This is a genomic window from Microbispora sp. H10830 (assembly GCF_014161375.1).
In the GTDB taxonomy this organism is placed as follows: domain Bacteria; phylum Actinomycetota; class Actinomycetes; order Streptosporangiales; family Streptosporangiaceae; genus Microbispora; species Microbispora catharanthi.
Genome location: NZ_JABBWX010000006.1, coordinates 288,358 through 344,076, shown reverse-complemented (window position 1 = coordinate 344,076; position 55,719 = coordinate 288,358). Strand labels below are relative to the sequence as shown.

Genomic DNA, 55,719 nt, shown 5'->3' with positions numbered 1-55,719 from the left:
CGGCCGTCCGACTGGCTCATCACGAAGGTCGCGGTGCGCCGCGGGACGCGGCGCAGGGGCGAGACGCTGATCGTCGACTGGGACGAGGTCACCGGCTTCGCGGGCATCCAGAAGGATCAGGGCGCGGCCAACCTGCTCGCCGTCTTCGAGGCGCTGCGCCCCGCCGACCTGGCGAACATGCTGCACGAGCTGCCCACCAAGCGGATGGCCGAGGTCGCCGCCGCCCTGGACGACGACCGGCTCGCCGACGTGCTGGAGGAGCTGCCCGAGCGCGACCAGGTGCTCGTGCTGAGCCGGCTGCACCGGGAGCGTGCCGCCGACGTGCTGGAGGAGATGAGTCCGGACGACGCCGCCGACCTGCTGCAGGAACTGCCCGCAGAGCAGGCCGAGGGGCTGCTGCGGCTCATGGTGCCGGAGGAGGCCGCGCCGGTCCGGCGGCTGCTGACCTACGGCGAGTTCACCGCCGGCGGCATGATGACGACCGAGCCGGTCATCCTCCCGCCGACCTCGACCGTGGCCGAGGCCCTCGCGCACATCCGTCAGGAGGAGCGGTCCCCCGCCATCGCCGCCCAGGTGTACGTGACCCGCCCGCCGAGCGAGACGCCGACCGGGCGCTTCCTGGGGGTGGCGCATTTCCAGCGACTGCTCAGGGAGCCGCCGTCGACGCTGCTCGGCAGCGTGATAGACATCACGGTGGACCCGATCAGGCCCGAGTTCACGGTGCACGAGGTGGCGTCGTACCTCGCGACGTACAACCTGGTCGCGGTCCCCGTCGTGGACGAGCTGAGCCGGTTGCTCGGCGCGGTGACCGTCGACGACGTGCTCGACCACATGCTGCCGGAGGACTGGCGGGAACGCCCATGACAGAACGCCTCGACCAGCCGCGCGAACTGACCTACCGCCTGCGGCTCTACTACGACCCCGAGGCGTTCGGCGAGTTCTCGGAACGGTTCGCGCGGTTCCTCGGCACGGCGCGGTTCATCGTCTACATGACCGTGTTCGTCGGGGTGTGGCTGCTGTGGAACGTGTTCGCGCCGTACAAGTTCGATCCCTATCCGTTCATCTTCCTGACCCTGATGCTCTCCCTCCAGGCGTCGTACGCCGCGCCGCTGATCCTGCTGGCGCAGAACCGGCAGGCCGACCGCGACCGCATCCAGTACGAGCAGGACAGGATGACGGCCGATCGCAACCAGGCGGAGATCGAGTACCTCACCCGGGAGATCGCCGCCCTGCGCATGGCGGTCGGCGAGGTGGCCACACGCGACTACATCCGCTCCGAGCTCCAGCGTCTGCAGGAGGAGCTGAGCGAGTCCGGGGCTAGATCACGTGGGGCGGGTTCGGAGGATTCCCGCTGAGTCCATAGCATGGATTCATGGCACCATCCCCTGAACTGGTCATGGCCGCGCTGGCGACGGTGAACGACCCGGAGATCCGCCGGCCGATCACCGAGCTCGGCATGGTCAAGAACGTCGACATCTCCCCCGACGGGGTGGTGCGCGTTGGCGTGCTCCTGACCGTCGCCGGCTGCCCGCTGAAGGACACCATCACCCGCGACGTCACCGGAGCCGTGTCCCGGATCGACGGCGTGTCCCGCGTCCACGTGGACATGGACGTCATGAGCGCCGAGCAGCGCAAGGAGCTGCAGACGAAGCTGCGCGGCGACCGCGGGCCCGAGAAGGAGATCCCCTTCGCCAAGCCCGGCTCGCTGACCCGCGTGTTCGCGGTCGCGAGCGGCAAGGGCGGCGTCGGCAAGTCGTCCGTCACGGTGAACCTGGCCGCCGCGATGGCCTCCCAGGGCCTGAAGGTCGGCGTCGTGGACGCCGACATCTACGGCCACTCGGTGCCGCGCATGCTCGGCGTGAGCGAGCGGCCCACCAAGGTCGAGGACATGATCATGCCGCCGGTGGCGCATGACATCAAGGTCATCTCGGTCGGCATGTTCAAGCCCGAGGGCAACCATCCGGTGGTCTGGCGCGGCCCGATGCTCGACCGCGCGCTGTACCAGTTCCTCACCGACGTCTACTGGGGTGACCTCGACGTCCTGCTGATGGACCTGCCCCCGGGCACCGGCGACATCGCCATCTCGGTCGCGCAGCGGGTGCCCACGGCGGAGATCCTGGTCGTGACGACCCCGCAGCAGGCCGCCGCCGAGGTGGCCGAGCGGGCCGGGTCGATCGCCGCCCAGACCCACCAGCAGATCGCGGGCGTCATCGAGAACATGGCGTGGCTGCCCTGCCCGCACTGCGACGAGCGCATCTCGGTGTTCGGCGAGGGCGGCGGCCAGACCGTGGCCGACGCGCTGACCCGCACGCTGGGCGCGCGCGTGCAGCTGCTCGGCCAGGTGCCGATCGACATGCGGCTGCGTGAGGGCGGCGACGAGGGCAAGCCGCTCGTGCTGACCGACCCCGACGCCCCGGCGGCCGCCGAACTGCGCCGGATCGCGGCCGGGCTCGGCAAGAAGTCGACCAGCCTCAAGGGCCTGAAGCTCGACATCTCACCGGTCAAGCACTAGACCCGGTCAGGTCGCCTCGTTGTCGTACGGCGGGATCTCCCCCACGCCCAGTTCCGGCGTGGGGGCGGCGACCGGCTCGGCCGTCGTGTCCGGGGTGCTGTTCCAGTCGTTCTCGAGGTCGTCGAGCAGGTGCTTGCGCACGAAGTTCTTGGGGTTGAGGTCGGCCGGGTCGAAGTTGGCGAACTCGGGCCCCATGTTGGCCTGCAGGTCCGCCTTCGCGTTGTTGGCCATCTGCCGGAGCTGCCGCAGCGTACGGCCCGCCTGCGAGGCGGCCTGCGGCAGTTTCTCCGGTCCGAAGACGAGTAGGGCGATCACCACAAGCGCCAGGGCCTCCCCCCAGCCGAGTCCGAACATGGCGATCTCCTCCTGCACGTGCGACGCTGAAATCAGACTAATGCCCGCGCCCCGAGCTGTGGACAGGGGACGCCCTGCTTCATGAGGGCCGCGCGCTGGGGGCGGGAGCCGCGCCGACCGTGACCGTCGCCGTCCGCACCTCGCCGTCGTGCCGGAACCTGATCCGCACCTGGTCGCCGGGGGCCTTGCTGCGAATGGTCACGATCAGCTCCCGGCTGTCGCTCACGGGCTGGCCGTCGACCTCCAGGATGACGTCCCCCGCGTGCAGGCCCGCCTTCGCGGCCGGACCTCCCGGCGTGACCGGCACGGCGCCGCTCTCGGTCTGGGTGGCGATCCGCACCCCCTGGCCCTGGTAGCTCTGGTCGATCGTGATGCCGATCCTGGAGGTGCGGGCCGTTCCGGTGGTGATGAGCTCCTTGGCGATCCGGCGCGCCTGGTTCACCGGGATCGCGAAGCCGAGGCCGATGCTGCCGGACTGCTGGCCGAGCAGGGACCCGCCGACGGTGGCGATCGCCGAGTTCACCCCGATGACCTCGCCCGCGGCGTTGACCAGGGGGCCGCCCGAGTTGCCGGGGTTGATGGCGGCGTCCGTCTGGATCGCGTTGATGAGCGCGTAGTCGGACCCGGTGCTGCCGCCCGCTTCGACGGGCCGGTTGAGCGAGCTGACGATACCGGTGGTCACCGTGCCGGACAGGCCGAGGGGCGAGCCGACCGCGATGACCGGGTCGCCGACGACCACGCCGTCGGAGTTGCCGAGGGGCAGCTCCGGCGCCCTGACGGTCCCGTCGGGCTTGACCACCGCGATGTCGGAGTTGGGGTCGCGGCCGACGACGCGCGCCCCCGAGGAGGTGCGGTCGTTGTAGCGGATGCGGATCTCCCCGGCCTGTCCCGCGACGGCCACGACGTGGTTGTTCGTGACGATGTAACCGCCCTTGATGACGAAGCCCGACCCGGTGCCGGACTCGCTGTTGCCCTTGACCTCCAGCGAGACCACGCTGGGCAGGACCTTGGCGGCCACCCCGGCCACCGACTCGGGCGGCCGGGCCGTGGGCTGCTTCGACGGCGTGCTCAGCGCGTATCCGGGGTCGATGCCGGAGGACGGACGCGTCAGCAGGAACGTGCCCCAGCTCGCCACCCCGCCCGCCACGAGCGCGATGACCACGGCCAGGGCGGCGTACAGCGCGATGTTGGGGCCGCGCGGCTCCCGCTGCGGCACGACGGGATACAGCGGCGGCGGAGCCCATCCGGGGCCCATGCCGTACGCGCCGGTGGAGGGCGGAGGGCCGCCCGGAGAGCCCTGCGGCTCCTCGCCCGCGGGAAGGAACTCGGGCCGGTCCGACGCGCCGTACGGACGCGTGTTGTCGGTCATCGCGGCAGTCACTCCTCGCACACGGCGTCATCCGCTGGGCAGCCGCGGTAACGAGGGAAGCGGCACACGTCGGCTGCGGTGTCCGATCGTATGCCGATTCCTCGAATCAGCGCGAAAGCCCCCTGGTGACGCTGGGTGACGGGGTGGGCGACACGCTCACCACGGGCGCCCTGTTCTGGGCGGGATGCTGTACGAACATCTGGCCGGGCGTCGGGTTCGGGGTGGCCGTGGATCCCCCGGCCATGAGCATGGTGCCGAGGGCGACGGCGGCGCCGGCCATTCCCACGGCGACGTATCCCGCGCGTCTGGCCCTTCCGGGCCGCCCCGGCCCCGATCGTCCGTCGTCCCGGCCCCGGGGCCGGTTGTCCATGGGCCCGGCGGCGTGCATGCCGGGTAGCCGCCCGGTGCCGAAGGCCGGATGGTCGGGAAAGGGCCGCATCCGCGGCGGCAACGGCCCTCCCGGCTCCGCCATGCGCAGCAGCGACATGGTGAGGTCCGCCGGCATGGCGGGCGGATCCATGGACCGCAGGCGGGTCTTCAGCGCCCGCATCGCGTCGACCTCCGCGCGGCAGTCCGCGCAGAACGTCAGGTGCGCGAGCGCGCGTTCCCGCTCGTTGTGACTGAGTTCGCCGTCGATGAGCGCGGAGACGCGCTCGCCAAGATGACTCACAGTCCCTCCCTGCTGATTGAAGGGGGGGTTTGATCGCCGTTCCGGTTCGCGGAGGGCGCCCGGTGGTCGAGCGCCTCCCGCAGTTGGGCGCGGCCGCGGTGGATGCGGCTGCGCACCGTGCCGAGTTTCACGCCGAGCGTCGCGGCGATCTCCTCGTAGGACAGTCCCTCGATGTCGCACAGCACCACGGCCGCCCGGAACTCCGGCGCCAGGGCGTCGAGCGCGGCCTGGATGTCGGGCTCCAGGTGCGCGTCGTCGTACGCCTGCGCCGGGGACGGCTCGCGGCCGTGCAGCCGCTCGGCGGCGTCGTCCGCCAGCCCCTCGAAGCGGATGCGCTGCCTGCGCCGCGCCATGTCGAGGAAGAGGTTCGTCGTGATCCGGTGCAGCCACCCCTCGAACGTGCCCGGGGTGTAGCTCGACAGGGACCGGAAGACCCGGACGAAGACTTCCTGAGTGAGGTCCTCGGCGTCGTGGATGTTGCCCGTCAGCCGATAGGCCAGCCGGTAGACCCGAGCGGAATGAGTTCGGACGACCTCCTCCCAGGTGGGAGGCGTCCAGTCGGACACCGAAGTCTCCGCCTGGTGGTCGTGCTCGTCCACCGGCATTCCTCTCTGCAGGATCGTCGCTACAGCCATAGTGCCTGGTTTCGCCCCTTCCTGCGCACCGCGAGCTGAGCGGTCTCGAACAAAGACCGTTCAAAGCGTGCAACGTCCCCGTTGTGGCGTGAGTTCCCGTTCCGGTCCGACTCCCCTAGGCTGCGTCCAAGATGAAGCAGGGGAGGGAGAGGCCGATGGCGACACCGGCCAGCCTGGAGTACGCGGAGGAGTTCGTCCCGGAGGACGACATCCTGCGGACCGCGCGCCGGCGGGGCATCGAGGTCGGGGCGCGCCCGATCCTGCCCGGGTGCGGAGCGGCGCTCTGCTTCCTCGCCACCGTGGTGAACGCACGCTCGGTGGTGGAGGTCGGCACCGGGTGCGGGGTCTCCGGCCTGTGGCTGCTGCGCGGCATGCGCCCGGACGGCACGCTCACGAGCGTGGACGTGGAGCCGGAGCATCAGCGCATGGCTCGGCAGACGTTCGCGGAGGCGGGATTCTCCGGCAGCCGCATCCGCCTGATCGGCGGCCGCGCCCTCGACGTCCTTCCCCGCCTCGCCGACGGCGGCTACGACATGGTCTTCTGCGACGCGGCCAAGCAGGAGTACATCGACTACCTCACCGAGTCGGTACGGCTCCTGCGCCGGGGCGGGGTCGTCGTCTTCGGCGACGCCTTCTGCGACGACCAGGTGGCCGACCCCACCCAACGCGACCCGGACACGGTCGCGATCCGGGAGCTGGGCAAACTCGTCAGGAACGACGAACGGCTGCGCCCCCTGATGCTGCCGCTCGGCTCCGGGCTGCTGGCCGCCGTCAGGCTCGACTGACCGGCGCCCGCCGGACCGCTCCGCCTCACGTCATCTTGTACGCCCTCACCAGGGTCTGCTTCACCCCGCAGCGGGCGAACCGCAGCTTGTACGGCGTGCTCACGCAGGCCCAGAACTCGATCCTTCCGCTGTTCATCTTCCTGGTCTTCTGCTCGACGCAGTCCACGTCCTTGTAGAAGTTCATGTAGCGGTAGGTGTGACCGCCGTAGCGGATCTTGGCCATGGCGTAGCGGTGGTCGGTGCTGCGGTCGCAGATGATGATCGTGTTGCGGTCGGTCAGCGTGGCCTCCGCCAGCGCGTTGCCGTGACCGTCGCCGATCCGCGCCGTGGCGAGCGGCGAGGCCCCGGCGGAGACGGAGGCGGAGGCCGAGGGGGCGCCCACGGTGGCGAAGGCCAGACCGGCGACGGCCATGGCGAGCAGCAGCTTCCTCATCGCTGTTCCTTCCCGTTTTGTGCGGCTTCCGGTGTTTTCTTCCAGGGGGTTGGAGGGGGTTGGAGAGCGGAAGTCGCCGGAAAGTTCACAGCGGCGGGTCTTGCGATCGAGCCCGTCAGACGTCGTTCGCGGGAACAGCGGTGAGGTAGCGCAGGAGCAGGCGGACGCCGAAGCCGGTGCCGCCCTTGGTGGTCTCGCCCTCGTCGGAGGCGGCCCGCGCGGGCCCGGCGATGTCCAGGTGCGCCCAGGGCCGACCGCCGGTGAACTCCCGCAGGAACAGCGCGGCGGCGATCGACCCCGCCGCGCCCGACATAGTCCTGTCCACGTTGGCCAGGTCGGCCACGTCGGAGTCGAGCATCGTGCGATAGTCCTCGACGAGCGGCATCCGCCACAGCCGCTCCCCGCCGGCCTCCCCGGCGGCGATCAGGTCCGCGGCCAGCGACTCGTCGGTGGCGTAGAGCGCGCCCAGGTTCACGCCGAGCGCGACCTTGGCCGCGCCGGTGAGCGTGGCGACGTCGATCACGACGTCCGGGTCCAGTTCGGCGTGCGCGTACGCCAGCGCGTCGGCCAGCACGAGACGGCCCTCCGCGTCGGTGTTCAGCACCTCGACCGTGCGCCCGCCGTACTGGGTGATGACGTCTCCGGGCCGCTGCGCCGTGCCGGAGATGGAGTTCTCCGCGCACGCCACGAGGCCGGTGACCCGCACCGGCACCTCGAAGGCCGCCAGCGCGCTCATCGCGGCGATGACGGCGGCCCCGCCCGCCATGTCGGTCTTCATCGCCTTCATGCCCTCGGTGGGCTTCAGGGACAGGCCGCCGGTGTCGAACGTGATGCCCTTGCCGGCGAGCACCACATGGGCGCGCGGGTTCTCCGGCGTGTAGGAGAGCCGGACCAGGCGCGGCGGGCTGACCGACCCCTGCCCGACCGCCCGGATGCCGCCGAACTCGCCGAGCTCGGGCTCCTCCCACACGCGTACGTCGAGCCCGCACTCGGCGGCGACCGCCTTCGCCTGCTCGGCGAGCCAGGCGGGCGTCTTCACCGAGGAGGGGGTGTTGACGAGGTCACGGGCGAGCGCGGTGGCCCGTGCGACCGCCTCGCCGCGCTTCAGGTCCCGCTCGTCCCCGCCGACGAAGACGATCTCCCCGACCGGCTTCGTGCGGCCGTTGCCGATGGTGAACGTGTACGCCGCGAGCAGCGCGCCCTCGACCAGGGCGGCCGCGTCCCCATCGGACGGGACGACGACCGACAGCGACGCCCGGCCCTTCGCCCGCCTCGCGACGGCCGCCCCGGCCTTGCGCAGCGCGGCGGCCGAGCCGTCGCCGGTGCCGTACAGCAGGACGCGCCGCACGCCGCCGTCCCGGACGGTGGGCACCTCCACGACCTCGCCGGGCTCTCCCTTGGCCTCGTAGTGCGCCAGCAGCGCGTCCACCGGCACGGGAGACTCCAGCCAGGGCGCCGGGGCAGGGGCCGGTCCGGGACCGAAAGGCACGGCCACCAGGTCGGCGTCCGGCGCGGGCCCGGCACCGTGAGAACCGGTGAGGACCGGCGTGGTCTCGATGGGCACGTCCACCTCCAACAGGGCGGCCCCGGGGCGGGATCACCCGCCGCCAGGGCCGTGAATCGAACAGGTCGGCTGACGAATCAGCCGACCACCTTCTTAAGCGCGTCACCGAGGGCGCCGGCCTCGTCCGCGGACAGCTCCACGACGAGTCGGCCGCCACCTTCGAGAGGGACCCGCATGACGATGCCCCGTCCTTCCTTGGTGACCTCCAGCGGACCGTCACCGGTCCGCGGCTTCATCGCCGCCATGCGTGTATCCCTTCCCGCGTTGTCGGCCGCCCCGGAGGGTAACCGGCGTATTCACGTTTCTGTGATGTTCTATTATCCCGCCTCCGAGCTCAAAAAGGTAACGGCCCGGCTCCGGTCAGTGGATCAATGCGACAGGACACGCGTTGTGGGCGGACCGGACGTGACCCCACACTGGGTGGGGTGAACGCCCGAGCCGCGCTTTTCGATCTCTATGGGGACCACCTTCTCACCCGTGGCGGCCGTGCCTCCGTGGCCGCGCTCGTGAGGCTGCTCTCGCCGCTCGACATCGCGGCGCCGGCCGTCAGGACCGCGATATCCCGCATGGTCCGGCAGGGCTGGCTCGACCCCGTACGGCTGCCGCAGGGACCGGGGTACGCGGTCACGCCGAAATGCGAGCGCAGGCTCGACGAGACGGCGGCCCGCGTCTACCGGCGGGGCGACGCGCCGTGGGCCGGCCGCTGGCACGTCCTGGTGCTCGAACCGGTCAGGGACCGGGCACGGCGCGAGCGGCTGCGCGCCGACCTCGCCTTCCTCGGGTACGCCCCGCTGTCGGAGACGACCTGGATCGGCCCGCGGCCCTCGCCCGAGCTCGACGCGCTGCGGGTCCCCGGCCACCGGTTCGACGCCGCGTACGAGGGCGACCCGCGGGACCTGCTCGCGCGCGCGTGGGACCTGGACGGCATCGGCAGCGCGTACGAGGATTGGCTGGCCAGCGCGGCGGACCTGGTGGGCTCGCTGCCGGAGGACGCCCCGGACGACAGGGTCTTCGCGGTCCGCAGCAGGCTGGTGCACGGCTGGCGCAACTTCCTGTTCCGCGACCCCGGGCTGCCCGCCGACCTGCTGCCGCCGGGCTGGCCGGGTGAGAAGGCCCGCACCTTCTTCGAGCAGGAGGCCGCCCGGCTGCTGCCCGCCGCCGCCGCGTTCGTCGAGCGCAATCTGATGACGACCTGATGACGACCTGAATGGAGCCGCCCGAGATGACCGTGACGTATGACGTCGACGAAGCCGTCGCCACGATCACGCTGAACCGCCCCGACGCGATGAACTCGCTGACCGTCGCGATGAAGACCGCCCTGCTCGCGGCCGTGCGGCGCGCCGCCGACGACGCGTCGGTGCGGGCCGTGCTCCTGACCGGCGCGGGCCGGGCCTTCTGCGCGGGGCAGGACCTGCGCGAGCACGCCGACAACCTCGAGCGGGGCCTCGGCCTGGCGAACACCGTGCGCGAGCACTACAACCCGGTCGTGCTGGCCGTCGCCACGATGGGCAAGCCCGTCGTGGCCGCCGTCAACGGGGTGGCCGCGGGGGCGGGGGCCTCGCTGGCGTTCGCGTGCGACTTCCGCGTGGCGGCGGATACCGCGAAGTTCTCGATGGCGTTCACCGGGATCGGGCTCGCGCCGGACTCCGGCGCGTCCTGGACCCTCCAGCGGCTCGTCGGTCCCGCGCGCGCCCGGGAGATGCTGCTGCTCGGCGACGTCGTGAACGCGACCAGGGCCCTGGAGCTCGGCCTGGTCGGGCAGGTGGTCCCGGCCGACCGGCTGGCGTCCGCCGCCCGCGACCTCGCCGTACGGCTCGCGCAGGGGCCCACCCGGGCGTACGCCGCGACCAAGGCGGCGCTGGACCACGCGGCGTCGTCCTCCCTCGCGGAGGCGCTGGAGCGGGAGGCGGAGCTTCAGGACGAGTGCGCGGCCACCGCCGACCACGCGGCGGCGACCAAGGCGTTCCTCAACAAGGAACGCCCTCACTTCGAAGGCCGGTAGGCGCTTCGAAGCAATCAATCACAGCGCAGGGCGGTGACGGCCGCACGGACGTGGCAGTCGGCCACGTGGTCGTTGACCAGGCCGATGGCCTGCATCAGGGCGTACGCCGTGGTGGGGCCGACGAAGCGGAAGCCGTTCTTCTTGAGCTCCTTGGCCAGCGCCGTGGAACCGGCGGTGCGGGCCGGGACGTCGGCGAGAGTGGCCGGGACCCTGCCGGGCTCCTCGGCGTACTTCCACACCAGCGCAGACAGCCCGTCCGGCACCTCAAGGGCGGCGCGGGCGTTCGCGACGGCCGCATCGATCTTGGCGCGGTTGCGCACGATGCCCGCGTCGCCGAGCAGCCGCTCCACGTCGCCCTCGTCGAAGGCCGCCACCGCCGGGATCGAGAACCCGGCGAACGCCTTGCGGAAGTTGTCACGCTTGCGCAGGATCGTCAGCCACGACAGTCCGGACTGGAACGCCTCCAGGGTGATCCGTTCGAAGACGAGGTCGTCCCCGTGGACCGGACGGCCCCACTCCTCGTCGTGGTAGGCGACGTAGTCGGGCGTCGTGCCCGCCCATCCGCAGCGGACCAGCCCGTCGTACACCGTCACCACGCTGTCACCACGCTGTCACCATGCCTCTTCCGCGTCGGCGCGGTCGCCGTCCCAGCCCTCGCGGGCCGTCGCCGAGGGCACTTCCGGCTCACGCTCGGAGTCCTCGGCCTGCTTCGTTTCGGCCTGCTTCGTCTCCTCGCGTGCCTGCAGCCGCGCGTACGATAACTCGGTCACGCGCTGCTCCAGCACCGCGATGCGGGTGTCGCGCTCCCCGAGCGCGACCGAGACGCGGTGCAGCGTCTCGTCCACCGCCTGGGTGCTGTAGCCCACGAGACCGATCGGAAGCTGAAGCGCGATCAGGTCGGCGGGAGTCATCTGGCCGGCCACGGGCAGTTCGAGCGGCGGCACGTCAGGAGGGAACTCCGCCATCTCGCCGCCGTGTCCAAGCGAGACCATGACCACGCAGGCGATCACGGCGAGTCCGGCGATGACGAGTACGACCAGCACATACGAATCGTGCCACAACTCTTCTCCATGCGAGCATGGAAGCATGACGCGCGTGATCGGGCCCGACGACGAGATCGAGTCCGGCTGGGTCGAGGCCGCCTCGCTGCCGGAGGCGTCCGCGCTGGCCCGGGCGGGACACACCGTCGTGGTGACGCTCCCCGGCGACGAGACCGAGGCGATCGCGGCCGCCGCGGCCTACGCCTGGGCGGGCGCACGCGTCTTCCGGACGTCCCACGACGTGCGGCAGGCCCTCGACATGACCGAGGCGCTGCTGGGCCTCCGGCCCCCCGCCCTGACCCGCCGCGGGCTCGCCTAGTAGCCCTCCTAGCTCTCGCCGAGTTCCTCGCCCGTGGGGCTGAGGTGGAGGGCGGGCTGCTCCAGCATGTCGAGCGCCTCCTCCACCGTGGTCGCCCACGAGATCGCGTCGAACACGTTCGGCCGCGTGAAGCCCTGCTCGTACATGCCGTCGACCAGGTCGCGCAGCGGCCCGTACAGGCCCCACGGGTCGAGGACGACCAGCGGCCGCTCGTGCATGCCGAGCACCCGGGTGGTCCAGATTTCGAACAGCTCCTCCAAGGTGCCGATGCCGCCCGGAAGCACGAGGAACGCGTCGGACCTGGCGTCCATGACCCCCTTGCGCTCGCGCATGTCGGCGGTGACGATCAGCTCGTCGGAGTCGGTGTCCGCGATCTCGACGTCGACGAGGGCCTGGGGGATGACCCCGACCGTGTGGCCGCCGCCGTCGCGGACGGCCCGGGCGACCTCGCCCATGCAGGAGACGATGGCGCCCCCGCTCACGAGGCCGTGGCCGCGGCGGGCCAGTTCGGCGCCCACCTCCCGGGCGAGGTCGACGTACTTGCGGTCGATCTTCTGGCTGGACGAGCAGTACACGCAGACGAACACGTCGCAACCCTACTGAGTGGCGGAGCGCCGGTCGGCCTCCACGATGAGGCGCACGGCCTCGTCGGGGTCGTCGGTGACCGAGACCAGCTCGACGTCCTGCGGCGAGACCTTCCCTGTGGCCAGCAGCGTGTCGCGGATCCAGTCGATCAGCGGCGACCAGAACGACACGCCCATCATGATCACAGGGAACGAGGTGACCTTCCGCGTCTGCACCAGGGTCAGCGCCTCGAACAGCTCGTCGAGCGTTCCGAATCCGCCGGGCAGGGCCACGAACCCGCTGGCGTACTTGACGAACATCGTCTTGCGCACGAAGAAGTAGCGGAACTCGATGCCGAGGTCCACGTAGTCGTTGAGGCGCTGTTCGTGCGGCAGCTCGATGCCGAGGCCGACCGAGACGCCGCCGGCTTCCAGCGCGCCCCTGTTGGCCGCCTCCATCACCCCGGGGCCGCCGCCGGTGATCACCGCGTAGCCCGCCTTGGCGAGCGCCGCGCCGACCTTCACCCCGAGTTCGTACTCGGGGGTGTCGGGACCGGTGCGGGCGGAGCCGAAGACGGTCACCGCCGGAGGAAGGTCGGCGAGGGCGCCGAAGCCCTCGACGAACTCCGACTGGATGCGCAGGACCCGCCAGGGATCCTCGTGCAGCCAGCCGGTGGGGCCGCGACGGTCGAGCAGGCGCTGGTCGTGAGTGGATTCGGGGACGAGGCCGCCGCGGACCAGCGACGGACCCTGCCGGCGTTCGGGTCGGGTGTGGTTCATGACGGTCACGCTAACGGTAGGGATCGGGAACGGTGCAAGACGCGCGAATTACCCGATTAGTTATGCCCCAAACGTCATATTGCGTCCCAAACATCAGCCCAGCCTCAATAGCATCGGAACCCGTGAGAGAGCCACACCCCACGAGCACGGCCGTCTTCGTCGACCACAGCGGTCGCAGAAGCAAGGTGCTGACCGTCACCGCGATCGTCACCGGAGTGCTGGTCACGGCTCTCACGGTGACTCTGCTGGTCGGCGTGCTCGGCGGCATGGTCGGCGGCTCCGGCCTCCCCGCGCTGAACTGGCCGGGGCAGGGTGGTCGACCGGACGCGGCGCATCCGCAGTCGCGCTCGCCCAGCCCCTCCCCCTCGCCGGAGACGAGCACCTCCGCCCGGCCTCCGGCGCCGACGCCCGCCGCCCGCCCCACGCGGACGGCCACCTCGCCCGCCGCTCGGCCGTCCGCCTCCCGGCCGCCCCGCCCGTCCGCCTCCCCGCCCTCCGTCCCGTCCCGCGCCCCCTCCTCGGCGCCGACCCGGCGGCCCTCGCCGTCCGAGACGGCGGGACCATCCGCGGAACCGTCGCCCGAGGTCACGGAGGCGCCGACGGCGAACCCCGGCCACGGCGGCACACCGCCGGGTCAGGTCAGCCGGACGCGCGGACCCAAGTGAAGAGGGTGAGCACACGGTGATGGCAGGACGACGCGGCAAGCGGGCCGACCCCCGCGGCCACTGGTTCCTCGTGGCGATCGCGGCCCTGCTGACGGCCGGCGCGCTGCTGCTCAACGGCTTCGCGCACAACGTCGTCGGCGAGACGCACGCGCCCCCTCCCGCGGGCGAGGAGCACTCCGCCGAGCTCGACCGGGTGCGCTCGGGCGGGCCGGTCGTGAACGCCTCGGGCCCGCGCCCTCGCACCGTGCGTACGGCCGCCCGGACGGTCGCGCTGACCTTCGACGACGGCCCCGACCCGAAGTGGACCCCTCGGATCCTCGACGTGCTGCGCAGGCACGGCGCCAAGGCGACCTTCTTCGTGGTGGGCGCCCACGCGGCCGAGCACCCCGAGCTGGTTCGCAGGATCCTCGCGGAGGGTCACGAGCTCGGCAACCACACCTACACCCACGCCGACCTGACGACCACCCCGCTCTGGCGCACCCGGCTGGAGATGTCCCTCACGCAGAAGGTCCTCGCGGGCACGACGGGGGTGCACACGCGCCTGGCGCGCCTGCCGTACTCCTCCTCGCCGTCGGCGGTCGGCAGCGCCCAGCTCGCGGCCATGCGCGTACTCGGGGACGAGGGGTACCTGGTGGCACTCACCGACCTCGACTCGCGGGACTGGAGCCGTCCCGCCGTCGACCGGATGGTGAGGGACACGCTCCCGCCCCGGGGCCGGGGCGCGGTGGTCATGTTCCACGACGCCGGAGGCGACCGGAGCCGGACCGTGGCCGCCGTCGACGCCTTGCTGGACGCGCTGAAGAAGAGGGGCTACTCGGCCACCACGCTCACGAAGGCCGCCGGGCTGCCTTCGGCCCACACACCCGCCGGGACCACCGAGCGCTTCCTCGGAAGCGTTCTCGCCATCGCCCAGCGGGTCTCGGCCGCCTTCACCGGCTCACTGGGCTGGATCCTCTCCGTCGCCGGGGTGCTCACCCTCGCCCGCCTGGCGTTCTTCGTCTCGCTGGCCTGGGTCCACGCCCGCAGGACCCGCCGCAGGCGCCCGGAGAACACCGCCAGGCGCAGGCGCGACCGCGTTCCCCTGTGGCCGGCCCCTCCGGCCGTGTCCGTGATCGTCCCCGCGTACAACGAGGAGGCGGGGATCGAGGCGACGGTCCGCTCGCTCGTGACGACGGACTACCCGGGGCAGGTCGAGGTGCTGGTCGTGGACGACGGCTCCGGCGACCGCACGGCGGAGATCGCCGCCTCGCTGAATCTGCCCGGCGTACGCGTCATCCGCCAGCCCAACGGCGGCAAGCCCGCCGCGCTCAACACCGGCATCGCCCACGCCTCACACGACATCCTGATCATGGTGGACGGCGACACCGTCTTCGAGCCGTCGACCATCGGGAACCTCATCCAACCGCTCGCCGACCCCTCGGTGGGCGCGGTCAGCGGCAACACGAAGGTCGGCAACCGGCGCGGGATGATCGGCCGCTGGCAGCACATCGAGTACGTCATCGGGTTCAACCTCGACCGGCGCGCCTTCGACCTGCTCGGCTGCATGGCGACGGTGCCCGGCGCGATCGGCGCCTTCCGCCGGCAGGCACTGCTGTCGGTCGGCGGCGTCAGCCTCGACACCCTCGCCGAGGACACCGACCTCACGATGGCGATCTGCCGGGCGGGCTGGCGGGTCGTCTACGAGGAACGGGCCCGGGCGTGGACCGAGGCGCCCACCTCTCTGCGGCAACTGTGGCGCCAGCGCTACCGCTGGTGCTACGGCACTCTGCAGGCGATGTGGAAGCACCGCGGGGCGGTGCTGGAGCGAGGACCGTTCGGCCGCCGGTGCCTCGGGTATCTCACGCTTTTCCAGGTGATCCTCCCGCTGCTGGCCCCGGTCGTCGACATCATGGCCGTCTACAGCGTGGCGGTGGCGGACCCGCTGCCCGTCGTCGCGGTCTGGGCCGGATTCGTCACCGCCCAGGCCCTCAGCGGGTGGTACGCGCTGCGTCTGGACGGAGAACGGGCGTCGGCGCTGTGGGTGCTCCCCCTGCAGCAGTTCGTCTACCGGCAGCTGATGTACCTGGTGGTCATCCAGTCCGTCGCCACGGCCGTTCTCGGGGTGCGCCTGCGCTGGCACACGGTGCGGCGGGAGGGCACCTTCAACACCCTGAAGAATCTTGAAAACATTCCCGGGAACCTGGAACCGGTCTTCGCCGAGGCTCCGTCTAAGGAATGAGGGTGCTGCTCGGGACGAAAGTGGCTTTCCCCGCCAAATGGCCGGCGAGGAAAGCCACTTTCTTCTATCTACGGGCTATTCGGCCAGCCAGGCCGTCATCCGTCGCTCACTCTCGACGATCTTGTCCAGGCTCACGTTCTCCCCCGCCGTGTGCGCGATGTCGGGGTTGCCCGGGCCGCAGTTGACGGCGGGCATCCCGAGCGCGGAGAACCGCGCGACGTCGGTCCAGCCGAGCTTGGCCCGGGGCGTGCCGCCGATCGCGGCGGCGAACGCCGCGGCGACGGGGTGGGTCAGCCCCGGCCGCGCGCCCGGCGCTCCGTCGGTGAGCCGCACGTCGAAGCCGTCGAAGACCTCCTGGACGTGGGCGAACGCCTCCTCCAGCGTGCGGTCGGGGGCGAAGCGGTAGTTCACGGTCACGACGCACTCGTCCGGGATCACGTTCCCGGCCACCCCGCCGCGTACGCCCACCGCGTTGAGCCCCTCGCGGAACTGGAGGCCGTCCACCACCGGGCGCCGCGCCTCGTACCGGCCGAGGGTCTCCAGGACCGGCGCGATGCCGTGGATGGCGTTGACGCCCTCCCACGACCGGGCGCTGTGCGCGCGCACACCCTTCACCGTGATCTCGGCGCGCAGCGTGCCCTGGCAGCCGCCCTCGATCAACCCGTCGGTCGGCTCCATCACGACCGCGAAGTCACCCGTGATCCATTCGGGATGGGTGCGGGTGAGCCGCAGCAGGCCGCTCCGCTCGGCCTCGATCTCCTCGCAGTCGTAGAAGACGAAGGTCAGGTCGCGGTTCGGCTCGGCCAGCAGGCAGAGCTTGAGCTGGACGGCCACGCCGCTCTTCATGTCGGACGTCCCGCAGCCGTACAGCACGCCGTCCTCGACCCTGCTGGGCAGGTTGTCCGCCACCGGGACCGTGTCGATGTGCCCGGCGATCACCACACGCTCGGCCCGGCCGAGGTCGGTCCGCGCCACCACCGCGTCACCGTCCCGCAGCACCGTCAGGTGCGGCAGCGGATCGAGCGCCTCCTCGACGGCGTCGGCCAGCGCCTTCTCCGCGCCGCTCACCGATTCGATGTCCACCAGTTGCGCCGTCAGCGCGCCCACGTCCTGGGCAAGGTCAAGCCGCATGCCATCCGACCCTAATCCACGGGTTCACGCGACCTGCACGGTGGCGACGGGCTTGGTGGCCTTGCGCCAGCCGTCGTGGCCGCTGGCGGCCGTCCAGGTGACTCCCTCGAAGCGCACCTGGCGCAGGCCGTACTTCTGTGCGTGGGTGACGTACCAGGCGGCGACCAGCCAGCCGCGCTTGGGCGCGGAGTCCGTGCCGAGCGCGCGCACGAGCTGCTTGCGCGCGGTCTCGGTCTGCGGCGTGACCGGCTTGTCGGACGGCGGGTACCAGCAGTGCACGGCCTGGGGCACCCGCCCGATGAACGCCGCCGAGAGGATCTTGGCGTTGTACTCGTGCTCCGCGTAGGCCGAGCCGTCGGCGGAGCGCTGCACGGCCTGGGCCGCCTCGTGCAGCGGCAGGGTCCGGTAGTGCTTCACCTTCTCCAGTGCGGCGAAGAACTTCCGCGACGCGTAGACCGGGTCCTGCAACTGCTCGGCCGTCCCCCAGCCCTGCGAGGGCCGCTGCTGGAACACGCCCACCGAGTCGCGGTCGCCGTACGGCAGGTTGGCCAGCTTGGACTCCTGGATCGCCGTGATGTAGGCGATCTGAAGGGCGCGCTCGGGCAGCTTGCGCCGCACCGCGACGGCGGCGATGGTCGCGGCCATCTGGGCCTGCTCGATGTCGAGGTCGAGCGTGCCGCCGGGAGTCTTGATCATGCAGTGTTCGCCCAGAGCGAACGGTTCGGTCCGCTTCAGCAGGTGATAGGCGCCGTAGAAGATGGCGGCGCCCAGCAGGACGACGATGACCATGACGGTCACGACAGGTTTGGTAAGGCGCCGTTCCACAAGCAGAACCTACCCGTGCGATCAGGGAAGCCGATCCACCCGGATCGAACCCGGAGTGAGCGGTCGGGCGTAGGACGCCTCCCACTGGCCGCCCTGCACACGCTGGAACGACAGCAGGCGGCCGTCGCCGGCCCGGTAGTCGGCGAAGTCGAGCAGGCCGCGCTCCGGCAGCCCGGTGGTCCCCTCGGAGCGGAAGGCGGCCGTGCCACGCTCGATGGGATAGAACTCCAGACCGTCCACGATGAGCATGTGCCTGGCCGGCACCATGCCCTGGGTCGGCACGTCGGTCCACAACAGGACCTCCAGGTGGAGGGGCTCGCCCTCCTTGCCCGGCCGTTCCTCGACCGACAGCCAGTTGTAGCGCCGGGCGCCCTCGTCCAGCAGGTATTCCGTCCACTTCTCGCCCTGCATCGTGCAGTGCAGGGCGCCGACCGCCCGATAGCGGGCGGCCTCCACGTAGACGGTGTCCCCCACCCTGATCGTGCGGGGGTCGAAGAAGTCGGGATCGGCCTCGGGGTCACGCGCCGGCGACTCTCCCGGAGCGGCGGGCGGCGTGCGGACCGGCTCGCGCGCACGCGTGCGCCGGGTCGCGGCGACGGCGCCCAGCACGACGACGACCGTGGCGAGGCCCAGCACGATCACGATCGCTGTCGTCATGGCGGGCGATCCTACTGGAGGCGGCTCACCGCCGCATCGACGCGCTCGTCCGTGGCGGTGATCGCGATACGGACGTGACCGCGCCCGGCGGCGCCGTAGAACTCGCCCGGCGCGACGAGGATGCCCCTCTCGGCCAGGGCGCGCACCTGGTCCCAGCAGCCGGTGCCGTCGGTGGCCCACAGGTAGAGCCCGGCGGCCGAGTGCTCGACCCGCCAGCCGGCCCGCTCCAGCGCGGGCCGCAGCACCGCCCGGCGCCGGGCGTACCGCTCCCGCTGCGCGTCGGCGTGCGCGTCGTCGTCGAGCACGGCCGCCGTCGCGGCCTGGACCGGGGCGGGCATCATCATGCCGGCGTGCTTGCGCACCTCCAGCAGCCGCCGTACGAGCCGGGGGTCGCCGGCGACGAAGCCGGCGCGGTATCCAGCGAAGTTCGACCGCTTCGACAGCGAGTGGACCGCGAGCAGGTTCTCGTGGGAGCCCTCGCACACGTCCGGATGGAGGACGGAGACGGGGTGCTCCTCCCAGCCCAGCTCGATGTAGCACTCGTCGGACGCGACGACCGCGCCGCGCTCACGCGCCCACGCGACGACCTTGCGCAGGTGCTCGGCGGGCAGGACGCGCCCGGTGGGGTTGGACGGCGAGTTCACCCAGACGAGGGGCACCCGCTCGGGGCCCAGCGCGAGGAGCCCGTCGGTCGCGTAGGGGTCGGCCCCGGCCAGCCTCGCACCCACGTCGTACGTCGGATAGGCGAGCTCGGGGAAGACCACGCGCTCGCCGGGCCGCACGCCGAGCAGCGTCGGCAGCCAGGCCACCAGTTCCTTGGAGCCGATGGTCGGCAGCACGTCGGCGGGGTCGATCGTGACGCCGTGCCGCCGCCGCAGCCAGCCCGCGGCCGCCTCACGCAGCCGCGGCGTGCCGTACGTCAGGGGATAGCCGGGGCTGTCGGCGGCGGCGGCGAGCGCCTCACGAGCGACCGGGGGCACCGGGTCGACCGGCGTGCCGACCGACAGGTCGACGATCCCGCCGGGATGCGCCCGCGCCAGGTCCTGATAGGGCACGAGCCGATCCCATGGGAAGTCCGGCAACGCAAGCAAAGAAAATCCCCCAGTCGTCACGGACCGCGCTGATCAGGCGTCGGTCAGTGGTCCTCGCCCTGCGGCGGGAGCGCCGCGACGAGCGGGTGGTCCTTGTTGATCTTTCCGACCTTCGAGGCGCCGCCGGGCGAGCCCAGCTCCTCGAAGAAATCGACGTTGGCCTTGTAGAAGTCCTTCCACTGCTCGGGAAGGTCGTCCTCGTAGAAAATCGCCTCTACGGGGCACACCGGCTCGCACGCACCGCAGTCCACGCACTCGTCGGGGTGGATGTAGAGCATGCGTTCGCCCTCGTAGATGCAATCGACGGGGCACTCCTCGATGCACGCCTTGTCCAGGACGTCCACGCAAGGCTGCGCGATGACGTACGTCACCTCGGGCTCCTTCTGGGTTGCACGGCTCGACCGCGGGTTGCTAGCCCTAGTATTGCGGTGCCTGCCGACTAGCCGGAACAGGAGGGGGGCAATCGTCGTGGCCCCTCGTTTCGCAGCCCGTCTCGTGATCGCCATCACCCCCGCCGACGTGGGCAAACGGGTGACGACGCGACGCAGGGTGCCCGGCGGGTACCGGGACGCCGTCGGCGTGTTGGAATCCTGGCACGACGGCGTGCTCACCGTGCGGAAACGGGACGGAAGCCTCGTAGAGATCGCCGAGGACACCCTGGCCGCCGCCAAGGTCGTGCCGCCCGCGCCGCCTGCCCGGTAATCCGCGCGCCCAGTAATCGGCGTGCATGGTGCGGACGCCGACTCGGTAATTCCCCAGCGCGCCGCCGCGAACGACCGCCGCGACGCGGGGAGCATACGCGGCGTGACCATACGTGCCTGTGTCGTGACGATTTCCTCGGCGGCCGTCCTCCTGTTCACGGCCTCCGCGTGCTCGAAGCCGTCGTCGCCGGACAAGCCGCTGCCGCCCCTGAACCCCCGGGCCGACAGCCTGGAGTCCGGGTTCGGCACCATGGACAGGCTCGTCGAGGCGGCCAAGAAGGAGGGCGCGCTCACGGTCGTGGGCCTGCCGGGCGGCTGGGTCGGTTACAAGGAGATCATCGCCCGCTTCTCCGACAAGTACGGCATCAAGGTGACCTCGATCGTGCCGGAGGCGAGCAGCAAGCAGGAGATCGACACCGCGGCCCGTCTGAAGGGGACGAATCAGGCGCCGGACGTGTTCGATCTCACCCTGGAGGTCGCCGTCGCCGACGCCAAGCTGTTCGCGCCCTACCGCGTGGCCGGCTGGGCGGACATCCCCGACGAGGCCAAGGAGCAGCGGGGACGCTGGTTCGCCGCCTACGGCGGATACATGTCGATCGGCTACGACCCGAGAAAGGTCCCCGCCCCCGCGTCGTACGGCGCGCTGGTCAGGCCGGGGACGACCGTGGCATTGCCGGGTGACCCGCGCCGGGTGGCCTCGGCGTTCAGCGCCGTGATGGCCGCCTCGCTCGGCAACGGACTGCCGGACGCCGCGCGGGGCGTGGACCTGTTCGCGCGGCTGAAGAAGGGCGGCATGCTCGGCCGGCCCGACCAGGCGACCGCGGTGGTGGACTGGGACTACATGAACGCGGCGCGGGCCGCCTCCGGCCGGGGCGCGGCGGCCTGGCGGGTGACGATCCCGAAGAACGAGGTGCTCGCCTCCTACTACATGCAGGCGATCAGTGCCGACGCGCCGCACCCGGCCGCCGCCCGGCTGTGGGAGGAGTTCCTGCTGTCCGACGAGGGCCAGAACCTCTTCCTCAAGGCGTACGCGCGGCCCGCCCGGATGGAGGCCATGGAGATGCGCGACACGCTCGACGGGGGCGCCGCCGCCAGGCTGCCGGAGGCGTCCGGCGACCCGGTGATCCTGAACATCCCCGAGCAGGATCAGGCCAAGTCATATGTGACCGCGCATTGGGCCCAGATGGTCGGCTGAGTCCTCCGATCTCGCGGAGGCGACGGAAGCCGTAAAGTGTGTCGTTATCCCAGCAGTCTCACAAGTCGGCATGAGATTGCGGCAATCCCGACACCGGGCATACGTGTCAGAATGCGAGCCGATCTTGAGGTACGAAACTCCCAGTCTCACCCGATGGAACGCTCGCGCCTACGACAGCTCCTTCGGCTACGTCTCGGCTCAGGGCGCGCCGCTGGTGGAACTGCTCGACCCGCGCCCCGGTGAGCGCGTGCTCGACCTCGGGTGCGGCACCGGGGTGCTCACCGCCGACATCGCCAGGCGCGGCGCCCACGTGCTGGGCATCGACGGCTCCCACTCCATGATCGAGCAGGCCATCGCGCACCATCCCGGACTCGACTTCACCGTGGGCGACGGCTACGACTTCACCGTCGCCCAGCCGTACGACGCGGTCTTCTCGAACGCCGCGCTGCACTGGATGAGCCGCGACCCCGACGCGGTGATCGACTGCGTGCGGGAGGCGCTGCGGCCGGGCGGCCGGTTCGTCGCCGAGATGGGCGGCGCGGGCAACTGCGCGGCCCTGACCTCCGCCGTGCTCACCGCCTGGCGCGAGTACGGCCTGCCCGAGCCCGAGCTGCCGTGGTACTTCCCCAGCCCCGCCGAGTACGCCCATCGCCTGGAGAAGGGCGGGTTCACGGTCCGGCTGCTGGAGTATTTCGACCGCCCCACGCCGCTCGACGAGTGCCCGAACGGCGCGGCCGACTGGGTCCGGATGTTCGCCGGCTCGCTGCTCGACCGGGTCCCCCCGGCGGCCGTGGAGCCGCTGCTGCGCCGGGTCAACGAGCTGGCCGCCCCCGCGCTGCGCCGGGAGACCGGCTGGATGGCCGACTACGTCCGTCTCCGTTTCGCCGCAGAACGTCACTGACATCTCCACCACGACGGGGCGATTTGCCAGACTATGGACTGGTCTTTGTGAGTGATGGGGAACGCATGAACTTCTGCCTGAGTGACCTCGTGCCACCGCTGCGCTGGAGTGACGCTGCCCGCATCACGGCCCTGGCCGACCGGCCCGGCCTGCCGGACGCCTGGTGGCGGACGCTGCCCCTGCACCGGGTGCTCGCCATCCTGGACGCCGAGGCGCTGGGCGACCTGCTCACCGAGCTCGCGCTCGACCACTGGCCGGCGGCGGCCGTCGGCGACGTGCTGCCCGCGCTGCACGTGCTCGACCCCGACGAGGCCGACGACCCCCAGGTCGCGATCGCGCTCGACCGGGCGGGGTCGTGGCACGGCCTGCTCGCGCTGTCCGGCCGGGAACTGGCCGACCAGCCGTTCGTCAAGGCCCGCCCCGTGCTGACCGCCCTGTTCGGCGCCGTGTTCTTACGGATGTCCCCGGAGGAGGCCCAGCCTGTCTCCGAGCCGGTGTCCGAGCCGGTGTCCGAGCCGGTGTCCGAGCCGGTGTCCGAGCCGGTGTCCGAGCCGGTGGAGGATCCCCCGGATGAACAGGTGGCGGAACAGCAGGCCCCGGACATCCCCGAGTTGATCGACGCGGCGTTCGGCGACCTGGACGACCAGACCTGGATGGTGGCGCAGAACCGGGTCTTCGCCGACGAGCCGTCCGATCCCGAGCAGCTGGCCAGGCTGCTCGCCGTGCATCCCGCCGTCATCCACGACCTCGAAGCGGCCCTGCGCGACCGGCTGTCCCGCTGGCTCGTGCTGCCGGAGGCGAAGCCGTACAACGAGCATCTGACCTGGCTCGCCGACACCTTCGGAGCCGCGGTCCCGAAGGAGCGGTTCGTCACGGCGGCCGAGTGGCACGGGCGCGAACTGCGCACGCTGGAGGTGCCCGCCTGGCGGTTCGTGCTCGCCACGTTCCCCGGATACCGCCTCTTCGGCGACTGGCTCGTGGCCGGCGACATCGAGGAACTGCGGGAGAGGACGCGGAGCCTGATCGCCTCCGCCGAGCGCCCGCCGACCGTCCCCCAGGCGCTGGAGATGATCGGCTCTCTCGGCGTCCGTCCCGACGTCGCCAGGCAGTGGCTGGAGAGCGTGCCGCAACTGCGCGCTCAGAAGGCGTCGGAGATCAGTACGGCGGACCGCCAGCCGGACCGCCAGCAGAGCGGGCAGCAGGGCGGGCAGCAGGGCGGGCTCAAGGACGTCGCGCTGACCCGGCGGTGCTTCCGGCAGCCGGACGGCAGGTGGTGGCTCAGGGTCGACGTCTCCGGCGACCACCTCCACGGCGCCGAGGTGCCGCTGCCGAGCGGGTTCGCGGCGTACGTCGGTCTCGCGCCGGGCGAGGACCGCACGGTGCGCAGCGCGGCTGGGGAGGTCGGCCTCTCCTGGCACGCGCGGCCGGTCCTGGGCTCCCTCCATCGGATTCTCAGCGAGGTCTCGGCCGAGGAGGGCAGCCACATCTTCCTGACCCTGTCCGAGGAGGGCATGCTGCGCGTACGGCACCTGCCGGCGGCGGACGGCGGCGACGAGACGAGCCGCGCGCTGCGCCTGGTGGGCTACACCGCGCCGAGCGGCACGCCCGAGCAGGCCGCGCGGGTGATCGCGACGCGCGTCGGCCTCACCGCGCCCGTCGGGCGCCCCGAACTCCTCGCGCGGCTGCGAGAACGCGGGGACCGCGACCTGCTGACCCTGCTGGGATAGCCGATGCCCCGGCTCGCGATCTCCCCGGAGTTCCTGCGCGGGCTCGGCGCGCTCACCCGGCCGGTCCGCCGGGACGTCGCCGTCGCGGTGCGCCGGTTCCTGCTCAACGCGTCCGCCGCGCCGCACCCCGAGAGGGTGCGCAACTGCCGCGATTCCCGCATCGCCACGCTGCGGCTCGCCGATCGCCACCGGGGGGTGGTGGTGCGGCAGGAGGACGTCTACTGGCTGCTCACCGTGCTGCCGGACGCCGAGGCGTGGTCGTACGCGCAGCGGCACAGGTTCGGCGTCAACACGGCCATCGGGATCGTCGAGACCTGGGACGCCGAGGCCCTGGAGCGGGTCGAGCCGGCCCTGCGCCGCGCGTCGGAGACCGGCGGCCGGCCGCTGTTCGAGAACTGGTGCGACGCCGATCTGCTGAACATCGGCGTCGACGCCCACCTGCTGCCGCTGCTGCGGCTGATGACGTCGGAGTCGCATCTCGCGGCCGTGGAGCCGATGCTTCCGCACAGCCAGTACGCGCCGCTCGCCGCGCTCGCCCGCGGCGGCTCTCTCGCGGCGGCCTGGCGCGAGCTGGACGCCTGCCGCTCCCGCGTCGCCGACGAGATCGACCCCGAGGACCTCCTGGCGGCGCTGCGGCGCAGCCCCGACCGGGCCGCGTTCGCCGCCGACGCCGCGGAGCTCGAGCGCATCCTCACGCTGCCCGGCTGGTGCACGTTCCTCTACCCGCCGCAGCACACGTACGCCAACTGGCCGGCGTACGAGCAGCCGGTGCTGATCACCGGGGGCGCGGGCACCGGGAAGACGGTCATCGCGCTGCACCGGGCGGCCCTGCTGGCCCGCGCGGCCACCGGCCCGGTGCTGCTGGTGACGTTCTCCCAGAGCCTCGCGACCGAGCTGTCCGCGCGGCTCGACATGATCGTCAAGGACGAGGTGGTCCGCAAGCGCGTCGAGGTGGGCAACGTCGACAGGATCGCGCACCGCATCGTCGCCGAGGCGGAGGGCCGCGCCCCCGCCCTCGTCTCCTCCGACGACCTGGCCGAGCTGTGGCAGGAGGCGGCTGTCGGGCGCTTCGGCAGCGCGTTCCTGCTGCGCGAGTGGGAGCAGGTGATCCTCGCGCAGAACCTGCGGACGCTGGAGGAGTATCAGGCCGCCACCCGGCCCGGCCGCGGCGTCCGGCTCGACGCCGATGCCAGGACGACGGTGTGGGAGGCCGTCCAGCAGGTCGTACGGCGCCTGCGCGAGTCCGGCCGGCGCACCCTGCTCCAGCTCGCCTCGGAGGCGGCGGGCCTGCTCGGACGGGCCGTGGGCGACCTGCTGGGCGACGAGGCGCCGGGGCGTGAGCCGTACCGGCACATCGTGGTGGACGAGGCGCAGGACCTGCACCCGGCTCAGTGGCGGCTGCTGCGGGCGGCGGTCCCCGCCGCCCCGAACGACCTGTTCATCGTGGGAGACCCACACCAGCGCATGTTCGACACGCGGGTCGCGCTGGCGGACGTCGGCATCCCCGCCCGCCAGTTCCGCCTCAAGATCTCCCACCGGCTGCCCGCCGAGATCCTCTCGTGGGGAGTGCGCCTGCGCGGCGGTGGCCCGGCGGACGGCCTGGTCGCGGGCAACGCCGCGATGTACGGCTACCGCGCGCTGGACTACGGCGCGCGTCCGATGGTGCGCCAGTACGTGGACGCGGAGGCGGAGATGGCCGGGCTCGTCTCCACAGTGGCCGAATGGGTGGAGGAGGGCGTGCCGACCGCCCAGATCGCGGTGGCCGCGCGTACCCCGGACCTCGTGCGTACCGCCCGCACCGCACTACGCGAAGCGGGCATCACGGTCAAAGTCACCTCCCTTCATGGAATGAAAGGGCTGGAATTCCGCCGGGTGGCCGTGATAGGCGTGGCTGACGGAATCGTGCCGGCGCCGGACGCGCTGACCCCGGCCGACGAGGACCCGACGGCCCGGGCGCACGATCTGCAACGCGAACGGGGGCTGCTCTACGTGGCGTGCACGCGGGCGGGGGAGTTGCTCTACGTGTCCTATTCGGGGCGCGCCAGTCCCTTCATCCCGGCCTGACGTCCGATCCCCTAGTCTGAACTGCGGATATATTCCCCTTGCCGGTTGGACCTGCATGAACCTCAGCCTTAGCGACATCGTGCCTCCGCTGCGCTGGACCGCGCCCAGCCAGGTAGAGCCGATCGCGAGCGACCCCGGTCTTCCCGACGCGTGGTGGCAGGCGCTTCCCCTCGGCCGGGCCTGCGCGGCGGTGGGAACCGGCCAGGTCGCCTCCCGGCTCGCCGACCTCACCACCGCCTGCTGGTCGCACCTGGTCCTCGGCGACATCCTCCCTCTGCTGAGGTTCACCCACCCGGAGGAGAGCCTCCAGACGCCCGGCCCCCGGGAGAGCGTCCACGACCTGTACGTCGACGTGATCGACAAGCTGCTGGCCACGGAGCCCGCACAGGAGCCGGCGGGGGCGGCGGTCCCGCCGGCCCTTCCCGAGCGGCCGATGCCCGAGGTCATCGACGAGATCTTCGCCCGGCTGGACGACCGCCAGCGGGCCATCGCACGCGACCGGCTCTACTTCGACACCTCCCAGCCACCGGGCCAGGCCCAGCGGGCCACACTGGACGAGCTGGCCCAGCGCTTCTCAGTCACCCGCGAGCGGATCCGGCAGATCGAGCGCGACCTGCGCGACCACGTGATGGACTGGCTGAACGGCCCGTCCGCCGCGCCGCTGAACGCCCACCTGTCCTGGCTGCGCACCCGGCTGGGCTCGGCCGTGCCCGCCGACGACGTCGCCGCCGCCGTGCCGTGGCACCGCACCGAGCTGATCACGCTCGCGATCCCCGCCTGGCGGTTCGTCCGTACGCTGCTGACCGGGTACGAGCAGGTGGACGGCTGGCTGATCGCGGGCGGCGCGGACGAGCTCAGGGAGAAGACGCGGCAGCTGTTCGCCGACGGCCCGCGGCCGCTGGAGGAGGCGGTCTCCCTCGTCGCCCAGCTCGGCATCCGGGAGGACGTCGCCGAGCGCTGGCTGGCGTCGGTGCCGCACCTGCGGGTCATGGACGGCCACGTCGTCCCCTGGCCGCGCAGCATGGGCGACAAGGCGGAGGCCGTGCTGGCGGTCGCCCACGCCCCGCTCACCCCCGAGGACATCCAGGGTCGCATCGGCGAGGACTACAGCATCGTCGGCATCCGCAACCAGCTCGCCTCCGACGAGCGGTTCATCCGGCTCGACCGCAGCAAGTACGGGCTGCGGCGCTGGGGCGGCGACGAGTACCTCGGCATCCGGGAGATGATCATTCGGGAGATCGAGCGCGCGGGCGGCGAGGCGTCCGTGAGCACGGTCGTGGACAACCTGACCTCCCACTACGACGTGAGCGAGAGCTCCATCAGGGCGTACGCCGGAGGGCCCGGGTTCGAGCGGACCCAGCGCGGCTACATCAGGGTGGCCGCCCAGGACCAGGCCGAGCCGTACCAGCCGCGCCGGGACGTCTCGATGACCCGCCGCTGCTTCCGCAGCAGGGACGGCCGCTGGTGGCACCGTGTCGACGTGAACGCCGAGCACCTGCGCGGCTCGGGCTCCCCGCTGCCGACCGGCTTCGCCGCGCATCTCGGCATGGCGCCCGGCGGGCAGCTCACCGCCTCCACCGCGTCGGGCGAGGTGGTGATCAGCTGGCACAACCAGCCGACCATCGGCTCGATCAGGAACGTCCTCGCCGAGTACAACGCGTCCGAGGGCGACCATGTCTTCCTCACGGTCTCCGACGGCGGCGAGCTGCTGACCCGCTTCCTGCCCACGGCGGGGGCCGGGCTGCCCGCGATCAACCAGGCGCTGCACCTGATCGGGTACACCGCTCCGGTCGCGTCGGAGGCCGAGGGCCTGCGTCTCATCGGCGCCCGCATCGGCCTGCCCGAGGAGGCCGTCCGCGAGGATGTCCTCGACCGCCTGCGCGAACGCGGCGACCGCGACATCATCCGCTTCCTGACCTGATTCCGGCTCAGGGGCCGGGGCGGGGATGTCGGAGGCAGCACGTAGGCTCGGAGCATGTTGCGGCTCCACGACACCCTGACTCGGCAGGTCGTGCCCGTCGCCCCGGCCGGTTCGCGGATCCTGCGGATGTACACCTGCGCCGCGCACGGGCCCGCCGGCCTCGCCGACCTGCGCCCCGCCCTGCTCGCCGACCTGGTCCGCCGCGTCGCCGAACGCGCCAATCTGCGGGTGCTCGCCTGCCGCAACGTCTCCGACCTCGTCCACCGAGACGGCGGTGACGGCGGTGACGGCTGTGACGGCGGTGACGGCGGTGACGATCGTGATGGCCGTGACGATCGTGACGTGAACGGCGCGTCTCTCGACGCCGACACGCTCGCGCTCAACATGCGCGCCCCCGAGCACTCCCCCCGGACCAGCGAGACGATGGGCCTGGTGATCGAGCTCATCGGGCGGCTCATCGAGCGCGGCCACGCGTACGCCACCCCGGAGGGGGCCGTGTTCTTCGACGCGGCGTCCTTCCCCACGTACGGCGAGATCTCCGGCAAGCCGGGCTCGGCGTCCGACTGGCCCCTCTGGGAGCCGGTGTCGCAATCCCTGGGGCATTCGGCCGGCGGCGACGCCGGAGCGGCCTGGAACGCGCCCTGGGGCCGCGGTCTCCCCGGCCGCGACGTGGAGTGCTCGGCCACGCCGCTGCGGTTCCTCGGCCCCCACTTCGACCTGTACGTGGGCGGGGCCGACCTGTGCTTCCCCCACCACGAGAGGGCGCGGGCGCAGTCGAACGCCGCCACAGGTCAGGAGGCCGCCGCCCACTGGGCGCACTCCGGGCACCTGCTGTTCGAGGGCCGCCCGGCCGGCACCGGGCACGTCGTGCCACTGTCCGGCGTCGTCGCCGCCGGTCTCGATCCCCTCGCCGTACGGCTGGCCCTGCTGGAGCACCACTACCGGCGGCCGGTCGACCTCACCTGGGACGCTCTTCACGCCGCCGACGAGGAACTGCGGCGGCTGCGGAGGCGGGTTGCCGAATGGGCGGAGTCACCGAGCCGCCCGATCGACGACGCCCACTCCGAGCGCGTCCAGCGGGCGCTGGACGACGACCTCGACACGCCCAGGGCGCTACGCCTGCTGCGCGACCTGGAGGCCGACGAGTCGGTCGCGCCGGGGTCCAGGTTCGAGACCTTCCTCCACTTCGACCACGTGCTCGCCCTCGACCTGCCCGCCGACATCGGCCGCGTCTGACGGGCACTTCTCACGCCTGCACGGGCCGGCCGGCCGGTCCGCTTCTCAGACGTGAACGGGTCAGCCGGTCCGCTTCTGCAGACGTGAACGGGTCAGCCGGTCCGCTTCTGCAGACGTGAACGGGTCAGCCGGTCCGCTTCTCGCGTACTGACAGCCGGCCCGGCGGCGGCTCCACGTCCGGCCCGGAGGCAGGCCGACGCCGCGTCAGCGCCTGGCATGCTGGACGGCCCCGGCAGCCACCTTCGCTCCCTTCCCGCAAGCTCGCCCGCCGTACCCGACGCCCGCGCCCGTAACCCGCAGGGCGTTGAACGCGGCTGCGAGAGGGCACCCCGGAGAGCCGACCCTCGCGGGCCTCAAGCGCGCGGCCGGACGGCTCGACCTGTCACTCCAACAATTCGCCGCTCACCGGGTGTGCAAGGCACGATGGCGTGAAACAATTCATACAAGTATTCGAATCTAGCGAGGAGGGCGCGGTGGATCTGTTCGCTATCAATCCCGACCGCTCTCGTCGTTCGAATAACACTGACGGCGACTGGTGGGACCGGTTGACTTCCGGTTCCCGGTTGTGGTCGGCCGAGGGTTCGCTCGCCCGCGAGCATTTCTCGATCAACGATTCCGAGCTGCGGCAGGACGCGAGTCGGGACACCAGCGAAAGCCCACCCGGTGCCGGGAGCGCAAGCACGGACAGTCCGGGTGTGGATGCCGGTGGCGCGGGTGATCGCCGGGCCCGGTCGTCGTGGGTGTTGGTGGGGTCTCTGCGTGAGTCGGCGCAGGCGTTGGCGTTGGCGGCGGTGCCGGACGATGTGGATGTCTGTCTTGCCGAGGCTGAGGAGTTGGTGTTCGCGCGGGATCGGATCACGTGCGCGTTGGCGGATCGGGTGGGGCGGGTGCATGGTGCGGGGCAGGCCAGGCGGCATGGGCATGCCTCGACCCGTAGTTGGTTGCGTACCGCTGGGGGGATGAGCGTGCCCGGTGCGGGCCGCCTGCTCACGCTGGCGGTGGAGTTGGCGCGTCTGCCGCGGGTGCGGGAGAAGTTCGCCGCGGGTGGGTTGGCGGCGGGGGTGGTGGAGGCGATCTGCATGGCCACCGCCCAGTTGAGCGATGAGCATGCGGGGTTGGCTGAGCCGATTTTGCTGGAGCTGGCGGGTAAGGCGGGGGCGGCGGAGGTGGCCAAAGCGGGCCGCTATCTGCGGGCGGTGCTGGACCCCGACGGGGAGGACCGGGATGAGCGGGCCGACTTCGGGCGGCGGTTCCTGAGGGTCCGCCCCACCAAAGGCGGGGGCGTGGAGGGAGAGTTCTACCTGCCCCGTGAGGCGGCCGCCCGGCTGCGGGCCCTGTTGGACGCCTACGCCAAGCCGCGCGCGGAGGGTGATGACCGGCCGTTGCGAGTGCGTAACGCGGATGCGTTCATCGCGCTGCTGGAGCAGAAGATCGCTGCCGAGCTCCTGGTCCTGGTCACCGCCGAATCCCTCCCCACCGACCCCCGACCCGCTGACCCCGGCGACGATCACCCCGAAGACATTGACGACGCCCAGGATGCCGAGCGTGCCGAGGACGCGGAGGGCACCGAGGACACGGAGGGCGCCGAGGCCGACGAGGACGGCCGGGACAGCGAGGACACCGGCGCCACCGGCGACATCGGAAGCGTTGTCGACCCCGGCGACGTCGACAACACCAGTGCCCCGGCGAGATGGGCGGCCCCGGCGACGTGGGCAGCACCGGCGCTGCCGCACCTGCCCAGGATGAGGGCCCCTGCCAGCCAACCGACCCCGCCGATCCCGCCGACTGTGGCGATGCCGACGCAGATGCCGGTTCACCTTCGCAGATAGCGCGGCCGGATCCTCCTCCCGAGGATGCCGCTGCGCATCACGCCCACGCGGGGCATCGGCCTGCGGGGGACTGCCGGCATGGGCAGAGCACGCCTGAGAGCCAAGGCCACGGCCACGGCCACGGCCACGGCCACGAGCATCGGAGGCACGGCCACGGCCATCGGCGGCCGGGCGCGGGCGGGTGCGGGTGCGGCGGCGATGCACCGTGCTCGTGTGCGCCGGGGACACCGAGATCGGAGTCGGGCGTGCCAGGGAGGCCATCGGGAACACCGCCGGGAACAGCGCCGGGAACAGCGCCAGGGACGCCGCCGGGCGTGCCGGGATCGGAGCCGGGCAGGCCACCGGGAACAATCCCAGGGACGCTGCCGGGGGCGGTGCTGGGGGCGGTGCCGGGGGTGTTGCTGGCGACCGGGCAGATGCTGCCGGTCTCCAGCGTGCACCGCCTTGCCCGCACCAGCACCCTGGTCCGCCTGGTCATGGACGCCGAGGGGCAGGTGCTGGACATGGGCCGCAAGGTCCGCCTGGCCACCCCCGCCCAACGCAGGGCCGTGTTCGCCCGCTACGCCACCTGCTGGATCGACGGCTGCCCACTCCCCGCCACCCTGTGCCAGATCGACCACGCCGACAACTGGAGCACCGGCGGCCACACCGACCTCAAACTCCTCGGCCCCGCCTGCCAGTTCCACAACCGCGACCGCTACCAGCACCCCGACCGCTACACCCGCCGCAAAGCCGGCACCGACCGCTGGACCTTCACCTACCAGCCGACCCAAATCAAGCGGCTAAGGATCTAGCAAGCCGGGTGGCGGCACGGACAGTCGCCGGGAGCTCAGATGTCGAGGCGGTGGTCGCTGACAAGGATGCCGTCCTCGTCGCTGTAGAGCCACTCTCCCGGAGCGAAGGTCACGTCCCCGAAGGTCACCGGGACGTCGATCTCCCCCAGGCCGGTTTTGGCGCTTTTGCGAGGGTTGGCGCCGAGCGCCTTGACGCCGAGGTCGAGGTCGGCCAGCGCGGCCGTGTCCCGTACCGCGCCATGGATCACCACGCCCGCCCAGCCGTTCTCCACCGCCGAGGTCGCGATCATGTCGCCGAGCAGCGCCGTGCGCAGCGATCCGCCGCCGTCGACCACCAGCACCCGGCCCTCGCCCGGCGTCGCCAGGACCTGCTTGACGAGCGCGTTGTCCTCCAGGCAGCGGACCGTGGAGATCTGGCCGGAGAATCGCGCGCGTGAGCCATACGAGCGGAACTGGGTGACGCAACTGCGCAGCGCGTCGCCGTGGGCGTCGTAGAGATCAGCGGTCGCGAAGCTCATGGCCGCATTGTGCCAGGGCCGCCGATGCCGCTTTCCGGCGGCACGATCGACGCGCCGCTGGGCCGGGGCCCGTTGCCGCCGCCCGGAAATGCGCGGTTCTCCATTCCGTAAACACTTTGATTACCCGAGCAGAGCCCTCCGGGAAAAGAATGCAGGCGTGCATGATGTTTCGCGCTTCCGTCTGCTTTTGCTCGGCGCTGTCGCGCTCAGCGGATGTCAGACGAGCGGAGCCGCCGTCACCGCGTCGCCCGTGCCTGGCGGCGGGCAGGCAACCCAGAAGGCGACAAGCGCCATCCCGGCCGTCCCGTCAGGGCAGCGTACGGCTCTCGCCGACGGCGAGGTCCCACAGGTCGGCGGGGTCGAGGCCGCGTGACTCCCATACGGCGCGGGCCTCGCGCACGGGCTCCAGCAACGGCTCGCCCGACAGCACGAACGTCCCCCAGTGCATGGTGGCCATGCGCCGCGCGCCCACGTCGAGGCAGCCCTGCACGGCCTGGGCGGGGTCGACGTGGGAGACCTTCATGAACCAGCGCGGCTCGTAGGCGCCGACCGGCATGAGAGCGAGGTCGATGCCCGGGTAGCGCTCCCCGATCTGGGCGAACCGCTCCCCGTAGGCCGTGTCGCCGGCGAAGTAGACCCGGTGCTCGGGAGAGGTGAGCACCCATCCGCCCCAGAGGGTGCGGCAGGTGTCCCAGAGCGTACGGCGGCTCCAGTGGTGAGCCGGGACGAAGTCGAACGTCACGTCGCCGAGGCGAGCCGACTCCCACCAGTCCAGTTCGGTCACGTCGCGGAAGCCGCGCCGCCGGAACCACCCGCCGAGCTTGGCGGGTACGAAGACGGCCGTGTCCCTCGGCAGGCGGCGGATCGTCGGCGCGTCCAGGTGGTCGTAGTGGTTGTGGCTGATCACGACCGCGTCGACCTCGGGCAGGTCGGACCAGGCGACGCCGGGAGGGGTCAGCCGCTGGCGCACACCGGGGATCTTGCGGGACCACACCGGATCGGTCAGCACGGTCAGCCCGCCGATCTGGAGAACGAACGTCGCGTGGCCGACCCAGGTCACCACGGTCTCGGTCGCGGCGGCGCGGGGCAGGCCGACACGGTGGACGGGAATCTGGTCGCTGTCACCGATGTCGGGCCGCAGCTGCCCGTGCCACATGACACTGGTGACCTCGCGGAAGTCCGGAAGAGGGGCGGTCAGCCTGTCGGCGAAGCTGGACGGCCACCGGCGGGGTCCGGCAGGCCGAACAATCGGCGCACTCGGCGCTTTCGGAACGGGAGAAACGGGGATTTCTGGCGCCTCAGGGCTTTCCGGTTGAATCGTCTGCGACATGGGGAACTCCCTTCCGCTCTCCATGATCCCCGCAGAGCCGAAATTATTCCTCCTACGACCGGTCGATTCCCTTCATGTTTCCTCCGCCTTCAGGTGGAACGCGACCTCCTCCACCTTCTCCTCCACCACGGATGCACCCGGGGATAACCACCGTCGTCCAGGCCGGCCATCCGTTCGAAAAGGTTCCACGAGGCCGGATGGCCGCAGACGGCGTACGAGGCGGCCGAGGCGAGCACGTACAGCACGAGCATGGGCAGGCCGACGCAGAACGCGTACTGGGAGGCGTGGCGGGACTCGTGGTCGAGCAGGCAGCCGGTGAGATAGCCCTCCCCGTGCTTGGTCAGGATCACGTTGCCCACGGTGAACGCCCCGGCGACGGGAAACGGGATGCGGTAGCCGTGCGCGTAGACGAGGCCCCGCTCCCCCCTGCGGGTGCGGGCTCCGCCGATCCGCGCGATCAGCAGCCCGAGGGGCGTGGAGAGGTTGACGTAGTTGATGACCTGCCGGACCCTTTGCGACCGCCGCATGTCCCCAGGATCGGCGAGGGGCCGCGCCTGTACAAGCACGGGCAAGCACGGGCAAGCTCAGACCCGGCCGTACGACCTCAGCAGCCACGAACCGGCGGATCGGGTGACGACCACGGCGGCCGCGACGGCGACGGCGCCGCCGTACAGGTACCAGTAGCCGGCGGAGTTGCCGGCGATGGCGAGGTCGCCGGCCCGCTGCGGCGTGGCCAGCAGGAACGACACGAGGAGCCAGCCGGCGGCGGGGACGAGCGCGCCCAGCTTGCTGCCCATCAGCCTGCCCATGACGTACGGCACGGCGAACAGGGCGACCAGCCAGGCGATCGCGGCGACCGGCACCTGCCCGGCGTACCACGCGTGCTGGAAGCCCCCGACGACGCCGAGCACCACGCCCAGCAGGAAGAGCACGCCGTACGCCGCACCGGTCACGGCCCCGGCCAGCGGACCGGGAACGTCCTCGGTCCCGACGGCGACCTGCGTCTCCTGGGTCATGCCGTCAACTTAGCGCCTCTCCCTCCGACCTTTGCCCCTCGCGTCGCCCAGAGCGGCACCTCGCCGGGCAAATCTCGTCGGTCGCGGCGCTAGCCGATGCCGGCGAACAGGTCGGCCTCGCGGTCGTACGGCTCGCCCAGGCCGCCCACCTCGGGCGGGACGCCGATGCCGGGCTTGCCGGGGACCCCGGCACGCAGGATGAAGTGCTCGACCCCGAGGGCCTGCTGGCCGACGTTGTTCGACAGCGCGAACCACGGCGCGTCCACGGCGATCTGCGTCGCGTGCGCCCGCATCGCGTCGAGCTTGGCCTCCACGTAGGGCCGGGCGTCGATCTCCGTCGTCACGTCCTCGTCGGCGCACCCCGGCATGTCGTCGATCGACTCAGGCACCCAGAAGTCGACGTCGGCCTCGCGCATGGTCTCGATGGTCCGCCGCAGCACCGACTTGGGCATGGCGGTGAGGTAGAACTTGGCGATCCGCCACGGCTCCCCGCCGGGAAACGCGGGATCGGCGGCCAGTTCGAAGGCCCGCCAGGAGACGCGGTGCGCCTGGATGTGGTCGGGATGGCCGTAGAAGCCGTTCTCGTCGTAGGTGACGAGGACCTGGGGCCTGACCTCGCGGATCACCTTGACCAGCTCGCCCGCGGCCTCGTCGAGGTCGGCCCGCCAGAAGCAGCCGGGACGGTCGTTGGTCGCCGCGCCCATCATGCCCGAGTCGCGCCAGCGGCCGGCCTCCCCGAGGAAGCGGTGATCGGTGACGCCGAGCGCCTTGCAGGCGGCGGCCAGCTCGCTGACGCGGTACTGGCCGAGCGTGTCGTCCCTGTCGGCGGCGTGGTGGGCGAGCTCTGGGGGAATGACCTCGCCTTCCTCCCCCAGGGTGCAGGTCACGAGCGTCACGTGCGCCCCCTCGGCGGCGTACTTGGCCATGGTCGCGCCGGTGCCGATGGACTCGTCGTCGGGGTGGGCGTGCACGAGCAGCAAGCGACGGTCAGTCATGCCTCCGAGGGTAGTGCCCTCGTGCTGGCAGTATGAGGAGCTATGACGGAGAGCTTCCCACGGTTGCATGCCAGGACCCGGCGGTTCACCCTCGGGGTGCCGCGCAACTTCACGATCTCCCCTGACGGCGGTCGGGTGACCTTCCTCAGGACGAGATCGGGCACCGACCCGGTGACCTGCCTGTGGGAGCTGGACGTCGCGTCCGGAGCCGAGCGGCTCGTCGTCGATCCCCTCGCTCTGGGCGCCGCCGACGAGGACCTGCCGCCGGAGGAGCGCGCCCGCCGCGAGCGGTCGCGGGAGTCGGCGGGCGGCGTGGTGGCGTACGCCACGGACCGGGAGGTCCGGCAGGCCGTCTTCGCGCTGTCGGGCGACCTCTACCTGGCCGGTCTCGCCTCGGGCGAGGTGCGGCGGCTCCCGGCGGCCGGGCCGGTCATCGACCCCCGGCTCGACCCCACCGGCGCGCGGGTCGCGTACGTCACGGGCGGCGCCCTGCACGTGCTGGAGATCGCCACCGGAGCGGACACCCCAGCTGACACAGTGCTCGCCGAGCCGGAGAGCGACCTGGTCACCTACGGCCTCGCGGAGTTCATCGCGGCCGAGGAGATGGAGCGGATGCGCGGCTACTGGTGGTCGCCCTCCGGCGACCGCCTGCTCGTCTCCCGGGTGGACGAGTCTCCGGTGCCCCTGTGGCACATCGCCGACCCGGCCAACCCCGATCGTCAGCCCGTCCCGCAGCGCTATCCCGCCGCCGGCACGGCCAACGCCGAGGTCACGCTGCACGTCATCGGCCTGGACGGCGCGCGTACGGCGGTGCCGTTCGAGCAGGAGTATCTGGTGACGGCGGCCTGGGACGCACACGGCCTCGCGATCGTCACGCTCTCACGGGACCAGCGGACGATGCGCCTGCTGTCCGCCGACCCGGACACCGGCGAGACGACGCTCCTGCGCGAGGACACCGACCCCGCCTGGGTGGACATCGTCACCGGCGTGCCGGCCCGCCTGTCCGACGGGACGCTCGTATGGGTGGCCGACGCCGACGGCGGCCACCGCCTCGTGGTCGGCAACGAGCCGGTCACGCCGCCGTCCCTGCAGGTGCGCGCGGTGCTCGACGTCGACGGCGACACCGTGCTCTTCCAGGCGAGCGGCGAGCCCACCGAGATCCATCTGTGGACCTACGCGGCGGGCACGATCAGCGCCGTCACGACCGAACCGGGCGTCCACTCCGGCCGCCGGGCGGGCGGCGTGACGCTCGTCGCCCGGCAGAGCCTCGACACCGAGGGAACGACGGTTTCAGTCGGGGCAGTATCGATCAAGTCCCTCGCCGAGCGCCCCGGACTGGAGCCGCGCGTGTCGCTCGTCCGGGCGGGCTCGCGTGAGCTGTCCACGGCGATCCTGCTGCCCTCGTGGCACGTGCCCGGCTCGGGCCCGCTGCCCGTCCTGATGGACCCGTACGGCGGGCCGCACGCCCAGCGCGTGCTGTCGGCCCGGCGGATGTTCCTGGAGTCCCAGTGGTGGGCCGAGCAGGGCTTCGCGGTGGTCGTGGCAGACGGGCGGGGCACGCCGGGGCGCGGCCCTGCCTTCGAACGCGAGATGCTGCACGACTTCACGATCTCGCTGCAGGACCAGGTGGACGCCCTCCAGGGCGTGGCGGCCCTGCACCCGGGCGACCTCGACCTCTCCCGGGTGGCGATCCGGGGCTGGTCGTTCGGCGGCTACCTCGCCGCGCTCGCCGTGCTGCGCCGCCCCGACGTGTTCCACGTCGCCGTCGCCGGTGCGCCGGTCACCGACTGGCGCCTGTACGACACCTGCTACACCGAGCGCTACCTCGGCCACCCCGACGAGGGGCACTACGAGCGCTCGTCGCTCCTCGCCGATGCGGAGAAGGGAGACGCCGAGAAGCTGGAGCGCCCGCTGCTGCTGATCCACGGCCTGGCCGACGACAACGTGGTCGCCGCGCACACGCTGCGGCTGTCGTCGGCCCTGCTCGCGGCCGGCCGCCCGCACACCGTGCTCCCGTTGTCGGGCGTCACCCACATGACCCCGCAGGAGGTCGTCGCGGAGAACCTGCTGCTCCTGCAGCTCGACTTCCTCAAGAAGTCGCTGCACATCACCGGCTGACGGGACTACCGGGCGGTGCCGTGCCAGCTGTCCCACAGCGCGGCGTAGGCACCGCCCGCCGCCACCAGGTCGTCGTGGGAGCCCAGCTCGCTGATCCGGCCGTCCTCCACCACGGCCACCCGGTCGGCGTCGTGCGCCGTGTACAGCCGGTGCGCGATGGCGATCACCGTACGACCCTCAAGCACGGCCGCGAGCGACCGCTCCAGGTGGCGGGCTGCCCGCGGGTCGATCAGCGACGTGGCCTCGTCCAGGACGAGCGTGTGCGGGTCGGCCAGCACCAGCCGGGCGAGCGCGAGCTGCTGCGCCTGGGCCGGGGAGATCGCCGTGCCGCCCGAGCCCACCGCGGTGTTCAACTCCTCGCCGGATCCATCGCCCAGGGCCGCCACCCACTCCCAGGCGTCCACGGCCTCCAGCGCGCGGCGCACCTCGGCGTCCGAGGCGTCGGGCCTGGCGATCAGGAGGTTGTCGCGCAGCGTCCCCCGGAACACGTGGTGCTCCTGGGTGACCAGGGCGACGTGCCCGCGCAGCTCGTCGAGCGGCAGCTCGACCAGCGGCACCCCGCCGACCGTGACCGACCCGCTCCCCGGCGCGTGCACCCCGGCGATGAGACGGCCCAGCGTCGACTTGCCCGCCCCTGAAGGCCCGACCATGGCCAGGCGCTCCCCCGGGCGTACGTCGAGGTCGATGCCGTGCAGCACGTCGTGGCCCTCGCGGTAGGCGTACCGCACGCCGCCGACCTTCAGCTCCTCCCCCACCGGCCGGGCGTCGCCCGCGACCCGGTCGTCGGGCACGTTGGCCACGCCCAGCAGCCGGGCCATCGAGGCCCCGCCGACCTGGAGCTCGTCCACCCACGAAAGCAGCCGGTCGAGCGGGTCGATGAGCTGCTGCACGTAGAGCGTGGCGGTCGTCACCTGGGCCACCGTCACCCAGCCCTCGATGGAGAGCAGCCCGCCGATGAGCAGGGTCGCCACGACCGGGACCACGTAGCCGAACTCGACGGCCGGGAACCACACCATGCGCAGGCCAAGGGTGTACCGCTCGGCGGCGAACGACCGGGCGATGTCCCGGTCCGTACGGTCCCGGCGGCGGCCCTCCAGCCCCAGCGCCTCGATCGTGCGGGCACCCTCGACGGTCTCGGCCAGGCCCTCGGTCATGTCGGCGTACGCCGCGTTCTCCCGCAGGTAGCCGTCCCTTGCGCGGTTGAGATACCACCGGGTGGCGCCCCACAGCAGCGGCACGGCGACCAGCGACGGCACCGCCATCACCGGCCCGACGAGGATCACCGCGCCGACCACGAAGGCGCCGGTCACGACCGCGATCAGCGTCTCGGGCACGGCGTGCCGCACGCTCCGGGACAGCGCGTCCACGTCTCTGGACGTACGGGTGATGAGGTCGCCGGAACCGGCCCGCTCGACCGTGGAGAGCGGCAGCGCGAGCACCCGGCCGACGAAGTCCTCCCTCAGCTCGGCCAGCACCTTCTCGCCCAGCCGCGACGACGCGTACACCGCGAACCTGATCAGCACGGCCTGCGCGGCCACGAAGGCGGCGATGGTCAGGGCGACGGCGTCCACGCGCAGGTCGGTCCGGCCCTTGGCCAGGCCCTCCACCAGGTCGCCGAGCATGCGGGGCGCGACAAGCCCGGTGACCGCCGCCAGCGCGTGCAGGGCCAGCGCGAGGCCCAGCTCGCGGGGATACTTCAGCGTCAGCCGCCGTGCGTAGGCGCGCACCTGCGCCCTGTCGGCGACCGGCAGGATCTCGCGGGCCATGCTCAGTCTTCCCCTCGCGTCAACTCGCGTGTGACGGTGGCCCGGTAGGCGGGCTCGGTCTCCAGCAGCGCCCGGTGGCTGCCCTCGGCCCGTACGACGCCGCCCTCGACGTACAGCACGTGGTCGGCCCGGTCGAGCACGAGCGGGCTGGTCGTGCAGACCAGCGTCGCGCGGCCCGCCCGCGCCTTGCCCAGACGTTCGGCGACGCGCGCCTCCGTGTGCGCGTCGACGGCGCTGGTGGGCTCGACCAGGATCAGGATCTCCGCGTGGGCGAGCAGTGCCCGGGCCAGCCGCAGCCGCTGCTGCTGACCGCCGGAGAACTCGCGGCCCGACTCGGCCACGTGCGCGTCCAGGCCCTCCGGCAGGGCCGCCACGATGTCCTCGGCGCACGAGGCGTACAGCGCCTGGCGGACGTCCTCGTCGGTGGCCGTTCCCCGCACGTCGAGCTCGTCGCGCAGCCGTCCGGTGAACAGCCGCGCGCCGTTGTCGGCCACCAGGATGTGCCGCCTGGCCTCGGCGAGCGGCAGCTCCGCCAGCGGCGTGCCGCCGACCGTGACGTCGCCGGGGGCGAACCTGCCCAGGCGGTCGGCGATGGCGATGGCGTCCTCCGGCGCGGCCGCCGCGAGCGCCGTGAGCCGGCCGGGCCGGACCTCGACGCCCGACTCGCCGTCGCGGAGCATGCCCGGCAGCGCGTCCGGTCCCGCGGAGAAGCGGCCGTCGCCGCCGGTGATCTCGGGCTCCAGCGACAGGATGCGGCAGACGCGGCGCGCCGCCACATGTCCCTTGGTCAGCTTGTCGGCGGCCTCGGTCAGCGTACGCAGAGGCGCGATCAGGAAGACCGCGTAGCCGTAGAACGCGACGAGCTGACCGGGCGTGATGCGGCCGTCGAGCGCGAAGCGCGCGCCGAGCCAGGTCACGCACGCGATCAGCACGCCGGGCAACAGGATCTGGGCGCCCTCCAGCAGGGACTCCACCGAGGCCACCCGCACGCCCGCCTGCCGTACACGCTGCGATTCCTCGCGGTAGCGCGCGGCGAAGACCTGTTCGCCGCCGACGCCGCGCAGCACCCGCAGGCCGGCAACGATGTCGGCGGCCCGGGTGGCCAGGTCGCCCTGCAGGTCGCGCTGCTCGTGCTGGCGCCGGTGCAGCGGCTTGAGCAGAGGACCCACCGCGGCCGCCATCAGCGGCACTCCGACCAGCACGACCAGGCCCAGCGGAACCGAGGTGGCGAGGAGGATCACGGTCACCGCGACGATGGCGACGGCCGCGCCGGTGCCGCGCAGGAGGATGTCCATGGCGTTGCCGATGTGCGCGATGTCGGAGTTGCCCACGCTGACGACCTCGCCCGTCGACAGGCGTTTCGGCAGCGTGGCCCCGAGCCTGGCCGCCTGCCGTACGGTCACCTGCACGGTGCGGTAGGCCGCCGACAGCCAGGCGAAGACGGCGAAGCGGTGACGCGTGACACCGGCGACCGCCTGGACCACGCCGAGGCCGAGCACCACCGCCGACCACCTGAGCAGCGTGCCCGCGTCCCGCGCGGCCATCGCGTCGATCGCCTTGCCCAGGGCCGCCGGCACGAGCGCCTGCCCCAGCCACCACAGCACCGCCAGGCCGGCTCCGGTCAGCATCGGGGCGGCCTGGCCGCGCGCCACCCACCACAGGTAACGCAGCGGCCCGCGAGCGTCGGGACTGCCGGGATCGGCCACAGGAAGAGAGCGCATGGTCGTTCCAGACTCGCAAAAACGCAGGTCGAGGGGCAAACCGTTTTACCCGACGTCAACCTTGGTTGACATATGGAGCCTGTCAACCTATGTTGACGATATGAGCGATACGGCACAGCTGGCGAGCGACGCCGGCAGCCGCGATCCGGCCGTCGGCCTGCGGGCCGTACGGGCCCTGCGGCTCCTGGTGGAACGGCTCGAAGCGCTGCAGGTGGAGAACGCACGCACCGCGGGATGGTCGTGGCAGGACATCGCGCTCCTGCTCGGGGTGTCCCGGCAGGCGGTGCACAAGAAGTACGCGGGCGGACGAGGACTGCTGAGACGGGAGAAGTAGATGCTGGAAAGGTTCACCGACGACGCGCGGCAGGTCGTCATACACGCCAACGAGCAGGCCAGGGAACTCCGGCACGGGCAGGTGGGCACCGAGCACATCCTGCTCGGCCTGCTGAGCCGCCCGGAGACGCTGTCCGCCCGGCTCCTCACCGCCCGCGGGGTCACCCATGAGCGGGTGCGGGCCGAGGTCGTCCGGATCCTCGGCGACGCCACCGGCGGGGACCTCGACGCCGAGGCCCTGGAGACGATCGGCATCGACCTGTCGGCCGTCCGGGAGAGGATCGAGGAGGCCTTCGGCGTCGGGGCCCTCGACCGGGAGCCGCGCCGCGGCCGCCGGGGGGTGCTCCTCAGCGGGCGCCGGGCCCCGTTCGGCCCCCGGGCCAAGAAGACGCTCGAGCTCGCGCTGCGCGAGGCCATCGCGCTCAAGAGCAGGGACATCCGCGACGGGCACATCCTCCTCGGCGTCATCCGGGAGGGCGAGGGCCTGGGTGTCCGCATCCTGACCGACGCCGGGGTCGACCTGTCCGAGCTCCGGGCGGAGGTCAGGAGCGTCCTCTGACGAGCCGGTGTCAGTCGTCCAGGGCCGCCAGGGCGTCCGCGAGGGTCTCGTAGATGGGGAACGCCGCGTGCAGCCCGGTCACCGTGAGGATCCTCCGGAAGACGCCCCGAACGCCGGCGAGCGTCATGAACCCGCCCGCCTCCACGGCGCGGTCGTGCGTCTCCAGAAGAAGCCGCAGGCCCATGGAGTCGCAGAAGGTCAGCTCGGAGGTGTCCACGACCAGCCGGGTGCCGCCCTCCTCCGACAACTTGCCGAACAGGGTGCGCAGCCGCTCGCCGGAGATCACGTCCAGCTCGCCGTTCAGGGTGACGAGAGTGTGCGTCGCCTCATGGCTCACCGTGACGCCAAGTCTCGTCGTCATCGCCTGTCCTCGTCCCGAAAGATCTTCCTGGTCAAAGATCTACAGAGAAGTTACACCTCTACTTACCCCGCCAGGCAGAGGGAGGCAAGGAGGACGGGACGGCGGCGGCCGATAGTGATCAGCGGTCGCCGGCGATCTCGTACAACCCGCCGGGATCGGAGTCAGAGTCGGGCTCGCCGCCGGACCGGGGGTGGCGCGGGCCGGCGTCCGCCGCGTGGCCGAGCGCCTCGGCGACCGTCGGGTGCTGTTCGAACACGTTGCGCAGGCCGGTGATCGTCAGCACCCGGCGCAGCACGCCCTGCACGCCGCTCAGGATCAACCGGACGTTCAGGGCCTGGCCGCGCTGCAACGCGGAGATCAGCTCGCTCAGCCCGCGCGAGTCGCAGAACTCCAGCTCGGCGACGTCGATCACGAGGACGGACGCCCCTGACGACTCCCAGACCCGGTGCAACTCGTCGTGAAGCAGGTGGACGGTGCCGGCGTCGAGATCGCCTTCCACACGCACGACGACGGCCGCGCCCTGGACTGCGGACGCGACCTTCAAGGTGGAACGTGGACCGGTCACGGGCATGCTCACTCCCTCGCCTGCGGGGACACGGCAGGCGCGTTACGCCAACACAAATCACACGTTACCCGGGAGGAGAGGTGATTATGTTCCGGCAGCGACGACACGGCCGGCGCGCGGTGTGGATCCGTGTGGATCGGAGTGGATCGGAGTGGATCCGGGCGCCGGCCGTGCGTTCACTCGGGTGTTACTTGGAGGCGGCCTTGAGGTAGTCGGCGTTCATCTGAGCGATCGTGTCGAACGGGATGCCCTTGGGGCACACCGCCGTGCACTCGCCGGTGTTGGTGCAGCCGCCGAAGCCCTCGGCGTCCATCTGCTCGACCATCGCCCTGGCACGCGACTCGCGCTCCGGCTGACCCTGCGGCAGCAGGCTCAGGTGCGTGATCTTCGCCGCGGTGAACAGCGAGGCCGAGCCGTTCGGGCAGGCCGCGACACAGGCGCCGCAGCCGATGCAGGTCGCGGCGTCGAAGGCGGCGTCGGCGTCGGCCTTCGGCACCGGGACGGAGTGCGCCTCCGGAGCGGACCCGGCGGGGACGGAGATGAAGCCGCCCGCCTGGATGATCCGGTCGAACGCCGACCTGTCCACGACGAGGTCCTTGACCACCGGGAACGCCGCGGCCCGCCACGGCTCGATCGTGATGACGTCGCCGTCCTTGAAGTGCCGCATGTGCAGCTGGCAGGTCGTGGTGAGCTTCTGCTCGCCGTGCGCGACGCCGTTGATGACCATGCCGCACATGCCGCAGATGCCCTCGCGGCAGTCGTGGTCGAAGGCGACCGGGTCGTCGCCCTCCAGGATCAGCCGCTCGTTGAGGACGTCGAGCATTTCCAGGAACGACATGTCCGGAGAGACGTCTTCGACCCGGTAGGTCACCATCCGTCCCTTGTCCGACGAGCCGCTCTGCCGCCAGATCTTGAGGGTCAGGTTCACTTGTAGCTCCGCTGGGTCATCTTGACGTACTCGTAGTTCAGCTCTTCCTTGTGCAGGACCGGACCCTCCGGAGTCCACTCCCACGCGGCGACGTAGGCGAAGTTCTCGTCGTCCCGCAGCGCCTCACCGTCCGCGTCCTGCGACTCGGCCCGGAAGTGACCGCCGCACGACTCCGTACGGTGCAGGGCGTCGATGCACATCAGCTCGGCGAGCTCGAAGAAGTCGGCCACCCGGCCGGCGCGTTCGAGCGCCTGGTTGAGCCCCTCGGCGTCGCCCGGCACCTTGACGTTGTTCCAGAACTCCTCGCGCAGCTCGGGGATGCGCTCCAGCGCCTTGCGCAGCGACTCCTCGGTGCGCTCCATGCCGCAGTAGTCCCACATGATCCGGCCGAGCTCCCGGTGGTAGGAGTCGGCGGTGCGGTTGCCGTTCACGGACAGGAGCTTGTCGATCTTGTCCTGGACGGCCTTCCTGGCCTCCGCGACGTCGCCCTCCTCGACCGGCCCGAACGCGCCGGCCCCGGCGAGGTAGTCGCCGATCGTCGTGGGCAGCACGAAGTAGCCGTCCGCGAGGCCCTGCATGAGGGCGGAGGCGCCCAGGCGGTTCGCGCCGTGGTCGGAGAAGTTGGCCTCGCCGACCACGAACAGCCCGGGGATGGTCGACTGCAGGTCGTAGTCCACCCACAGCCCGCCCATCGTGTAGTGGACGGCCGGGTAGATGCGCATCGGCACCTCGTACGGGTTCTCGCCGGTGATGCGCTCGTACATCTCGAAGAGGTTGCCGTACTTCTTCTCGACGGCCTCCCGGCCCATCCGCCTGATGGCGTCGGCGAAGTCGAGGTAGACGCCGAGCCCGCCGGGACCGACGCCGCGGCCCTCGTCGCAGACGTTCTTGGCGGCGCGGCTGGCGATGTCACGCGGCACGAGGTTGCCGAACGCCGGGTAGATGCGCTCCAGGTAGTAGTCGCGCTCGTCCTCGGGGATGTCGCCGGGAGCCCGGTTGTCGCCCTTGAGCTTCGGCACCCACACCCGGCCGTCGTTGCGCAGCGACTCCGACATCAGCGTCAGCTTCGACTGGTGGTCGCCGCTCTGCGGGATGCAGGTCGGGTGGATCTGCGTGTAGCAGGGGTTGCCGAAGTAGGCGCCCTTCTTGTGCGCCCGCCAGATCGCCGTGGTGTTGCAGCCCTTGGCGTTGGTGGACAGGTAGAACACGTTGCCGTAGCCGCCGCTGGCGAGCACGACCGCGTCGGCGAGGTGGGTCTCGATCTCTCCGGTGACCATGTCGCGGACCACGACGCCCCGGGCCCGGCCGCCGCTGACGATGAGCTCCAGCATCTCGTGGCGGGTGTGGACCTCCACGTTCCCCGCCGCGACCTGCCGCTCCAGGGCCTGGTAGGCGCCGAGCAGGAGCTGCTGGCCCGTCTGGCCGCGGGCGTAGAAGGTGCGCGACACCTGGGTGCCGCCGAACGACCGGGTGTCGAGCAGGCCGCCGTACTCGCGGGCGAACGGCACGCCCTGCGCCACGGCCTGGTCGATGATGTTCACGCTGACCTGGGCGAGGCGGTAGACGTTCGATTCGCGGGCGCGGTAGTCGCCGCCCTTCACCGTGTCGTAGAACAGCCGGTAGACGCTGTCGCCGTCGCCGCGGTAGTTCTTGGCGGCGTTGATGCCGCCCTGCGCGGCGATGGAGTGGGCCCGCCGGGGCGAGTCCTGGTAGCAGAACGACTTGACCTTGTATCCCAGCTCGCCGAGCGTGGCCGCGGCGGAGCCGCCGGCCAGGCCGGTGCCGACGACGATGACGGTCAGCTTGCGCTTGTTGACCGGGTTGACCAGCTTGGCCTGGAAACGGCGCTTGTCCCAGCGGTCCTCGATCGGGCCCGCCGGCGCCTTGGTGTCCTGGATGGGCTCACCCACCTGGTAATGCCCGACGATGGCCGGTTCTGCGCCCCGGCTCTTCTGCTGGGCGTTCCCCTGCTGGTTCTCCTGCTGGTTCTCTTGCTGGGCGCGGCGGCGGAACTTCACTTGACCACTCCGATCAGAATGCAGACGGGCGCGGCTACGAACCCGAACACCAGCACCGCGGAGACCGCGACGGCGACCGTCTGCAGCGTGCTGCGGACGCGGGGGCGGCGGGTCAGGCCGAGCGACTGGAACGCGCTCCACAGGCCGTGGCGCAGGTGCAGGCCGACCATCACCATGGCGACGAGGTAGAACAGCGCCACCCACCAGCGGTCGGGCTGGAAGCCGGCGATCATCCGGTCGTACGGCGTGGCGTCGCCGCCCTTGGGGTTCACGGTGCCGAAGGTCATGTCCAGCAGGTGCCAGATCACGAACAGCACGATGATCACGCCGCCATACCGCATGGTGTGCGTGGCATACCCGTTGGCCTGCGACTTCCGCTTGGCCGCGTACTTCACCGGCCGCGCCTTGGCCGCCCGGCGGGCGAGCGACACCGCCGCCCACATGTGCAGCACCACGCAGACCACGAGCACGATCTCGGTGATCGTCAACAGGGTCCGGTTCGGCAGCGCGGGCGAGCCCACGGTGCGCAACCAGTCGGCATAGTGGTTGAAGGAGTCGGCGCCCAAGAAGATCTTGAGGTTGCCCAGCATGTGGCCGATCAGGAAGAGCACGAGAACCGCGCCCGTGACGGCCATGACGGCCTTCCTGCCGACTGAGGTGCCGAGCAGGCCGCGACGGGCGGGCGTACGCGGCGCGGGCCCGGCGGGCTTACGAGGTGCGTCATGCGTGGGAACCGGAGCGGTCGCCGAGCCGCGATCCACGGAAGCGGAGTCCACAGAGTGGTCAACAGTGGCAGTCACGAATGCACACGCTAGGTTCGTGCTGTTCAGACGTCCAAGTCATGACAGGTCTGGTTTCGATAGCCCCCGGCTATGCACTCTGTCCCGCACGGTTTCCAAGAGTCGAAGGTCCCGAGGGTGTGCGACGAATTTCACATCGCGTCCACACCACGGGGGCGCATCGAGCCGGCTTCGGCGATAGCCCTAGGCTATTGAATGTGCAGCTCCAGCAACTGGCCTACTTCATGGCCGTGGCCGAGACGCGGCACTTCACCCAGGCCGCGGAGCGGATGCGGGTCGCCCAGCCGTCGCTGAGCAAGCAGATCAAGAGTCTCGAGACCGAGCTGGGGGCGCCCCTGTTCAGCCGGGCCCGGGGCAACGTCACGCTCACCGCGGCGGGTGAGGCGCTGCTCCCGCTCGCGCGCCGCATGCTCGCCGACGCGGAGACCGCCCGGCGCGAGGTCGCCGAGCTTGCCGGGCTGCGGCGGGGGCGGGTGCGCCTCGGCGCGACCCCCTCGCTGTGCGCCGGGCTGCTGGCCGACGCGCTGGCCCGCTTCCACCGCGACTACCCCGGCGTGGAGTTGAAGGTCGAGGAGGGCGGGTCCCGCGACCTCGTCCGCGACCTCGCCCGGGGCCAGCTCGACCTGGCGCTGATCATCCTGCCGCTGCAGAGCAGCGACCCGTCCCTGGTGACCCGGGAGATCCTGAGCGAGAACCTCGTCGTGGCCTCCGCGTCGGCCCCGGGGCGCAGGTCGTACATGCGGATCGAGGACCTGCGCGGACGGCCCATGGTCATGTTCCGCAGGGGCTACGACGTGCGCGAGGCGACCCTCGCCGCCTGCCGGCAGGCGGGGTTCGAGCCGCGCTTCGCGGTGGAGGGCGGAGAGATGGACGCGGTGCTGCGGTTCGTCGAGGCGGGGCTGGGCATCGCGGTGGTGCCCTCGATGGTGCTGGAGAACCGGCCGAGGCTGACGGGCACGCCGTTGCTGCCCGGGCTGCGCCGTACGGTCGCCCTCGCCCACCGCAAGGACGTGGAGCCGACTCGGGCGGCGCAGGCCTTCCGTGGGACGCTGTTGTCGTTCCTCGGCGAGGCCGCGCGTGATGGGACCCTTCCTCAGGGAATAGAGGCGCTCGTTGACGTGTGACCCCTAACCGAGCGATTCCCAGACGATAGGTTTGTGCACACGATGCTGCACGACGATGATGCCGACGCTGACGAGAGGCGTTCGTGACCCCGGTCTCCCCTGATCTGCCCGATCCGCTCACCCTCCTGCTGATCGAGGACGACGCCGGTGACGCGTTTCTCGTCGAGGAGTTGCTGGCGGGCGCCGAGAGGCCGCCGAAGATCACCTGGTCGCGGACCCTCGCCGAGGGACGCGCGCGGCTCACCGACGACGTGCAGTGCGTGCTCGTCGACCTCTCCCTTCCCGACGCGTCCGGGCTCGAGGCGCTGCAGCAGGTTCTCGCCATGGCTCCGGACACGGCGGTGCTCGTCCTGACCGGGCTGGGCGACGCGCACGTCGGCATCGAGGCGGTCGCCGCCGGAGCGCAGGACTTCCTGGTCAAGCAGGACGTCGACGCCCGGCTGCTGATCCGCGCCATCCGCTACGCCATCGAGCGCAAGCGCGCCGACCTCGCCATGCGCGAACTCCTGCAGGAACGCATCGTCAGCAAGGAGAACTCCCGGCTCGAACGCGGCCTGCTGCCCGTCCCCCTGCTCGACCCCATGCTCCTCCACCACCAGGCCCGCTACCTTCCCGGACGTACGGGCGGGCTGCTCGCCGGCGACTTCTGGGACACCGTGCAGACGCCCGACGGGGCGGTGCACGTGCTGATCGGCGACGTGTGCGGGCACGGGCCCGACGAGGCCGCCCTCGGCACGGCGCTGCGCATCGCCTGGCGCACGCTGGTGCTGGCCGGGCAGAGCGGCAACGACGTGCTGCGCACGCTCGACACGCTGCTGCGGCACGAGCGCAAGTCGCCGGAGATCTTCACCACGATGTGCACCGCGACCATCGCCCCCGACCTGACAACCGCCCGCCTGCACGTGATCGGTCACCCGCCGCCGCTGATGCTGCGGGACGGCGTGCTCGGCGTGGTCACCGAGACGCCGTCAGGCCCGCCGCTCGGGATCTTCCCGGACATCGTGTGGACGCCCATCGACGTCACCCTCGGCGATCGGTGGTCGCTGCTGCTCTACACCGACGGGCTGATCGAGGCCACGGTCGGCGAGAACCGCGACCTGCTCGGCACCGACGGGCTCGCGAACCTGATCCGCGCCCAGGCCGGGATCGACCTCGACCGCATCATCGCCAGTCTCGACGGCGCCATGCACGACGACGTCGCGGCCGTCCTCGTCGCCCGCGGCCATGAGAAGCAGGACGTACGGGAGGGCGGGGCGTGAGCGCGCCGGAACCCCCAGTGGAGGCGCAGGTGCATGTGACGGCACCGGCGCCGCTGCCTCCGCTGACGCCGTCCGCGCGGGGCGCGCGCCTGCCGGTCAGCCGGTGGTTCGTGCTCGCCGGAGCGGGCGTCCTGCTCATCTTCGTGATCGCGGTCAGCGCGATCCTGCTCGCGCTCTCCACGACGCACGAGGCCCGGCAGACCCTCGTCGACGCGGTCGACCCCGCCGCCCTGCAGACGCTGCGCGTCGCCCGGGCGGTGCAGGCGCAGGAGGGCGCGATCCGCGGGTACGGGCTCACCGGCGAGCAGCAGTACCTCGACTCCTACCGCCAGGGGGTCGCCGAGGAGCGGTCGGCGGCCGACGAGATCGCCAGGCTCGTCCCCCGGTTGCCCCAGGGGTACGGCGTCCGCCGCCAGATCCGCGAGATCACCGACGCCACGACCGCCTGGCGGCGCGACTACGCCGAGCCCGTGGTCGCGCGGACCCTCAAGAGCGGCCCGGGCCCGCTCACCGACCTGGCCAAGAGCAACCTCCAGCGCTTCTCTGCGGTCAGGAGCGCGCTCGACACGCAACAGGCACTGCTGGGGCGGCTGCACGACGTCGCCAGAGATCGGCTCTACTCCGGCTGGAACACCATCTATGGGGCGGTCGCGGCACTGGCCGGCGCGATGGTGCTGGCGATCGTGTTCTGCGCGCTGATCGTGCGCCGCGCGGTAGTGGGCCCGATCGCGCGGCTGACCCGGCAGGTCCGGGCGGTGGCGGCGGGCGACTTCGACCACGAGCTCGGGGTCGAGCGGCCGGCCGAGCTGTGGGAGCTGTCGGGCCACATCGACGGCATGCGCCACCGGATCATGACCGAGTGGCGGTCGTCCGTCGAGGCCCGCCAGCAGCTCGCCGAGCAGGCCGAGGAGCTCAAGCGCTCCAATCGCGAGCTGGAGCAGTTCGCCTACGTGGCCAGCCACGACCTGCAGGAGCCGCTGCGCAAGGTGGCGAGCTTCACCCAGATGCTGGAGCAGCGCTACGCCGACCGGCTCGACGACCGCGCCCGGCAGTACATCGGCTTCGCGGTCGACGGCGCGCGCCGCATGCAGCTGCTCATCAACGACCTGCTCGACTTCTCGCGGGTGGGCCGGGTCGGCGGCGAACCGGAGGAGATGGACACGGGCGACGCGCTGGCCGGCGCCCTGCGCAACCTCGACGCCCGGCTGTCGGAGACCGGCGCGACCGTCACCCACGACGACATGCCCAAGGTCGTCGGCAACCGCACGCTGCTGACCCAGCTCTTCCAGAACCTCGTCAGCAACGCGCTCAAGTTCCGCTCCGAGGAGCCTCCCCGCGTCCACATCGGCGTACGGCGGGACGGCGACATGTGGGAGTTCAGCTGCTCGGACAACGGGATCGGCGTCGAGCCGAAGTACGCCGACCGCATCTTCCTGATCTTCCAGCGCCTGCACCCGAGGGACGTCTATCCCGGGACGGGCATCGGACTGGCCCTGTGCCGCAAAATCGTCGAATATCATGGCGGCCGGATCTGGCTCGACACGAACGAGGACGCCGGAGCCACGTTCCGCTGGACCCTGCCGGCCCTGGGAGACCCCGATGAGTGAGCGCCGATGAATGAGTACCGCCCGATCGAGGTCCTCCTGGTCGAGGACGACCCGGGCGACGTCCTGCTCTGCCAGGAGGCGTTCTCCTACAACAAGGTCGGCAACAACCTCCACGTGGTCAACGACGGCGAGCAGGCGCTGGCCTTCCTGCGCGCCGAGGGGCAGTACGACTCGGCGCCCCGGCCCGACCTGGTGCTGCTCGACCTCAACCTGCCGCGCGTGAACGGGTTCGAGGTGCTGGAGGAGGTCAAGAAGGACCCCTCACTGCGGAGCATTCCGGTTGTGATCCTCACCACATCGGAGGCCGAGCAGGATATCCTGCGGGGATACAACCTGCACGCCAACGCGTACATCACCAAACCCGTGGATTTCGACCAGTTCACCCGGGTAGTACGGCAGATCGACGAATTCTTCGTGACCGTGGTCAAGCTGCCGGGGAAGTGACCGAGATCACAGCGGGGAGGAGTGACCCTCCTCACACTTCGTGATGTGCTCGTCGTAATGTGTGCCCCACCAATAACGCGCACGGCCTGAGCAGTACGGCGCGGTCGCTCCGGCGTGCGCGGAGTCAGTGAGGGTGGAAGGTCTCCGATGACCCAGACAACGGCCGAGAGCGCGGCAAGGAAACAACGCGCACAGATCAGGGTGCGCACGCTTCGAACCGATCGATGGTGGCTGGCTCCGGCGTTCACGTTCGCCGGACTCCTGTTGTTCTTGATTTATGGATTTTGGGCGATCTTCGACAAGAGCTACTTCGTCGACCCGTACATCGCGCCCTTCTCGTCGCCGTGTCTGGCGACATCCTGTCCCGAGGGGGCCCGGTTGTTCGGGCTCGCCCCGTTCGGCGACTGGTACACGTTGCCGCCCGGGATACTGATCCTCGGCCTGCCGGGCGGTTTCCGGCTCACCTGCTACTACTACCGCAAGGCCTACTACCGGTCGTTCTGGTTGTCGCCGCCGGCGTGCGCCGTGGCGGAGCCGCACGGGAAGTACACCGGTGAGACGCGTCTGCCGCTGATCCTGCAGAACATCCACCGCTACTTCTTCTACCTGGCCATCGTCATCGGCCTGATCCTGACGTACGACGCGGTGCTCGCGCTGGTGCACAAGCCCGCCGGGCTGGGCAGCTGGATTCTGCTCGCGAACGCGGCCCTGATTCTCTGCTACACGTTCGGCTGCCACTCGTGCCGTCACATCACCGCCGGGCGCCTGAACCACTTCTCCAGGCACCCGCTGCGCTACAAGGCGTGGACCCTGGTCTCGAAGCTCAACGCCAGGCACCAGCAGTTCGCCTGGGCCTCGCTGTTCTCGGTCATGATCGCCGACCTGTACGTCCGGCTCGTCGCCAAGGGCGTCATCAACTTCCCGTTCGCTTAAGGATTTCAAGTGGAGCGTCACGAATACGACGTCGTCGTCATCGGGGCCGGTGGAGCGGGGCTCCGCGCGGCGATCGAGGCGCGGCAGCAGGGCAAGCGGACGGCGATCGTCTGCAAGTCGTTGTTCGGCAAGGCCCACACGGTCATGGCCGAGGGCGGCGCCGCCGCGGCGATGGGCAACGTCAACCCGAGCGACAACTGGATGGTGCACTTCCGCGACACCATGCGCGGAGGCAAGTTCCTCAACAACTGGCGCATGGCGGAGCTGCACGCCAAGGAGGCCCCGGACCGCGTCTGGGAGCTGGAGGCCTGGGGCGCGCTGTTCGACCGCACCAAGGACGGCAAGATCAGCCAGCGCAACTTCGGCGGCCACGAGTACCCGCGCCTCGCCCACGTCGGCGACCGCACCGGTCTGGAGCTGATCCGCACCCTCCAGCAGCGCGTCGTCGCCCTGCAGCAGGAGGACGAGAAGCTGCACGGCGACCCCGAGGCGTACATCAAGGTCTTCGCCGAGTGCACGATCACCCGGCTGCTGAAGGACGGGGACGCCATCTCCGGGGCCTTCGGCTACTGGCGTGAGACGGGTGACTTCATCGTCTTCGACGCCCCCGCCGTGGTGCTGGCCACCGGCGGCATCGGCAAGTCCTACGTCGTCACGTCGAACTCCTGGGAGTACACCGGTGACGGTCACGCACTGGCCCTGCTCGCCGGCGCGAAGCTCATCAACATGGAGTTCATCCAGTTCCACCCGACGGGCATGGTCTGGCCCCCGTCGGTGCGCGGCATCCTGGTGACCGAGTCGGTGCGCGGCGACGGCGGCGTCCTGCGCAACTCCGAGGGCCGCCGCTTCATGTTCGACTACATCCCGGACGTGTTCAAGGACAAGTACGCCACGACCGAGGAGGAGGGGGACCGCTGGTACAACGACCAGGCCAACAACCGCCGTCCTCCGGAGCTGCTGCCGCGTGACGAGGTGGCCAGGGCGATCAACGCCGAGGTGAAGGCCGGGCGCGGCTCACCGCAGGGCGGCGTGTTCCTCGACGTGTCCACCCGCCTGCCCGCCGCCGAGATCACCAAGCGGCTGCCGTCGATGCACCACCAGTTCAAGGAGCTGGCGGACGTCGACATCACCAAGGAGCCCATGCAGGTCGGCCCGACCTGCCACTACATCATGGGCGGCGTCGAGGTGGACGCCGACACCGGCGCGGCGTCGGTCCCCGGCCTGTTCGCGGCCGGCGAGGTCTCCGGCGGCATGCACGGCTCCAACCGCCTCGGCGGCAACTCGCTGTCCGACCTGCTGGTGTTCGGCCGCCGGGCCGGCGCGGGAGCCGCGGCGTACGTGGACGGGCTGGCCAAGCGGCCGACCGTGACCGGCGTCGAGGAGGCCAAGGACGAGGCCCTGGCCCCGCTGGAGCGGAGCGGCGGGGAGAACCCGTACGAGGTCCACCACGAGCTGCAGCGCACGATGAACGACCTGGTCGGCATCATCCGCAAGTCCGAGGAGATCAGCGAGGCCCTCCAGGTCGTCGAGAAGCTCAAGGAGCGGGCCAAGAACGCCGCCTCCTCGGGCAGCCGGATCTACAACCCCGGCTGGCACCTCGCGCTCGACCTGCGCAACATGCTGCTGGTCAGCGAGTGCGTGGCGAAGGCCGCGCTCCTGCGGGAGGAGAGCCGCGGCGGCCACACCCGCGACGACTTCCCCGGCATGTCGGCCGAGTGGCGGCGCAAGCTGCTGGTCTGCTCCGCGAAGCCGGACGGCACGTCCATCACGGTCGAGGAGAGGGTCCAGCCGTCCATGCGGGGCGACCTCATCGGTCTGTTCGAGCGCTCCGAGCTGGAGAAGTACCTCACCGAGGAAGAGCTGGCGGAATACGACGCCGCGGTCAAGGAGTCGTGATGGGATACAAGGCGAAGTTCCGCATCTGGCGCGGCGAGGGCGGCGAGGGCCGCCTGGAGGACTTCACCGTCGAGGTGAACGAGGGCGAGGTCGTCCTCGACGTCATCCACCGGCTCCAGGCCACGCAGGCCCCCGACCTCGCGGTTCGCTGGAACTGCAAGGCCGGCAAGTGCGGCTCGTGCTCGATGGAGATCAACGGCAAGCCCCGGCTGGGCTGCATGACCCGGATGTCCACCTTCGAGGAGAGCGAGACCATCACGGTCACGCCGCTGCGGACGTTCCCGGTCATCAAGGACCTGGTGACGGACGTGTCGTTCAACTACCAGAAGGCCCGCGAGATCCCCTCGTTCACGCCGCCCGCCGACGTGAAGCCGGGCGAGTATCGCATGCAGCAGGTCGACGTCGAGCGCTCGCAGGAGTTCCGCAAGTGCATCGAGTGCTTCATGTGCCAGAACGTCTGCCACGTGATCCGCGACCATGAGGAGAACAAGCCGAACTTCGCCGGCCCGCGCTACCTCATGCGGATCGCCGAGCTCGACATGCACCCCTACGACGTGGCGGAGCGCAAGGAGTCGGCGCAGGAGGAGCACGGCCTGGGCTACTGCAACATCACCAAGTGTTGCACCGAGGTCTGCCCCGAGCACATCAAGATCACCGACAACGCGCTGATCCCGATGAAGGAGCGCGTGGTCGACCGGAAGTACGACCCGCTGGTCTGGCTGGGCTCGAAGATTTTCAAGCGCCAGCGCTGAGCCCCTGCGAGAGGCGCCGATCGGTCCGTCCGATCGGCGCCTTTCTGTTCGTCAGCGCTGTGTTCGTCAGCGCTGGGTGGTCGGGTCCTCGCCCAGGGGCGGCTGCGGGAGGTGGCCGGGCCGGGTGGCCTCGGTCCAGACCCCGGCCTGGGCCTCGCCGACCGCCTGGCTCCACGGATCGACCGCGCCCTGGGGCGCCGGGGCCGGGCCCGGGTACTGCTGCGCCTGCATCTGGGCGGGGTCGGCCACCGGGTACCCGTACGGCTGGGCGTAGCCGTACGGCACCGGGTAGCCGTAGGGCTGCTGCGGATAGCTCATGGTGTAGGGCTGGACGGGCACGAAGCCCATCATCGGCGCGTAGCCGGGGGTGGCCGCCGCCGGGTAGGCCGCCACCTCGGGAGCCGGCGTCCGTGCCGCGGCCGGGCCTCCTCGCCGTACCGCGGCGGCGTGCGCCATCCGGCGCAGCCGGCCTTCGAAGATCAGCCAGGCGATCAGCGCGATGCCCACGAGCACCCCGGCGGGGATGGCGAGCCGATGGGCCAGCGTCGGCTTGTCATACTCGGGAGACGCGTTGCGGATCTCGATCGGCACCGTCTCGGGATCGGGCTGCTCGAACGACACGCCCGCGCTGGGGGTCTGCTGCGCCGTGTCCGGCGTCGGGGTCGACGCGGGGGGCAGGCTCACCTGCCCGTTGT

General features: G+C 71.3%; 57 protein-coding genes (2 of these 57 cut by a window edge). 28 read left to right on the top strand and 29 right to left on the bottom strand.

Going from position 1 to position 55,719, the window contains the following annotated elements; all coding sequences use genetic code 11:
- The 3 genes in view from HHX35_RS18350 to HHX35_RS18340 are tightly spaced (at most 17 nt apart) and all read left to right on the top strand, a layout consistent with a single transcriptional unit that may run on beyond the window.
- A protein-coding gene (locus tag HHX35_RS18350) for a magnesium transporter MgtE N-terminal domain-containing protein (protein ID WP_182899993.1) crosses the window boundary here: on the top strand, window positions 1–864 show its 3' portion. It extends 342 nt beyond the left edge of the window; 864 of the gene's 1,206 nt are visible here — the last part of the coding sequence; its start codon lies beyond the left edge, outside the window; its stop codon occupies window positions 862–864.
- Window positions 861–1,355, top strand: a complete 495-nt coding sequence (locus tag HHX35_RS18345; protein WP_182899992.1) for a DUF1003 domain-containing protein — start codon at window positions 861–863, stop codon at window positions 1,353–1,355. The genes HHX35_RS18350 and HHX35_RS18345 overlap by 4 nt, the downstream gene beginning before the upstream one ends.
- 17 nt (window positions 1,356–1,372) lie before the next feature.
- Entirely contained in the window at window positions 1,373–2,512 is a 1,140-nt protein-coding gene (locus HHX35_RS18340; RefSeq protein WP_182899991.1) for an Mrp/NBP35 family ATP-binding protein, read from the top strand.
- A 6-nt stretch (window positions 2,513–2,518) separates the two neighbouring features.
- Here HHX35_RS18340 and HHX35_RS18335 read toward each other — a convergent pair whose 3' ends face one another.
- The 4 genes from HHX35_RS18335 to sigE all read right to left on the bottom strand — a co-directional run bounded on the left by HHX35_RS18335 (window position 2,519) and on the right by sigE (window position 5,510).
- Window positions 2,519–2,866 carry a sec-independent translocase gene (locus HHX35_RS18335; RefSeq protein ID WP_139579298.1) on the bottom strand — a complete coding sequence of 116 codons (348 nt, stop codon included), beginning with the start codon at window positions 2,864–2,866 and terminating at the stop codon, window positions 2,519–2,521.
- Between the two features lie 79 nt (window positions 2,867–2,945).
- A complete protein-coding gene (locus HHX35_RS18330; RefSeq protein WP_182899990.1) occupies window positions 2,946–4,235 on the bottom strand; it encodes a S1C family serine protease in 1,290 nt (429 codons plus the stop codon).
- 106 nt (window positions 4,236–4,341) lie between these two features.
- Window positions 4,342–4,905 (bottom strand): anti-sigma factor, encoded by a 564-nt coding sequence (locus HHX35_RS18325; RefSeq protein WP_139579300.1) that lies wholly within the window; start codon window positions 4,903–4,905, stop codon window positions 4,342–4,344.
- Complete coding sequence (gene sigE / locus HHX35_RS18320) at window positions 4,902–5,510, bottom strand: RNA polymerase sigma factor SigE (RefSeq protein ID WP_139579345.1); 609 nt, start codon at window positions 5,508–5,510, stop codon at window positions 4,902–4,904. The genes HHX35_RS18325 and sigE overlap by 4 nt, the downstream gene beginning before the upstream one ends.
- 185 nt (window positions 5,511–5,695) lie before the next feature.
- On the opposite strand from sigE, the gene HHX35_RS18315 reads away from it, so the two are divergent.
- On the top strand, window positions 5,696–6,325 hold the full coding sequence (locus HHX35_RS18315; RefSeq protein WP_142564496.1) for an O-methyltransferase: 630 nt from the start codon (window positions 5,696–5,698) through the stop codon (window positions 6,323–6,325).
- 25 nt (window positions 6,326–6,350) lie between these two features.
- Here HHX35_RS18315 and HHX35_RS18310 read toward each other — a convergent pair whose 3' ends face one another.
- From HHX35_RS18310 to HHX35_RS18300, 3 genes are all read right to left on the bottom strand, one after another.
- Window positions 6,351–6,758 carry a hypothetical protein gene (locus tag HHX35_RS18310; protein WP_182899988.1) on the bottom strand — a complete coding sequence of 136 codons (408 nt, stop codon included), beginning with the start codon at window positions 6,756–6,758 and terminating at the stop codon, window positions 6,351–6,353.
- 115 nt (window positions 6,759–6,873) lie between these two features.
- Window positions 6,874–8,322: a leucyl aminopeptidase gene (locus HHX35_RS18305; protein WP_310739160.1), complete on the bottom strand. Its 1,449-nt coding sequence runs from the start codon at window positions 8,320–8,322 to the stop codon at window positions 6,874–6,876.
- Between the two features lie 77 nt (window positions 8,323–8,399).
- Window positions 8,400–8,567 carry a DUF3117 domain-containing protein gene (locus HHX35_RS18300; protein ID WP_082777371.1) on the bottom strand — a complete coding sequence of 56 codons (168 nt, stop codon included), beginning with the start codon at window positions 8,565–8,567 and terminating at the stop codon, window positions 8,400–8,402.
- A 180-nt stretch (window positions 8,568–8,747) separates the two neighbouring features.
- Here HHX35_RS18300 and HHX35_RS18295 point away from each other — a divergent pair, with 180 nt between their 5' ends.
- Together HHX35_RS18295 and HHX35_RS18290 are read left to right on the top strand one after the other, a co-directional pair.
- Complete coding sequence (locus HHX35_RS18295) at window positions 8,748–9,518, top strand: PaaX family transcriptional regulator C-terminal domain-containing protein (RefSeq protein WP_182899987.1); 771 nt, start codon at window positions 8,748–8,750, stop codon at window positions 9,516–9,518.
- 11 nt (window positions 9,519–9,529) lie between these two features.
- Window positions 9,530–10,324 carry an enoyl-CoA hydratase-related protein gene (locus tag HHX35_RS18290; RefSeq protein ID WP_182899986.1) on the top strand — a complete coding sequence of 265 codons (795 nt, stop codon included), beginning with the start codon at window positions 9,530–9,532 and terminating at the stop codon, window positions 10,322–10,324.
- A 14-nt stretch (window positions 10,325–10,338) separates the two neighbouring features.
- Here HHX35_RS18290 and HHX35_RS18285 read toward each other — a convergent pair whose 3' ends face one another.
- Window positions 10,339–10,920, bottom strand: a complete 582-nt coding sequence (locus tag HHX35_RS18285; RefSeq protein ID WP_310739159.1) for a DNA-3-methyladenine glycosylase I — start codon at window positions 10,918–10,920, stop codon at window positions 10,339–10,341.
- A gap of 15 nt (window positions 10,921–10,935) precedes the next feature.
- Window positions 10,936–11,367 carry a hypothetical protein gene (locus HHX35_RS18280; RefSeq protein ID WP_182899985.1) on the bottom strand — a complete coding sequence of 144 codons (432 nt, stop codon included), beginning with the start codon at window positions 11,365–11,367 and terminating at the stop codon, window positions 10,936–10,938.
- A 43-nt stretch (window positions 11,368–11,410) separates the two neighbouring features.
- Between HHX35_RS18280 and HHX35_RS18275 the strand changes: the two genes are divergently transcribed.
- Entirely contained in the window at window positions 11,411–11,683 is a 273-nt protein-coding gene (locus HHX35_RS18275) for a hypothetical protein (protein ID WP_182899984.1), read from the top strand.
- 8 nt (window positions 11,684–11,691) lie between these two features.
- Here HHX35_RS18275 and HHX35_RS18270 read toward each other — a convergent pair whose 3' ends face one another.
- Both HHX35_RS18270 and HHX35_RS18265 read right to left on the bottom strand, forming a co-directional pair.
- Complete coding sequence (locus HHX35_RS18270; protein WP_139579306.1) at window positions 11,692–12,270, bottom strand: TIGR00730 family Rossman fold protein; 579 nt, start codon at window positions 12,268–12,270, stop codon at window positions 11,692–11,694.
- 9 nt (window positions 12,271–12,279) lie between these two features.
- Window positions 12,280–13,026 carry a TIGR00730 family Rossman fold protein gene (locus HHX35_RS18265; RefSeq protein ID WP_182899983.1) on the bottom strand — a complete coding sequence of 249 codons (747 nt, stop codon included), beginning with the start codon at window positions 13,024–13,026 and terminating at the stop codon, window positions 12,280–12,282.
- Window positions 13,027–13,148: 122 nt separating this feature from the next.
- Between HHX35_RS18265 and HHX35_RS18260 the strand changes: the two genes are divergently transcribed.
- Window positions 13,149–13,691, top strand: a complete 543-nt coding sequence (locus HHX35_RS18260; RefSeq protein WP_182899982.1) for a hypothetical protein — start codon at window positions 13,149–13,151, stop codon at window positions 13,689–13,691.
- Between the two features lie 19 nt (window positions 13,692–13,710).
- The gene (locus tag HHX35_RS18255) at window positions 13,711–15,909 is read left to right on the top strand and encodes a bifunctional polysaccharide deacetylase/glycosyltransferase family 2 protein (protein WP_182899981.1); all 2,199 of its coding nucleotides are present in this window, start codon (window positions 13,711–13,713) and stop codon (window positions 15,907–15,909) included.
- 75 nt (window positions 15,910–15,984) lie between these two features.
- Here the strand turns inward: HHX35_RS18255 and dapE are convergent, their stop codons facing one another.
- The 5 genes from dapE to fdxA are packed head-to-tail and all read right to left on the bottom strand — an operon-like array spanning window position 15,985 to window position 19,984.
- Window positions 15,985–17,040: a succinyl-diaminopimelate desuccinylase gene (dapE, locus tag HHX35_RS18250; protein ID WP_182899980.1), complete on the bottom strand. Its 1,056-nt coding sequence runs from the start codon at window positions 17,038–17,040 to the stop codon at window positions 15,985–15,987.
- A gap of 24 nt (window positions 17,041–17,064) precedes the next feature.
- Complete coding sequence (locus HHX35_RS18245; RefSeq protein ID WP_220505594.1) at window positions 17,065–17,829, bottom strand: hypothetical protein; 765 nt, start codon at window positions 17,827–17,829, stop codon at window positions 17,065–17,067.
- 57 nt (window positions 17,830–17,886) lie between these two features.
- Window positions 17,887–18,522, bottom strand: a complete 636-nt coding sequence (locus HHX35_RS18240) for a DUF4178 domain-containing protein (protein WP_182899978.1) — start codon at window positions 18,520–18,522, stop codon at window positions 17,887–17,889.
- 11 nt (window positions 18,523–18,533) lie between these two features.
- Complete coding sequence (gene dapC / locus HHX35_RS18235) at window positions 18,534–19,613, bottom strand: succinyldiaminopimelate transaminase (RefSeq protein ID WP_182899977.1); 1,080 nt, start codon at window positions 19,611–19,613, stop codon at window positions 18,534–18,536.
- 44 nt (window positions 19,614–19,657) lie between these two features.
- The gene (fdxA, locus tag HHX35_RS18230; RefSeq protein WP_030507471.1) at window positions 19,658–19,984 is read right to left on the bottom strand and encodes a ferredoxin; all 327 of its coding nucleotides are present in this window, start codon (window positions 19,982–19,984) and stop codon (window positions 19,658–19,660) included.
- Window positions 19,985–20,081: 97 nt separating this feature from the next.
- Between fdxA and HHX35_RS18225 the strand changes: the two genes are divergently transcribed.
- From HHX35_RS18225 to HHX35_RS18185, 9 genes are all read left to right on the top strand, one after another.
- Entirely contained in the window at window positions 20,082–20,315 is a 234-nt protein-coding gene (locus tag HHX35_RS18225) for a hypothetical protein (RefSeq protein WP_182899976.1), read from the top strand.
- 102 nt (window positions 20,316–20,417) lie between these two features.
- The gene (locus HHX35_RS18220) at window positions 20,418–21,509 is read left to right on the top strand and encodes an ABC transporter substrate-binding protein (RefSeq protein WP_310739157.1); all 1,092 of its coding nucleotides are present in this window, start codon (window positions 20,418–20,420) and stop codon (window positions 21,507–21,509) included.
- A gap of 124 nt (window positions 21,510–21,633) precedes the next feature.
- On the top strand, window positions 21,634–22,410 hold the full coding sequence (locus HHX35_RS18215) for a trans-aconitate 2-methyltransferase (protein WP_183542493.1): 777 nt from the start codon (window positions 21,634–21,636) through the stop codon (window positions 22,408–22,410).
- Between the two features lie 65 nt (window positions 22,411–22,475).
- On the top strand, window positions 22,476–24,137 hold the full coding sequence (locus HHX35_RS18210) for a hypothetical protein (RefSeq protein WP_182899974.1): 1,662 nt from the start codon (window positions 22,476–22,478) through the stop codon (window positions 24,135–24,137).
- 3 nt (window positions 24,138–24,140) lie between these two features.
- Complete coding sequence (locus tag HHX35_RS18205; protein WP_182899973.1) at window positions 24,141–26,201, top strand: UvrD-helicase domain-containing protein; 2,061 nt, start codon at window positions 24,141–24,143, stop codon at window positions 26,199–26,201.
- A 55-nt stretch (window positions 26,202–26,256) separates the two neighbouring features.
- Window positions 26,257–28,122: a sigma factor-like helix-turn-helix DNA-binding protein gene (locus HHX35_RS18200; protein ID WP_182899972.1), complete on the top strand. Its 1,866-nt coding sequence runs from the start codon at window positions 26,257–26,259 to the stop codon at window positions 28,120–28,122.
- A gap of 54 nt (window positions 28,123–28,176) precedes the next feature.
- A complete protein-coding gene (locus HHX35_RS18195) occupies window positions 28,177–29,358 on the top strand; it encodes a cysteine--tRNA ligase (RefSeq protein ID WP_182899971.1) in 1,182 nt (393 codons plus the stop codon).
- Between the two features lie 473 nt (window positions 29,359–29,831).
- On the top strand, window positions 29,832–31,187 hold the full coding sequence (locus HHX35_RS18190; protein ID WP_182899970.1) for a DUF222 domain-containing protein: 1,356 nt from the start codon (window positions 29,832–29,834) through the stop codon (window positions 31,185–31,187).
- Window positions 31,188–31,501: 314 nt separating this feature from the next.
- A complete protein-coding gene (locus HHX35_RS18185) occupies window positions 31,502–31,981 on the top strand; it encodes an HNH endonuclease signature motif containing protein (RefSeq protein ID WP_182899969.1) in 480 nt (159 codons plus the stop codon).
- 35 nt (window positions 31,982–32,016) lie between these two features.
- Here the strand turns inward: HHX35_RS18185 and rraA are convergent, their stop codons facing one another.
- The 5 genes from rraA to mshB form a co-directional block, all read right to left on the bottom strand.
- Window positions 32,017–32,499 carry a ribonuclease E activity regulator RraA gene (gene rraA, locus HHX35_RS18180; protein ID WP_182899968.1) on the bottom strand — a complete coding sequence of 161 codons (483 nt, stop codon included), beginning with the start codon at window positions 32,497–32,499 and terminating at the stop codon, window positions 32,017–32,019.
- A gap of 307 nt (window positions 32,500–32,806) precedes the next feature.
- Window positions 32,807–33,655: an MBL fold metallo-hydrolase gene (locus HHX35_RS18175; RefSeq protein WP_226873411.1), complete on the bottom strand. Its 849-nt coding sequence runs from the start codon at window positions 33,653–33,655 to the stop codon at window positions 32,807–32,809.
- Between the two features lie 263 nt (window positions 33,656–33,918).
- Complete coding sequence (locus HHX35_RS18170) at window positions 33,919–34,356, bottom strand: hypothetical protein (RefSeq protein WP_182899966.1); 438 nt, start codon at window positions 34,354–34,356, stop codon at window positions 33,919–33,921.
- A gap of 57 nt (window positions 34,357–34,413) precedes the next feature.
- Entirely contained in the window at window positions 34,414–34,845 is a 432-nt protein-coding gene (locus HHX35_RS18165; RefSeq protein WP_182899965.1) for a DUF6113 family protein, read from the bottom strand.
- A gap of 89 nt (window positions 34,846–34,934) precedes the next feature.
- On the bottom strand, window positions 34,935–35,840 hold the full coding sequence (mshB, locus tag HHX35_RS18160; protein WP_182899964.1) for an N-acetyl-1-D-myo-inositol-2-amino-2-deoxy-alpha-D-glucopyranoside deacetylase: 906 nt from the start codon (window positions 35,838–35,840) through the stop codon (window positions 34,935–34,937).
- Window positions 35,841–35,882: 42 nt separating this feature from the next.
- Between mshB and HHX35_RS18155 the strand changes: the two genes are divergently transcribed.
- Window positions 35,883–37,958, top strand: coding sequence for a DPP IV N-terminal domain-containing protein (locus HHX35_RS18155; RefSeq protein WP_182899963.1), 2,076 nt, complete (start codon window positions 35,883–35,885; stop codon window positions 37,956–37,958).
- Between the two features lie 5 nt (window positions 37,959–37,963).
- On the opposite strand, the gene HHX35_RS18150 is transcribed toward HHX35_RS18155, so the two are convergent.
- Both HHX35_RS18150 and HHX35_RS18145 read right to left on the bottom strand, forming a co-directional pair.
- Complete coding sequence (locus tag HHX35_RS18150; RefSeq protein ID WP_182899962.1) at window positions 37,964–39,724, bottom strand: ABC transporter ATP-binding protein; 1,761 nt, start codon at window positions 39,722–39,724, stop codon at window positions 37,964–37,966.
- 2 nt (window positions 39,725–39,726) lie between these two features.
- The gene (locus HHX35_RS18145) at window positions 39,727–41,445 is read right to left on the bottom strand and encodes an ABC transporter ATP-binding protein (protein WP_182899961.1); all 1,719 of its coding nucleotides are present in this window, start codon (window positions 41,443–41,445) and stop codon (window positions 39,727–39,729) included.
- A gap of 100 nt (window positions 41,446–41,545) precedes the next feature.
- On the opposite strand from HHX35_RS18145, the gene HHX35_RS18140 reads away from it, so the two are divergent.
- Both HHX35_RS18140 and HHX35_RS18135 read left to right on the top strand, forming a co-directional pair.
- On the top strand, window positions 41,546–41,779 hold the full coding sequence (locus HHX35_RS18140) for an RNA polymerase subunit sigma-70 (protein ID WP_079316659.1): 234 nt from the start codon (window positions 41,546–41,548) through the stop codon (window positions 41,777–41,779).
- Window positions 41,780–42,337 (top strand): Clp protease N-terminal domain-containing protein, encoded by a 558-nt coding sequence (locus tag HHX35_RS18135; protein ID WP_182899960.1) that lies wholly within the window; start codon window positions 41,780–41,782, stop codon window positions 42,335–42,337.
- Between the two features lie 10 nt (window positions 42,338–42,347).
- Here the strand turns inward: HHX35_RS18135 and HHX35_RS18130 are convergent, their stop codons facing one another.
- From HHX35_RS18130 to HHX35_RS18110, 5 genes are all read right to left on the bottom strand, one after another.
- Window positions 42,348–42,698, bottom strand: a complete 351-nt coding sequence (locus tag HHX35_RS18130; RefSeq protein ID WP_182899959.1) for an STAS domain-containing protein — start codon at window positions 42,696–42,698, stop codon at window positions 42,348–42,350.
- A 118-nt stretch (window positions 42,699–42,816) separates the two neighbouring features.
- Entirely contained in the window at window positions 42,817–43,269 is a 453-nt protein-coding gene (locus HHX35_RS18125; RefSeq protein WP_182899958.1) for an STAS domain-containing protein, read from the bottom strand.
- A gap of 181 nt (window positions 43,270–43,450) precedes the next feature.
- Window positions 43,451–44,191 carry a succinate dehydrogenase/fumarate reductase iron-sulfur subunit gene (locus HHX35_RS18120; RefSeq protein ID WP_182899957.1) on the bottom strand — a complete coding sequence of 247 codons (741 nt, stop codon included), beginning with the start codon at window positions 44,189–44,191 and terminating at the stop codon, window positions 43,451–43,453.
- Window positions 44,188–46,119, bottom strand: coding sequence for a fumarate reductase/succinate dehydrogenase flavoprotein subunit (locus HHX35_RS18115; protein ID WP_182900085.1), 1,932 nt, complete (start codon window positions 46,117–46,119; stop codon window positions 44,188–44,190). Before HHX35_RS18115 ends, HHX35_RS18120 begins: the two co-directional genes overlap by 4 nt.
- An 86-nt stretch (window positions 46,120–46,205) precedes the next feature.
- Window positions 46,206–47,009, bottom strand: a complete 804-nt coding sequence (locus tag HHX35_RS18110) for a succinate dehydrogenase cytochrome b subunit (protein WP_310739155.1) — start codon at window positions 47,007–47,009, stop codon at window positions 46,206–46,208.
- 197 nt (window positions 47,010–47,206) lie between these two features.
- On the opposite strand from HHX35_RS18110, the gene HHX35_RS18105 reads away from it, so the two are divergent.
- The 7 genes from HHX35_RS18105 (at window position 47,207) to HHX35_RS18075 (ending at window position 55,024) form a co-directional block, all read left to right on the top strand.
- Window positions 47,207–48,133 carry a LysR family transcriptional regulator gene (locus HHX35_RS18105; protein ID WP_182899956.1) on the top strand — a complete coding sequence of 309 codons (927 nt, stop codon included), beginning with the start codon at window positions 47,207–47,209 and terminating at the stop codon, window positions 48,131–48,133.
- Window positions 48,134–48,216: 83 nt separating this feature from the next.
- Window positions 48,217–49,392, top strand: a complete 1,176-nt coding sequence (locus tag HHX35_RS18100) for a PP2C family protein-serine/threonine phosphatase (RefSeq protein ID WP_182899955.1) — start codon at window positions 48,217–48,219, stop codon at window positions 49,390–49,392.
- Window positions 49,393–49,421: 29 nt separating this feature from the next.
- The gene (locus HHX35_RS18095) at window positions 49,422–50,999 is read left to right on the top strand and encodes an ATP-binding protein (RefSeq protein ID WP_182899954.1); all 1,578 of its coding nucleotides are present in this window, start codon (window positions 49,422–49,424) and stop codon (window positions 50,997–50,999) included.
- A gap of 6 nt (window positions 51,000–51,005) precedes the next feature.
- Window positions 51,006–51,443 (top strand): response regulator, encoded by a 438-nt coding sequence (locus tag HHX35_RS18090; RefSeq protein WP_139577393.1) that lies wholly within the window; start codon window positions 51,006–51,008, stop codon window positions 51,441–51,443.
- Window positions 51,444–51,590: 147 nt separating this feature from the next.
- A complete protein-coding gene (locus tag HHX35_RS18085; RefSeq protein ID WP_139577392.1) occupies window positions 51,591–52,376 on the top strand; it encodes a hypothetical protein in 786 nt (261 codons plus the stop codon).
- A gap of 9 nt (window positions 52,377–52,385) precedes the next feature.
- Window positions 52,386–54,272: a fumarate reductase/succinate dehydrogenase flavoprotein subunit gene (locus HHX35_RS18080; RefSeq protein WP_139577391.1), complete on the top strand. Its 1,887-nt coding sequence runs from the start codon at window positions 52,386–52,388 to the stop codon at window positions 54,270–54,272.
- Window positions 54,272–55,024, top strand: a complete 753-nt coding sequence (locus HHX35_RS18075; RefSeq protein WP_139577390.1) for a succinate dehydrogenase/fumarate reductase iron-sulfur subunit — start codon at window positions 54,272–54,274, stop codon at window positions 55,022–55,024. The genes HHX35_RS18080 and HHX35_RS18075 overlap by 1 nt, the downstream gene beginning before the upstream one ends.
- 66 nt (window positions 55,025–55,090) lie before the next feature.
- Here HHX35_RS18075 and HHX35_RS18070 read toward each other — a convergent pair whose 3' ends face one another.
- Window positions 55,091–55,719, bottom strand: partial view of a hypothetical protein gene (locus HHX35_RS18070; RefSeq protein WP_182899953.1) — the 3' portion only. It continues 406 nt past the right edge of the window; the window shows 629 of its 1,035 coding nt (coding positions 407–1,035); its start codon lies off the right edge, out of view — the gene reads right to left on this strand; it ends in the stop codon at window positions 55,091–55,093.

Coding starts and splice junctions, on each gene's coding strand:
- HHX35_RS18345 (WP_182899992.1), top strand. CDS start 861: ATGACAGAACGCCTCGACCAGCCGCGCGAACTGACCTACCGCCTGCGG.
- HHX35_RS18340 (WP_182899991.1), top strand. CDS start 1,373: ATGGCACCATCCCCTGAACTGGTCATGGCCGCGCTGGCGACGGTGAAC.
- HHX35_RS18335 (WP_139579298.1), bottom strand. CDS start 2,866: ATGTTCGGACTCGGCTGGGGGGAGGCCCTGGCGCTTGTGGTGATCGCC.
- HHX35_RS18330 (WP_182899990.1), bottom strand. CDS start 4,235: ATGACCGACAACACGCGTCCGTACGGCGCGTCGGACCGGCCCGAGTTC.
- sigE (WP_139579345.1), bottom strand. CDS start 5,510: ATGCCGGTGGACGAGCACGACCACCAGGCGGAGACTTCGGTGTCCGAC.
- HHX35_RS18315 (WP_142564496.1), top strand. CDS start 5,696: ATGGCGACACCGGCCAGCCTGGAGTACGCGGAGGAGTTCGTCCCGGAG.
- HHX35_RS18310 (WP_182899988.1), bottom strand. CDS start 6,758: ATGAGGAAGCTGCTGCTCGCCATGGCCGTCGCCGGTCTGGCCTTCGCC.
- HHX35_RS18300 (WP_082777371.1), bottom strand. CDS start 8,567: ATGGCGGCGATGAAGCCGCGGACCGGTGACGGTCCGCTGGAGGTCACC.
- HHX35_RS18290 (WP_182899986.1), top strand. CDS start 9,530: ATGGAGCCGCCCGAGATGACCGTGACGTATGACGTCGACGAAGCCGTC.
- HHX35_RS18275 (WP_182899984.1), top strand. CDS start 11,411: ATGACGCGCGTGATCGGGCCCGACGACGAGATCGAGTCCGGCTGGGTC.
- HHX35_RS18265 (WP_182899983.1), bottom strand. CDS start 13,026: ATGAACCACACCCGACCCGAACGCCGGCAGGGTCCGTCGCTGGTCCGC.
- HHX35_RS18255 (WP_182899981.1), top strand. CDS start 13,711: ATGGCAGGACGACGCGGCAAGCGGGCCGACCCCCGCGGCCACTGGTTC.
- dapE (WP_182899980.1), bottom strand. CDS start 17,040: ATGCGGCTTGACCTTGCCCAGGACGTGGGCGCGCTGACGGCGCAACTG.
- HHX35_RS18245 (WP_220505594.1), bottom strand. CDS start 17,829: ATGGTCATCGTCGTCCTGCTGGGCGCCGCCATCTTCTACGGCGCCTAT.
- HHX35_RS18240 (WP_182899978.1), bottom strand. CDS start 18,522: ATGACGACAGCGATCGTGATCGTGCTGGGCCTCGCCACGGTCGTCGTC.
- HHX35_RS18210 (WP_182899974.1), top strand. CDS start 22,476: ATGAACTTCTGCCTGAGTGACCTCGTGCCACCGCTGCGCTGGAGTGAC.
- HHX35_RS18205 (WP_182899973.1), top strand. CDS start 24,141: ATGCCCCGGCTCGCGATCTCCCCGGAGTTCCTGCGCGGGCTCGGCGCG.
- HHX35_RS18200 (WP_182899972.1), top strand. CDS start 26,257: ATGAACCTCAGCCTTAGCGACATCGTGCCTCCGCTGCGCTGGACCGCG.
- HHX35_RS18195 (WP_182899971.1), top strand. CDS start 28,177: ATGTTGCGGCTCCACGACACCCTGACTCGGCAGGTCGTGCCCGTCGCC.
- rraA (WP_182899968.1), bottom strand. CDS start 32,499: ATGAGCTTCGCGACCGCTGATCTCTACGACGCCCACGGCGACGCGCTG.
- HHX35_RS18175 (WP_226873411.1), bottom strand. CDS start 33,655: ATGTGGCACGGGCAGCTGCGGCCCGACATCGGTGACAGCGACCAGATT.
- HHX35_RS18170 (WP_182899966.1), bottom strand. CDS start 34,356: ATGCGGCGGTCGCAAAGGGTCCGGCAGGTCATCAACTACGTCAACCTC.
- HHX35_RS18165 (WP_182899965.1), bottom strand. CDS start 34,845: ATGACCCAGGAGACGCAGGTCGCCGTCGGGACCGAGGACGTTCCCGGT.
- mshB (WP_182899964.1), bottom strand. CDS start 35,840: ATGACTGACCGTCGCTTGCTGCTCGTGCACGCCCACCCCGACGACGAG.
- HHX35_RS18155 (WP_182899963.1), top strand. CDS start 35,883: ATGACGGAGAGCTTCCCACGGTTGCATGCCAGGACCCGGCGGTTCACC.
- HHX35_RS18150 (WP_182899962.1), bottom strand. CDS start 39,724: ATGGCCCGCGAGATCCTGCCGGTCGCCGACAGGGCGCAGGTGCGCGCC.
- HHX35_RS18145 (WP_182899961.1), bottom strand. CDS start 41,445: ATGCGCTCTCTTCCTGTGGCCGATCCCGGCAGTCCCGACGCTCGCGGG.
- HHX35_RS18140 (WP_079316659.1), top strand. CDS start 41,546: ATGAGCGATACGGCACAGCTGGCGAGCGACGCCGGCAGCCGCGATCCG.
- HHX35_RS18135 (WP_182899960.1), top strand. CDS start 41,780: ATGCTGGAAAGGTTCACCGACGACGCGCGGCAGGTCGTCATACACGCC.
- HHX35_RS18130 (WP_182899959.1), bottom strand. CDS start 42,698: ATGACGACGAGACTTGGCGTCACGGTGAGCCATGAGGCGACGCACACT.
- HHX35_RS18125 (WP_182899958.1), bottom strand. CDS start 43,269: ATGCCCGTGACCGGTCCACGTTCCACCTTGAAGGTCGCGTCCGCAGTC.
- HHX35_RS18090 (WP_139577393.1), top strand. CDS start 51,006: ATGAATGAGTACCGCCCGATCGAGGTCCTCCTGGTCGAGGACGACCCG.
- HHX35_RS18085 (WP_139577392.1), top strand. CDS start 51,591: ATGACCCAGACAACGGCCGAGAGCGCGGCAAGGAAACAACGCGCACAG.
- HHX35_RS18075 (WP_139577390.1), top strand. CDS start 54,272: ATGGGATACAAGGCGAAGTTCCGCATCTGGCGCGGCGAGGGCGGCGAG.